Origin of the sequence: Roseateles sp. YR242 (genome assembly GCF_900109745.1) — a bacterium.
Lineage (GTDB): Bacteria > Pseudomonadota > Gammaproteobacteria > Burkholderiales > Burkholderiaceae_C > Roseateles.
This window is the reverse complement of record NZ_FOAV01000021.1, coordinates 1-56,948: the sequence shown is the minus strand read 5'-3', so window position 1 is coordinate 56,948 and position 56,948 is coordinate 1. Positions and strand designations below refer to the sequence as shown.

The window sequence follows — 56,948 nt, the reverse complement described above, 5'->3', positions numbered from 1 at the left end:
CTTGAGCAGGCGGTACTGCTTGTTGTCCACGCGGGCATAGCTGCCCAGCTCGCTGAGGTCGCGGCACAGCAGGGTCATGTGGTGTTTGTCGTCCACGCCGCGGATGCGGCGCAGGGCCTCGGCGGCGGCCTTGTCGTCCAGGCGGCAGACCAGCGCGTAGCTGGAGTCGGTGGGGATGGCACCGATGCCGCCCTGGTCCAGGATCTGCGCCGCTTGCCGCAGGAAGCGGGCCTGGGGATTGTCGGGGTGGACTTCGAAGATCTGGGCCATGGTGGGTGTCAGTGGGCTGATGGAGGCCAATGGATCCGGTCGCTGAGTGCGGTCCAGACCGGTTGGAGCTTGCCCGAGAGATGTTCGCCCAGCTTGCCGACATCCACCCGGCTTTCCTCGGGGCTGTGGAAATCGGATCCACGTGAGGCCAGCAGGTTGAATTCGAGCGCTGTGTCGGTGTATTGAAGGATGTCGGCGGCCGAGTGGCTACCGGTGACCACCTCGATGCCGCGCCCGCCGTGGCCGATGAATTCGGTGATCAGCGCGTATTCCTCGGTGGGTGTGAAGCCGTAGCGGCCCGGGTGGGCGATGACGGCCATGCCGCCCGCCTCGCGGATCCAGCGGACGGTGTCCCCCAGCGAGGCCCATCGGTGGGGGACGTAGCCGGGTTTGCCTTCGGTGAGGTAGCGGCGGAAGACCTCAGGCACGTCGTAGCACTGGCCGGTCTCGACCAGGAAGCGGGCGAAGTGGGTTCGGGAGATCAGCTCGGGGTTGCCGGCATATCTGAGGGCACCTTCGTAGGCGCCCAGGATGCCCACTTGCGCCAGCCCTTCGGACATTTCGCGGGCGCGGGCGCCCCGGCCGCCACGTGTGGCGCGCAGCCCGTTCACGAGTTGTTCGTTGTGGTGGTCGAAACCCAAGCCCACGATGTGCACCACCTTGGTGGCGAAGGTCACCGAGATTTCCACGCCGGTGAGGTAGGGCAGGCCTTGCGCTCGGGCGGCCGCCAGGGCGCGCTCTTGGCCCCCGACCTCGTCGTGATCGGTCAAGGCCCAGAGTTCCACGCCGTGCGCCTTGGCGCGGGCGGCGAGGAGTTCCGGGGTGAGTGTGCCGTCCGACACCACGGAGTGGCAGTGCAGGTCCGCATTGGAGAGCGCGTGCAGAGGCGCCCGGGCGGGGGGGGCTGCGGGCGGTGTGGGGTCGGCAGGCAGGGGGGTGTTCACACGACCGATTCTAGGAGGCTCGCGATAGGCGTGCCGTCAGCGCTGTTTAATGAGCGTCGGCGGGCGGCAAAAAACCGGCGCGGGCCGGCGCCGCAGTGGGCAACACGCGGCCCGCGACACTCAGGGTTTGCGCTGGCTGAAGTCCCGCTCGGGGAAGAGGCGGGAGGTCAGGGCGCCCAGGCTTTCATGGACGACGTCCACATTGGTCTCGTCCAGCACGAGCTTGGTGACCTGCGGGCTCAGCGCCTTGCGCAGCAGGCCCAGGAAGCGGGGCGCGGCAACGATGCGGAGTTGCGTAAAGTCACCGTTGTTGAATCCATCATCCAGGGTTCGGGCGACGCGGGTGGAGAAGCTGATCGCCTCCTGGTGAAGTTCATCAACACCGGCGGAAGATGTCGTACTGTTGCCCCGGCGGCCCTCCGCATCACGGCGCAGATCGGCCTTGTCGGCATGGGCTGCCGCATCCGTGAGCGTGGTCACATCCTCCAGGTCGCCACCTTCTTCCGGCAGCTTCAGCAGCCGCGCAACGCCTTCATCCGCAACCAGTACGAATAGTTTTCCGTCATCCTTGTAGTTCGGCATGGTGGGGCCTTTCGTTGTCTCGTTTGGTTTCGTTGATCAAGATGGACATGGGGGTGTCCGGCTTGATTCTGGGGTGGCAAGGGGCGTACCTGTTTGATTGGCGTCAAACGTGGGGGTCTTTGACTGCGCTCGGAAATCACCGGCCCGGAGGTATTTGCGCCATGTCCCCCGCCCCTCCGGGGCTCCTCCTGATACTTACGCAAATACCCCCGGGCCAGTGATTTCCTGAATTGAGTATGTTCACGACTTCAACGAGAGGGGTCATGATGACCGTGGGCTCGCATGCAACTGAACCAATTGGGAGATTCGCTCTGCAGCACTTGAGCGCATGATGTGGCATCTGAATTGCCGCCTGCGCGTTGAGCATTGAGCGTTACGAGGACTGAACATGGATACCGACACCAATACCGTGAGCCTGCATATCGTCTGCCCTTCCTGCGGTGCAAAGAATCGTGTTCCGCGCGAGCGTCTGGCGGAATCGCCAGACTGCGGAAACTGCAGCACGCCATTGATGGCCGCCAAACCCATGGACGTCTCGGCCGAGATATTCGATCGCTATGTGGCCGGCACAGAGCTGCCCGTGGTCGTGGACTGCTGGGCCGCCTGGTGCGGGCCCTGCCGCAGCATGGCGCCACATTTCGAAAAGGCCGCCAGCGCCCTGCCCGAAGTGCGCTTCATCAAGCTCGATACCGACCTGGCCCCGCAGCAAAGCGCTCAGTACGCCATTCGCAGCATTCCCACGCTGCTGCTGTTCCTCGATGGCCAGGAGGTGGCGCGTCAAGCCGGCGCCATGCCCGCCCAAGCCATCGTGGATTGGGTGCGCCGTTCGTTGGGCGCCTGAGAGGCGCGCCCGGAGCCACCTCGGCTGGCGGGCGCTGTGCAGCGCTTCCCTAGTCCGCCATCGCCTCCACCACCATCTGCACCCGCTGCTGCCCCTGGTACTCATCCAAGGTGAGCCGATAAGCCAAGGTGACCAGGTCCGGTAGCGACTCGGTGCGCCCAAACCAGATCGCATCCCTCAACAGCGCTCCCTGACGCAGCCGCAGCTTGAGATGCCGCTCCCCCACGATCCGTTGGTGAATGACCTGCACCTGGTCACAGAACAACGGCGCTTCAAAGGCCTGACCCCAGACCTGGGCTTCAAGCTCCTGGACCGTCTCCGCACAGAAGGCGTCCGGGGGCAGCGGGCCATCCGTGCGCAAGGTCCGGGTCAGTGAGGCTTCATCCAGCCACTCGCCAGCCACCCGCTCAAACGCAGCCGCAAAGGCCTCCACGCCCCCTGGCGCCAAGGTGCAGCCCGCAGCCATGGCGTGCCCCCCAAACTTCCTCAGCAGGTCGGGGTGGCGCTTGGACACCAGATCCAGCGCATCCCGCAGATGGAAGCCGGGAATCGACCGCCCCGAGCCCTTCAGTTGCCCGTCAGCACCGCGCGCAAAGACAAACACCGGCCGATGCAGCCGGTCCTTGATGCGCGACGCCACGATCCCCACCACCCCTTCGTGGAAATCTTCATCAAACAGCGCCAGCGCCGGCGGCGGTGCACCCTTCAGCCGCGGGTCATCCATCAGCCGATCCAGCAGCGCCAACGCCTGCTCCTGCATGCCCGCCTCGATCTCGCGCCGCTCCCGATTGATGCGGTCCAGCTCCTTGGCCAGCGTCAACGCCTGATCACTGTCCTCGGTCGTCAGGCAGGTGATCCCCATCGTCATGTCGGCCAGCCGTCCCGCCGCATTGATGCGCGGCCCCAAGGCAAACCCCAGATCGAAACTGTTGGCCCGCAACGCGTCCCGCGCCGCCGCCGTGAACAAGGCCGCTACACCCGGCTGCATCCGCCCCGCGCGCATGCGCCGCAAACCCTGCGCCACCAGCCGGCGGTTGTTGGCATCCAGCTTCACCACGTCCGCCACCGTGCCCAGCGCCACCAGGTCCAGCAACACATCCAGCCGGGGCTGCACGCCATCCGTGTACGCACCCCTGCGACGCAATTCGCCGCGCAAGGCCAGCAAGACATAGAAGGCCACACCCACCCCCGCCATGTTCTTGCTCGGGAACGTGCAACCCGGCTGGTTCGGGTTCACCAGCGCATCCGCCTCCGGCACGGTCGCCACCCCATCCGCATCAATGGCTGGCAGGTGATGGTCGGTCACCAACACCTTCAGGCCCAATGCACGCGCATGCGCCACACCCGCATGGCTGGCAATGCCGTTGTCCACCGTCACCAGCAGGCGCGGCTGATGCTGCATCGCCAGGTCCACAATGGTCGGCGTCAGCCCGTAACCATGCACCGCCCGGTCCGGCACCACATAAGAGACGCTGCCCGGCGCTGCCCCCAGCATCGCCAGCCCACGCAACATGACCGCGCAGGCAGTGGCACCATCGCAGTCGTAATCGGCCACCACGCAGATGCGTTCGCCGGCCGCCAGCGTGTCGGCCAGCAGCGTGGCGGCCGCCTGGATGCCCAACAGGCCGTCCGGCGGGACCAGATGCTTGAGATCGGCATCGAGCTCCTGCGCCGAGACCACTCCGCGCGAGGCCAGCAGCCGCGACAGCAGGGGCGACAAGCCCGCCTGCTGCAGTGCCAATGCCGGATCCGCCGGAACGTCACGCGTCAGAATGCGCGGGCTGTGCGGAGATGCGCTCACAAGGCCTCCAAGGCTTTTGCCACCTGCACCTGCGGTGCGGAAAATCGTTCCTTCAAGCGCTGCCAGCCACCCGCCGGACGCCGCTCCCAACGGCAGGCCGCCCGCTCACCGCACAAGGTGAGCTGCAGGGCACCGCCCCCACGCACATGATGCAGCGCCTCTGACAACAGCCCTGCATCCAGCGCCTTCCAGGACTCGCTCCAGGCGTACAGGTCACCCGCCAGCATGGGCTCACGCAAGCGCGTGTCCACCAGCAGGTCCGCCGGCAGGGCATGCCCACGGTCCCGGCCGCAGCCACTCACCCACGCCGCATTCACCGGACGCAGACCCCGTGTGTCACGCGCCTGGTTCAACGGCAGGTCGTGCAACACCATCTGCAATTCGTTCAACAAGGTCCGCAGCGGCCGAGACGTCGGCATCCAGGTCTCCACCGCACGGTTCAGGATGCGATCCAGGCTCGCGGCCATCTGGCCGTCCAGCGACGGGTGCGACACCGCCCAGGTGTCCACCGCCAGCCAGCGGGTGGCCCAGCCTTGCGCCGCCGGGAAGACCTCCGGTGTCAGCGCTTCCAGGAAGGCGCGCGATTCGTCCTCGGTCAGGCCCAGCGTGGCAGGCGCCAATGCCGTGACCTGATCGGCGCCCACCGCCAGATGAATGGGCGTCACCAGCGCCCAGGCGGCATCCCCCGGCGCTACGCCCGCGTCACGCAGCCGCCAGGCTGCCACGGGCAGGGCGTCGTCGTCCACGCCCCGCAAGCGGGCCAGCGCGAGTTCGTGCGGCGGCAGGGGCGCATGGTCGTCGTCCCCCAGCGTTTCAGTGGCCGTCAACAGGCCCAGCAACTGGCTGAGGGCCGGTAGTTCCAGTTCGCGCAAGGCCGCTTCAACGTGCGGCTCCTGCGCGCTGGCATGGGAGATCAACAAGTGCATGGCAGTGATTATCGGTGGGTGACGGTCATCAAGCTTTCACGAGACATCCGCAAGCTGTGGGGCCATGCTGACCGACACACTTCTGGCCGCCGCAGTATCGAACCCGCCCCCCGTCGCTGAGGCGGAGGAGAGCGGGTCCATCCGTGTTCGCACAGTGTGGATTTCAGACCTGCACCTGGGCACGCCGGGCTGCCAGGCCCGCGCCCTGCTGGAGTTCCTGCGGGAAGTGGAGTGCGAGCAATTGTTCCTGGTGGGCGATATCGTGGACGGTTGGCAACTGCGTCGCAGTTGGTACTGGCCCCAGGCCCACAACGATGTGGTGCAGAAGCTGCTGCGCAAGGCGCGCAAGGGATGTCGGGTGATCTATGTGCCGGGTAACCATGATGAGTTCGCTCGCAAGTACCTGAACCACAGCTTCGGTGGCATCGAGGTGGCCCATGAATGGATCCATGAAACCGCCGACGGCCGCAAGCTGTGGGTCACCCACGGTGACCTGTTCGACGGGGTGATCCAGTGCGCCAAATGGTTGGCCCACGTGGGGGACACGGCCTACGAGTTCACGCTGAGATTGAACCGCCACCTCAATTCGCTGCGTGCCCGCCTGGGGCTGCCGTACTGGAGCCTGAGCAAATATCTGAAGCTCAAGGTGAAGCGCGCGGTGTCCTACCTCAACGACTTCGAGGAAGCGTTGGCCAAGGAGGCTCGCAAGCGGGGCGTGCAGGGGGTTGTGTGTGGACACATCCACCATGCCGAACTGCGCGACATCGACGGCATCCTCTACGCCAATGACGGCGACTGGGTGGAAAGCCTCACGGCCCTGGTGGAGCATCCGGATGGCCACCTGGAGATCCTGGACTGGGGCGCGCGCCAGCGCGAGCGCGCCGAGTCCGATGCCAACACCGTGGCACAGGCGCTGCGCACACCCGCCTGAGGCAGCGAGCGGCACCGGCCGCCGCCGCCGGTTGACCGTCCGGCCATGGCTCTTTCGGGGGTCATTGGACTGTCACGATACCTTCATAGAATGGGTTTCATGACCGCGCCCGCTGTGCAACTGCTTAATCGCGAACAAGCCATCCTCGAGTTCAACCGTCGCGTCCTGGCCCAGGCCCAGCGCCAGGACGTGCCTCTGCTGGAACGGCTCCGATATATCTGCATCGTCTCGTCCAACCTGGACGAATTCTGCGAGGTCAGGTTCGCCGACATGCTGGATGCCCAGCATGACGGCAGCGGCCTGGTCACCTCGCGGGACATCGAGCGTGTGGCGCGCGCCGCGCATGAGCTGATCGACCTGCAATACGCCGTGTTCAACGACCAGGTGATGCCCGCCCTGCGCGAGCACAACATCCAGATCCTGAACCATGCGGATCGCAACGAGGAGCAACGCGCCTGGGTCGCCAAATTCTTCGAGCGCGAGGTGCGGCCGCTGCTGGTGCCGGTGGGCCTGGACCCGGCCCATCCCTTCCCGCAGGTGGCCAACAAGTCCCTGCATTTCGTGGCCCGGCTCTCCGGCAAGGACGCGTTGGGTCGAGACACCCGCATCGCCATCGTCAAGGTGCCGCGGGTGCTGCCCCGCGTCATCAAGCTGCCCGCCCACGTGAGCGCAGGCAAGCAGAGCTTTGTGCTGCTCACCAGCGTGATCCGGGCCCACCTGGACGAGCTGTTCCCCGGCCGTCAGGTGGAAGCCTTCTCCCAGTTCCGCGTCACCCGCGATTCCGACCTGGAAGTGGATGAGGAAGAGATTGCCAACCTGCGCCACGCGCTGCGCTCCGGGCTGACCACGCGGCACTTTGGCCGCGCCGTCCGGCTGGAGGTGGTCAACACCTGCCCGGAGGAGCTCTCCCGCTTCCTGCTGGAGCAGTTCGCATTGCCCGAAGCGGCGCTTTACCGGGTGAACGGACCGGTGAACCTGGTGCGGCTCAATGAGCTGATCGACCAGACCGATGCGGACGACCTGCGCTTTCAGCCCTACGAACCCAGTTGGCCGACCGGCCGGCTGCCGCGTGGCAAATCCATCCTGGACAAGCTGCGCGCCAAAGGCGATGTCCTGCTGCATCACCCCTTCGAGAGTTTCGACCCGGTGGTGCAGTTGCTGCGTGAGGCCGTTGAAGACCCGGACGTGCTGGCCATCAAACAGACCATCTACCGCACCGGCAGTCAGTCGGTACTGGCGGACCTGCTGATCGAGGCGGCCCGTCGTGGCAAGGAAGTGCTGGCCGTGGTGGAGCTCAAGGCCCGGTTTGACGAGGAAGCCAACATCAATTGGGCCGAGCGGCTGGAAGCGGTGGGTGCGCAGGTGGTCTACGGCATCGTGGGGCTCAAGACCCATGCGAAGCTGATGCTCATCACCCGGCGCGAAGGCGGCCGCCTGCGGCGCTACGGCCACCTCTCCACCGGCAACTACAACCCGCGGACGGCGCGTTTTTACACCGACATCGGTTACCTCACGGCGGATGCCGACCTGACCGGCGACATGGACCTGGTGTTCCGTCAACTCGCGTCACTCTCCACCTTCAAGGCGCCGCGCAAGCTGCTGCTGGCACCCTTCAACCTGCACCGCGTGATGTGCGAGACGCTGGGGCAGGTGCAGGCCGCAGCCCAACGGGGTGAGCCTGCACGCGTGGTGCTGAAGATCAATGCGCTGACCGATGCGGAGCTGATCAATGCGCTGATCAGTGCGGGCCGGGCAGGGGCCCGTATCGATCTGATCGTGCGCGGCGCCTGCATGCTGCCGCCCGGGTTGCCCGAGCTCACCGACAACATCGTGGTGCGCTCGGTGGTGGGCCGCTTTCTGGAGCACTCCCGCATCTTCTATTTCCGCTGGGGCCCGAGCGAGCGGGACGAGGCGCTGTATCTCTCCAGTGCGGACTGGATGAGCCGCAACATGCTGCGCCGCATCGAGGTGGCCTGGCCGGTGCTGGACCCCAAGCTGCGCCAGCGCGTGATTGACGAAGGTCTGGTGCCGTATCTGCACGACACCAAGGATGCCTGGCAACTGGGCCCGGATGGCACCTCACAGCGGATCAGGGATGAAGACGGTATCAGCGCCCAACAGGCCCTGATGCACCTGTACAGGGAGATGGTGCCCCCGGATGGCCGGGCCTCGGGCCCGACCATCCCGCCCCCCTAGGCAGAGGTTCCTAGGGGGCTGCGGGCCGCCTTGGGGCGGCCCGGCGGCGGCCCTCTGCGCGTATCAGAGCCCCGCTTGAACGGCGCTTCGCGCGTTCGGCGCGCCTTGTGGCCAGCAGGTGCGTTGAACACGGCTGGTACGCAGCGAGGTGCGGGAATGGCGTTAGACGCGTTGGACGCGTTGGAGGCGTTCGGCGCGCCTTGCGGCCAATGGGTGCGATGAGCTTGGCTGGGCCTCAGGCCTCGAGCGTGAGCTTGAGGCGGCCGAGTTTGGCCCAGGCTTCCTGTTCTTCGCGCAGAAGGTAGTGCGCGCGTGGGTGCGCGTCTGCCCATCCCTTGTTCATGCGGATGGTGACCTGCTGGCCTTGCCGGGCCAGTTGCATGGCAGACGCGTCCACCAGGCCCCGGGCGTGGCATTTGATGGCCGCCAGGCGCAGTGAGAGCAACTGCCACATCAGGCCTTCGTCCTGCAACTGGTCATCCAGCTTGCGCAACCCCCCCCGCTGGCCCATGGCCAGGTCGCCCAGGCGGCGCAGCTGGCTTTGCGAGAAGCCTGGTGCGTCTACATGGGAGAGCAGGTAGGCACTGTGGCGGTGGAAGTCGTGATGCGAAACCATCATGCCAATCTCGTGCAGGGCGGCCGCCCAGCCCAGCTCACGCCGCTGCTCTTCATCTGCCTTGGGCAACAACTGCGCGTGGAGCTGCTGCGAAACCTCGCGCACACGTTGTGCCTGTGCGCGGTCCACAGCAAAACGCCGTTGCAGCTCGGCCACCGACTGCTCCCGCATGTCCCGCCCCGTCCCCAGCAGGGACGGGTCCAGACGTTCCGCAAGATCAAACACCACCCCCTGGCGCAAGGCGCCCTTGGCGGGCGCCAGGCGGTCAATGTCGAAGTGGGTCAGCAGCGTGTACAGAATGCACAAGCCACCCGCCACCACCGCGCGGCGGTCCTCTTTCAGGCCGGCGATCTTGAGGGCCTCCACATGCCCAGCCTCCAGACATTGCTGGATGCACCAGCGCAGGCCGTCCAGCGTGATGCTGCCGTCCGAGACATTGTTGGCCGCCAGGATCTGGGCCACCGCACCCACGGTGCCCGAAGAGCCCAGCGCAGCCCGCCAGCGAGGCTGTGCGGTATGGCGGGCGAATTGCGTGAGCGCCTCTTCCAGCTCGGCACCCGCGGCCACCTGGGCCGCGCGGAAGGCCTCGGCGGTGAAACGGCCGTCCGGGAAGAAACGCATGGACAGGCTGACGCTGCCCACCTGGAAGGACTCCGCCTTCAACGGCTGGGTGCCGCGCCCCAGGATCATCTCGGTGGAACGCCCGCCAATGTCGATGACCAGACGCGGATCCTCGGATGCCTGCAGCCGGCACACGCCGGCATAGATGAGTCGGGCCTCTTCACGGCCGGAGATGACTTCGATCGGATAACCCAACACTTTCTGCGCACGTTCCAGGAAGGCGTTGCGGTTGCGGGCCTCGCGCAGGGTCTGGGTGGCCACCGCACGCACCTGGCGCAGCGGCACGCCTTCGAGCCGGGCGGCAAAGCGGCGCAGACAGGCCAGGCCGCGTTCGGTCGCCTCCTCGGTAAGCATGCTCTGCGCATCCAGGCCGGCGCCCAGGCGCACGGTTTCCTTCAGATAGTCCTGGCGCCGGTACTGGCCATGCAGCAGATGGGCAATCTCCAGCCGGAAGCTGTTGGAGCCCATGTCGATGGCGGCCAGGATGGGGGGCACTTGCGCTTGATTCATGGCGGGGATTGTCGCGGGGATTCGAGGTCTGCTTGGTGACGTCCCCCTTTTCCATAGAATGCGGCGAGCCGTACGCGTCCCTCGTTGTATTCCAACCTGTCCGCGCGCCGAAGCGGTGCGCGGCTGACCGACCCAAGGAGACTTGCATGACGACCGAAGACTTCGACAGCCTGGTGCCCAAGCGCTCGTTCAGCCGCCGCGATTTCGTGGGCACCGCCGTGGGCAGCGGCTTCGCCGCCGCCGTGCTGCCGGTGAGCGCCCAGACCATCACCACCGATACCGAAGGCCTGGAAGCCGGCCCCGTGAGCATCCCCGTGGGGGATTTCAAGCTGCCGGCGTACGCTGCCCGCCCCGCCGGCAAGAAACGCGCGCCCGTGATCCTCGTGATCAGCGAGATCTTCGGCGTGCATGAGCACATCGCTGATGTGGCACGCCGCTTCGCCAAGCTGGGTTACTTCGCCATCGCGCCTGAGCTGTTCGTGCGCCAGGGCGACGCCAAGGCCGTGCCGGACGTCAGCCGCCTGATGGCCGAGATCATCAGCAAGGTGCCGGACGAGCAGGTGCTGCGCGACCTGGACGCCACCGTGGCCTGGGCCAAGGCCGGTGGCGGCGACACCGGCCACCTGGGTATCACCGGCTTTTGCTGGGGCGGCCGCATCACCTGGCTGTACGCTGCCCACAACCCGGCCGTGAAGGCGGGCGTGGCCTGGTACGGCCGCCTGCAGGGCAACTCCACCCCGCTGACGCCCAAGCACCCCATCGATGTCGTGGGCCAGCTCAAAGCGCCAGTGCTGGGCCTGTATGGCGGTCAGGATGGCGGGATTCCGCTCTCCAGCGTTGCCGCCATGCAGGAAGCCCTGCAGCAGGGCAGCGCCGCCGCCAAGGCCAGCGAGTTCGTGGTCTACAAGGAAGTCGGCCACGCCTTCCATGCCGACTACCGCCCCAGCTACCGGGCCGAAGCCGCCAAGGATGGCTGGGCACATTGCCTGGCCTGGTTCAAGAAGCACGGCGTCTGAGATGGGCGGTGCTCGCCCCCCTGCCTGGACGCAACGAGGGGGCTTGACGAGTCTGAGACAATTTTGAGATCCCATACCGGCGCACCCTCCGTGGTGCGCCTTTTTTGTCCATGACCCTCTTCTATATCCTGCTGGTGACCTTGGCGGGCGGTGTGGCCTCGGTCACCGTGGCCGCCATGCTGACCGTGGGGCTGCTTGGCCGCATCGTCAAGCATCTGGTGAGCCTCTCGACCGGCGTGCTGCTGTCCACGGCGCTGTTGCACGTGCTGCCCGAGGCTTTCGAGACCGGCGCGGATCCCCACACGCTGTTCCTGGTGCTGCTGGGGGGGCTGATGTTCTTCTTCCTGCTGGAGAAGGCCGAGCTGTACCGGCACACCCACCACCATGAAGGGGACGGGCACCACCATCACCACCATTTCGACCGCGAACAGGCGGGCCGGGGCGGGCTGTCGGTGCTGGTGGGCGACAGCATCCACAATTTCTGCGACGGCATCATCATCGCTGCGGCCTTCCTGGCCGACCACCACCTCGGCTGGGTGACGGCCATGGCCATCATCGCGCATGAGATTCCGCAGGAGGTGGGCGACTACATCGTGCTGCTCAACGCCGGGTTCTCGCGGCGCAAGGCACTGTTCTTCAATGCCATCTCCGGGTTGGCGGCGGTGGCCGGCGGCCTGCTGGGTTATTTCATCGTGGGCCCGTGGGAGGCGATGTTCCCCTACCTGCTGGTGGCCGCCTCCAGTAGCTTTGTGTATGTGTCGGTGGCCGACCTGATCCCCCAGCTGCAGCGCCGCCTGCCGTGGAAGGACACGGCATTGCAGCTGCTGTGGCTGGGCGTGGGCATCGCCTTTGTGCTGGTGGTGGTGGGCGGCAAGCACAGCCACTGACGTCCGTCGTTGTCCATCGTTCGGGGGCCAGGGTCTATGCGATTGACATTCGTCACGGTGGGCGCAACATGGTGGCGCCAGACTGTTCAGGTCAAGCCGTGACCCCATGCGATGGCCCTGGAACGGCCATTGCCGTGCGGTCCGGTCCTGTTCTGGTTTGATCAACCCTTGATCAAGGAGGCCCGCCATGTTTCAACGCATCCTCATCCCCACCGATGGTTCCGACATCACCAGCAAGGCGGTGGACACTGCCGTCCAGCTGGCCAAGCATCACGGCGCCAAGCTCTTTGCCATCAGCGTGAAGGAGCCGTTTCCCTACAGCGCCGTGTCGGAAATGCAGCCCACGCCGCCGCAGGAGTTCTTTGATGCGCAGGAACGCATCGCCCAGGAACGCCTGAGCCATGTGCTGACGGCCGCCAAGCTGGCCGGTGTGGAAGCCCAGGCGCACAGCGTCGAGGCGCTACATGCCTGGGAAGCCATCATCGAGCACGCGCGTCAGGTCAATGCGGACCTGCTGGTGATGGCCTCGCACGGCCGCAAGGGCTTCCAGGCACTGCTGCTTGGCAGCGAAACCCAGAAGGTGCTGAGCCACTGCGAGTTCCCGTTGCTGGTGGTGCGCTGAGCCATCAGCCCCGAGCCAACGGCAGCCGCGGGTCGGCGCTCCACTCGCTCCAGGAGCCGGGGTAGAGCCGGCTGCCGGTCAGCCCCGCATGGTGCATGGCCAGCAAGTTGTGGCAGGCGGTGACGCCTGAGCCACACTGATGGACGGTGTCTTGCGCGGAGAAGCCACCCAGCACCTGCTGGAATTCCGCCTTGAGCAGTTCCGCAGGCTTGAAGCGACCGTTGCCGTCCAGGTTGGACTTGAAGAAGCGGTGGCTGGCGCCGGGAATGTGACCAGCCTGACGGTCCAGCGGCTCCACTTCGCCCCGGAAGCGTTCTCCCGCACGGGCGTCCACCAGCCGGACGCGACCCAGGCCGGCCAGGAGCTCCTGCTTGCTCCAGGGCTGCTCCAGCGACGGGCCGGGGGTGAAATCACCGGGCGCTGGAAGCGGTGCCGCAGGGTCGGTCTGGGGGATGTTCTCGGTGGCGGCCTTGGCACCGGCCTTGGTGCGGGCTTCGCTGCCGACCTCGGGGCAGACGTCGGTGGTGGTGCCGTTCGCAGCCAGCCACGCGGCCCAGCCCCCATCCAGCACCGCCACGCGGTCATGGCCCAGCCAGCGCAGCATCCACCACACACGGGCGGCATACATGCCGTCCCCGCCGTCATAAGCCACCACCTGTTGGCCGGTACGCAGGCCGAGCCGACGCAGCAGGGCCGCAAAGGCCTCACGGTCGGGCAGGGGGTGCCGGCCATGGAAGACGTCGCCCACCTGGCGCGGACCGCTCAGGTCGCGGTCCAGGTGCAGGTAGTGGGCGCCCGGAATGTGGGCCTTGGTGTACTGCTCTTCACCCAGCGCGGTGTTGGCCAGGTCGAAGCGCACATCGATGACCAGCGGCGGCTTCGGGGCCGCCAGTTGCGCGCGCAGCGCCTCGACATGGATCAGGCTGGTGAAAGCAGTGTCAGTCATGGTGCAGGCGTCGGGTCACGGCGGGCGAGAGGTGACGGGAGTGAAGCGGAAGCTGACAGAAGTTCAGGATTCGCTGACCGAGTGTTGCTCATCCTTGGGCGTATTGCGAGCCCGCAGTAGTGTCGCTCCCAGCCCCGCCGTGACGATCAGGCCAATCCCGGCCCAGGATTCCCAGGGCAGCAGATCGCCGAACAGCAGCACCCCATACAGCGCCGAGAACACAATGCCCAGGTATTGCAGCGACGCGTTGACGAGCGGCTTGCCAGTGCCATAGGCGCGTGTCATCAGCAATTGCGCCCCCGTGGCGAGCAGGCCTACGGCCAGCAGCAGCAGGCCACCCTTCCAGGTGTGCGCATGCCAGCCACCAGGCGTGGTCAGGCTGACCAGCGCCCCGGCGACAGCACCGCCCATCGAAAAATAGAAGACCACCCGGTACTCAGGTTCTCCGACACGACCCAGCGAGGTGACCTGCAGGTAGGCCATGGCCGACAACATGCCGGAGGCCAGGCCGGCCAGGCCGTACCAGACCTGCTGGTCGCCCATCGAGGGGCGCAACACGAGGGCCACCCCCCCGAATCCCAACAGCACCGTGGCAATGAGCCGTGGATCCACCCGAGCGCCCCCCATCATCACAGCACCGCCGATGAGGAACAGGGCCATCCAGATGGAAGACATGTAGTTCAGCGTCATCGCCGTGGCCAGTGGCAGCTTGCTGATGGCATAAAACCACAGGGACAGCGCGATGACGCCGGACAGACTCCGCCAGAAGTGCATGGCCGGCACCTTGGTCTTGAGCGGGAGCCCCTGTGACTTGGCCACGAGGAACAGGAACATCGTGCCGACAAGACCACGGTACATGACAATCTCGCCGGCGCTGTATTGCGCCGAAGCCAGTTTCACGCACACGCCCATGGTGGCGAACAACAGGGTCGCCAACACCATCAAGAGGGAAGCAGACATATGGGACTGATTCTCTGCCCAAAATGGAAGGGGGCGGGAGGGTAGGGCGTGGTGGGGAGGTCGAAGCGGTGTGAGGCGGGGCGGTGTGCGGACCGCGGGGTCAGCGCTTCATCAGCGACCGGTACCACTCATGGAAGTGCTTCATGCCGTCTTCCATGGGGGACTGGTAAGGGCCCACCTCGTTGTCGCCACGGTCCATCAGCGCCTTGCGGCCAGCATCCATGCGGATGGCAATCTCGTCGTCTTCCACGCAGGTTTCCATATAGGCGGCCTGCTGAGCCTCGACGAAATCGCGTTCGAAAGCGACGATTTCCTCGGGGTAATAGAACTCGACAATATTGGCTGTCTTTTGCGGGCCTCGCGGGAACAAGGTGGAAATCACCAGGACGTTGGGATACCACTCCACCATGATGTTGGGGTAGTACGTCAGCCAGATGGCACCCTGCTGCGGCGCTTCGCCCTGATTGAAGCCCAGCACCTGCTGGTGCCACTTTTCGTAGACAGCCGACCCCGGCTTGCTCAGCGCCTTGTTCACGCCCACCGTCTGGACGGAATAGTCACGGCCAAATTCCCACGCCAGGTCGTCGCAGGTGACGAACTGGCCCAGACCCGGATGGAACGGGCCCACGTGGTAATCCTCCAGATAGACCTCGATGAAGGTCTTCCAGTTGTAGTCACACTCGTGGACATGGATGCGGTCAAGCTGGTAGCCGCTGAAATCCAGCGCGCCTCGCGGACCCAGGGCCGCCAGATCGGCCGCAATGTCGCGCCCGTTGTCTTCAAACAGCAGGCCGTTCCACTCCCGCACGCCATAACGATTCAGGTGCAGGCAAGGGTCCTGCTTGAAGTGCGGCGCACCCACCAACCCACCCTTGAGGTCGTAGGTCCAGCGGTGCAACGGGCAGACGATGTTGCTGCTCGTGTTGCCGCGCCCACGCAACATCACCGCCTGCCGGTGCCGGCAGATGTTGGAAATGAGCTGGATGCCGTCTGCGCTACGCACGAGCGCGCGGCCTTCACCCTCCTGCGGGAGGGCGTAATAGTCACCGACCTCGGGCACGGCAAGCGCGTGCCCCAGATAACGGGGGCCATGCTGGAAGATCAGTTCCTGTTCGCGACGGAACAGGTCCTCATCGAAGTAGGAAGTGACAGGCAGCTGGGTGACTGAGGGGGCCGTGCTGCGTTCAAGGGCGCTGAGAGAAATGCTCAGGTCGGACATGATCCAAGAGGGTCTCCAAGAAACCAATGTCAACCGTGACCAGCCACCCCCCAGATCGGGCGAACCGGAATGTTGGACGTGTAAGAAAAATCGCGACGGCTGCCTTCAGCGCTCATGCAATGACCAGTCAGGAATGAGCGATCATGGCCTGGCTTCTAGAGCAACCCGCCGCGTAGGGGAACCGGGGATTGTACCCGGCCGCCCCGACCCCGCACGGCGACCCGCCAGGCCCTCGGATTGCCCTGCGCTGGCGGAAGGTCGCTGCGCCACAATGGTGCAACTTACCTCCTATGACGCTTGTGGCGTTCGATTCACATCCCCCGTTGGTCTAGTCATAGAGCATCAGGGTGGGATGCTTACAATCCCCTTTTTCGCGTTTTGAAATGAGCAAGCCTTCCGCAAGCGCCCAGACCAGTGCCACCTCGGCACTTCAGCCCACCAACGGCTCCGACCCCGTCAGTTATGAACTGGCGGTGGACGAGCTGGAGCGGCTGATTCAGTCGATGGAGGCTGGCCAATTGCCGCTGGACCAGTTGTTGGCCAGTTATCAGCGGGGCGCCGAACTGTTGAAGTTCTGCCGTACCCGTCTGCAGGCCGTTGAACAACAAGTACAAGCGTTGGAAGGCGGCGAAATGCGGCCTTGGGGAGAAGCATAAGTGGATGCAGGAGTGTTCGAGCACTGGGTCAAGCGGGCCCTGCTGGACGTGGAACAAGCCCTGGAGGCCTGGGTGCCGCCAGGCGCGCCAGCGGGTCTGGGCGAAGCCATGCGTTACGCGGTTCTGGGGGCGGGCAAGCGCCTGCGCCCATTGCTGGTGATGGCCGCCGCCGAAGCCGTGGGGGGGGAACGCGAAGCCGCCCTGCGGTCGGCCTGCGCGGTGGAGCTGATCCACGCCTATTCGTTGGCGCATGACGACATGCCCTGCATGGACAACGACGTCCTGCGCCGCGGCAAGCCGACCTTGCACGTGCAATATGGAGAAGCCCAAGCCATGCTGGCGGGCGACGCCATGCAGGCACTGGCCTTTGACGTGCTGACGCCGGACACTGGTGTCGCACCCGCATTGCAGGCACGGCTGTGCCGCCTGCTGGCCCGTGCCAGCGGGTATGACGGCATGGCCGGTGGCCAGGCCATCGACCTCGCCAGCGTCGGCAAGCCGCTGGACGAAACCCAGCTGCGCGACATGCACCGCCGCAAGACCGGCGTGCTGCTGCAGGCCAGCGTCCTGATGGGTGCCGCCTGTGGCGACATCCGTGAGGTGGCGTGGCAGGCATTGAGCGATTACGGTGCCGCCATCGGCCTGGCCTTCCAGGTGGTGGACGACATTCTTGACGTCACCCAGGATTCCGAAGTCCTGGGCAAGACGGCTGGCAAGGATCAGGACAGCAACAAGCCCACCTATGTCAGCGTCCTTGGCCTTGAGCCGGCGCGCGCCTACGCGCACCAACTGCGCGACCAGGCCCACAAGGCTCTGGCCGACAGTGGCCTGGCCGACACCGCCTGGCTCAGCCTGCTGGCTGACAAGGTGGTCGAACGAGACAACTAAAAGGTCCGGTCATGAGTGACAACCATGCGAACCAGCTGCCGCTGCTGAACACCATCGACAGCCCGGCGGACGTGCGTCGCCTCGCTCGCAACCAGCTCCCGCAGCTGGCCGACGAGGTGCGCAGCCATGTGCTGGACAGCGTGTCCAAGACGGGGGGCCACCTCTCGTCCAACCTGGGCACGGTGGAGCTCACCATTGCCCTGCACTATGTCTACGACACGCCGCGTGACCGGCTCGTCTGGGACGTGGGCCATCAGACCTATCCCCACAAGATCCTCACCGGCCGCCGGGACGCCATGAAGACCCTGCGCCAGCAGGGCGGCATTTCCGGCTTCCCGCGGCGGGACGAGAGCGAATACGACACCTTCGGCACCGCCCACTCCAGCACCTCCATCTCCGCCGCACACGGCATGGCGATGGCAGCCAAGCTCAAGGGCGAAAGCCGCCGTGCCGTGGCCATCATCGGCGACGGCGCCATGACGGCCGGCATGGCCTTCGAGGCGCTCAACAACGCCGGTGTGGCCCATGGCGGCCTGCTGGGCGATGTGCTGGTGATCCTGAACGACAACGACATGTCGATCAGCCCCCCCGTGGGTGCGCTCAACAAGTACTTCACCCGGCTGATGAGCGGCAAGTTCTACGCCGCTGCACGCGAGGGCGCCAAGTCGGTGCTCAAGCACACGCCGCTGTATGAATTTGCGCGCCGCTTCGAAGAACACACCAAGGGCATGTTCGTGCCCGGCACGATCTTCGAAGAATTCGGCTTCAACTACGTCGGCCCCATCGACGGCCACGACCTGGATTCGCTGGTTCCCACGCTGGAGAACCTGCGTGACAAGAAGGGCCCGCAGTTTCTGCACGTGGTGACCCGCAAGGGCCAGGGCTACAAGCTGGCGGAGGCCGACCCGGTCAAGTACCACGGCCCGACCCCCTTCAATCCTGCCGAAGGCATCAAGCCCTCCACCGCGCCCGCCAAGAAGACCTTTACCCAGGTGTTTGGCGACTGGCTGTGCGACATGGCGGAGGCAGACCCCAAGCTGGTCGCCATCACCCCGGCCATGCGTGAAGGCTCCGGCATGGTGGAGTTCCACAAGCGCTTCCCGACCCGTTATTACGACGTCGGCATTGCCGAACAGCATGCTGTGACCTTCGCGGGCGGCATGGCCTGCGAAGGCCTGAAGCCGGTGGTGGCCATCTACTCGACCTTCCTGCAGCGCGGCTACGACCAGTTGATCCACGACGTGGCCCTGCAGAACCTGCCGGTGCTGTTCGCGCTGGACCGGGCCGGCCTCGTGGGCGCGGACGGCGCCACACACGCCGGCAACTACGACATCGCCTTCACCCGCTGCATTCCCAACATGAGCGTGCTGACACCGGCGGACGAGAACGAATGCCGCCGGGCGTTCTACACCGGCCATCTGCACAACGGCCCGGTGACCGTGCGTTATCCGCGTGGGGCAGGTGTGGGGGAACCCATCGTCAAGGACATGGTGGCCTTGCCCTGGGGCAAGGGCGAGATGCGCCGCCATTCGGCGCAGCCACAGACACACGGGCACGGCGCCCCGCGCGTGGCCATCCTGGCCTTTGGCACTTTGCTGTACCCGGCGCTGAAGGCAGCCGAGGGGCTGGATGCCAGCGTGGCCAACATGCGCTTCGCCAAGCCGCTGGACGCGGAGCTCGTGGCCGAACTGGCCCGCACCCATGATGCGTTGGTCACGATCGAGGACGGCTGCGTGATGGGTGGCGCAGGCAGCGCCGTGCTGGAAAGCCTGCAGGCCCAAGGCTTCAGCCTGCCGGTGCTGCAGTTGGGCCTGCCGGACACCTATGTGGAGCATGGCGAGCCGGGCAAGCTGATGGCGCAGGCGGGCCTGGATGCCGCGGGCATCGAGCACTCGGTGCGCCAGCGCTTCCTGAACGTGGCATCGCTGCGTTCGGTCGCCAACAAGTAAGCGCCGGACGGCGCCAGGGCCTGCCGTTGTGCAGGCCCTCAGCACCCCAGGCTCCGCTTCAGCGGGCTTGTCTTTCCTGCATGTCTGCCAGCACGCCTCTGACCGCGTCGATGTACGCGGCGGCAAGCGCATGCCGGGGCCGGTGTTGCGGCAGCAGCGCCTGGATGCGGAAGGGCACGGAGACCGAGAACGGCCGCACCACCAGCCCGGTCCCTGCCTCCGAACCGGTCCCTGCGCAGGCCCAGGCGGTGAGCGGGTTGACCAGGGTGATGCCCAATCCCTGCTGGACCAGGGCACACACGGCGATCGCACTGTGGGTCTCGGCCTGCAGGCGCCGCTGCACGCCAGCCGCGTTGAAGATGGCGTCGAACTGGCGTCGGTACGGGTCGTCGGCCGCCAGGCTGACGAAGCGCTCGCCTTCGAAGTCGCGCGGTTCCAGCATCGGCCGCTGCGCCAGCGAATGCCCGGCGGGCAGCACACACACCTCATCCAGCTCCGCCAGGGTTTCGCTCTCCGTGCCAGGCACGGTGCCCGTGCTTTCGCTCAGCCCGATGTCGAACCGCTGGGCCGCCATCCACTCTTCCAGCAGCGGTGACTCCTGCGGGGTCAGCGAGAGGGCGGCCTGCGGATGCTGCGCCAGCCAGCGAGCGCTGGCCATGGGCAGCAAGGCATGGGCCAGAGCCGGTAAGGTCAAGACCTGAAGCTGCTCATCTTCCGCACGCCCCAGTGACTGGGCGCGGGCGATCACCTGGTCCAAGCCCTGGTAGACGCGCTGAACCTCATCGAACAGGGCAAGCGCCCGTGCCGTCGGCTTGACCCGGCCGGCGCCGCGCTCAAACAGCGCATAACCCAGCAGGCCCTCCATGCGAGCCAGTTCCCGGCTGATGGTGGGCTGTGAAGTGAACAGCAACTGGGCGGCGCCTGTCACGCTGCCGGCCGTCATCACGGCACGGAACACTTCAATATGGCGGTGGGACAGAGACATCGCGCGCGATCCATTCATCATTGGGCGGAGCAGGGTGGCTGCTCGCGGAAGCGCCCGTTCGAAGAAGCCATGAAGAGGTTTCCTGAAAACCTCCTGTCATATCAACAGTGAATGTAGTGCGAAAAACAAAGCATTTGAGTGAATGGCCGACCGGCGCGATGCTTCGGACATTCTCTGGCCACCGTCTGCAAGATATGCCGCAAGCTCTGACGCCCGCACGGGCACGCTTTTTCAAGGAACTCACCGCGCGCTTCGGCACACCGCTGTGGGTGTATGACGCGGAACTGATCCGTGAACGAGCAGGCGCGCTGCGGCAGTTCGACGTGGTCCGTTTTGCCCAGAAGGCCTGCTCCAACACCCACGTGCTGCATCTGCTGCGGGAGCAGGGGGTGAAGGTGGACGCGGTATCTCGCGGCGAAGTGCTGCGGGCGCTGGCCGCCGGCTTCACCGTCGGACAAGGCGAGGACGTCGTGCATTCGGACATCGTCTTCACCGCCGACCTGTTGGACCGCGAGACGTTGCGGACCGTGGCCGAGCACCGGGTGCCGGTGAATGCCGGCTCCATCGACATGCTGGGCCAGTTGGCCCAGGTGTCGCCCGGCCATCCGGTCTGGTTGCGCCTGAACCCTGGTTTTGGCCATGGCCACAGCAACAAGACCAACACGGGCGGTGAGCACAGCAAGCATGGCATCTGGCACGAGCAACTGCCGCAGGCGCTGGCCGCCATCCGCGAGCAGGGCCTGCAGCTGATCGGCTTGCACATGCACATCGGCTCGGGGGTGGATTACCGACATCTCGCCGAGGTCTGCGGCGCGATGGTGGAACTGGTCCGCCAGGTTCGTACGGCCGGGTTGGACCTGCACGCCATCTCGGCTGGTGGCGGACTTTCGATTCCTTACCAGCAGGGGGATGCGCGCATCGATCCGGCACATTACTTCAGCCTCTGGGATGCGGCGCGCCAGCAGGCGCAGGCCGTGATCGGCCACCCGTTGTCGCTGGAGATCGAGCCCGGCCGCTACCTGGTGGCCGAATCAGGGGTTCTGCTCGCCGAGGTGCGGGCGGTCAAGCAACAGGGCAGCCAGCACTTCCTGCTGGTGGATGCTGGCTTCAATGAGCTGATGCGCCCCGCCATGTATGGCAGCTTCCATGCGATGGACCTGATTGCAGCGGACGGCGTCGAACGCCCGCAACGCGCGACCGTGGTCGCGGGACCCCTGTGTGAAAGCGGAGATGTGTTTACGCAGGCCGACGGCGGCGTGGTCCTGACACGCGACCTGCCCGAGGCGCGCGTGGGGGACCTGCTGGTCATCCATGACACCGGCGCCTACGGGGCCTCCATGTCCAGCAACTACAACAGCCGGCCGCTGATCGCGGAAGTGCTGGTTGACGCGGGCCGCGCGCGGCTGATCCGCCGGCGTCAGACGGTGGAAGAACTGTTGTCGCTGGAGCAGGTCTGAAGGAAAAACGGTTGAAAAACCGGCCCGGGCAATCTATGAATGATGACTATCGGGTGACTTATCTTTGATAGTCATCATCAATAGCCTGAGCCAATAAGCCTCATTGGGGAATTCAACTCCGCCACTGGGGGGATCCCCCTATCATTCCGTCATCCCATCAACCCAACAGCGAGACGAGAGATGTCCCTGATCAATACCCAAGTGCAGCCCTTCAAGGCCCAGGCCTTCCATAACGGCAAGTTCATCGAGGTGACGGAAGAGTCGCTCAAGGGCAAGTGGTCCGTGCTGATTTTCATGCCGGCCGCCTTCACCTTCAACTGCCCGACCGAAGTCGAAGACGCTGCTGACAACTACGGCGAATTCCAGAAGCTGGGCGCCGAGGTGTACATCGTCACCACCGACACCCACTTCTCGCACAAGGTGTGGCATGAAACCTCGCCGGCTGTCGGCAAGGCCAAGTTCCCCCTGATCGGCGACCCGACCCACGCCCTGACCAACGCTTTCGGCGTGCACATCCCTGAAGAAGGTTTGGCACTGCGCGGCACCTTCGTGATCAACCCGGAAGGCGTGATCAAGACGGCTGAAGTGCACGACAACGCGATCGCTCGCGACGTCAAGGAAACCCTGCGCAAGGTCAAGGCTGCCAAGTACGTGGCCGAGCACCCGGGCCAGGTCTGCCCCGCCAAGTGGAACGACGGCGAGAAGACCCTGACCCCGTCGCTGGACCTGGTCGGCAAGATCTAAATCCCTGCCCCTACCTGGATTCGGTTGAGGATGTTCCTCACCCAATCTTTGCCAATGCAACACTCGCGGGCCGTTTGGGCTCGTGGGTGGGGTGCTGGCCGCCCTGTGATGGTTCACAAGGATCGGAATGATCCAGGGAGGCCGGTTCTCAAAGTCGCTTAGCGCTTGAACAAACGAACAAGCAAGAAAGGAAGTAAACGATGTTGGACGACAACCTCAAGGCGCAGCTCAAGGCCTACCTGGAGCGGGTGACGCTGCCGTTCGAAATCGAGGCTTCGCTGAACGACTCTGAGAGCTCCACGCAGCTCAAGCAGCTGCTGCTGGACATCGATTCGATGTCCGACAAGATCACGCTCAAGCTGGATGGCACCGATGCCCGTCGCCCCTCCTTCAGCCTGAAGCGCACGGGTACCGAGCAGAGCCTTCGCTTCGCCGGCATTCCGCTGGGCCACGAATTCACTTCGCTGGTGCTGGCCCTGCTGTGGACCGGCGGCCATCCGCCCAAGGTGGAGCAGTCCACCATCGACCAGGTCAAGGGCCTGGACGGCGACTACGCCTTCGAGGTGTACATGTCCCTGTCCTGCCACAACTGCCCGGACGTGGTGCAGGCGCTGTCGCTGATGGCCGTGCTCAACCCCCGTGTGAAGACCGTGATCATCGACGGCGGCCTGTTCCAGGACGAAGTCAATGCCCGCGAGATCATGGCCGTGCCGGCCGTTTACCTGAACGGCTCGCACTTCGGCTCCGGCCGCATGACGGTGGAAGAAGTGGTTGCCAAGCTGGACACCAATGCGGGTGCCAAGGACGCTGCCAAGCTGTCGGCCAAGGAAGCCTTCGACGTGCTGGTGGTCGGCGGCGGCCCCGCGGGTGCTGCGGCTGCCGTGTACGCCGCCCGCAAGGGTATCCGTACCGGTGTGGCGGCGGAGCGGTTTGGTGGCCAGGTGAATGACACGCTGGCGATCGAGAACTACATCTCGGTGCTGTCCACGGATGGCCCCAAGTTCGCGATGGCCCTGGAGTCCCACGTCAAGGATTACGGCGTGGACGTCATGAACCTGCAGCGTGCGGACAAGCTGGTGCCGGCCACCACCCCGGGAGGCCTGATCGAGATTCAGTTGGCCAACGGCGCATCGCTCAAGAGCAAGACGGTCATCCTCTCCACCGGTGCGCGTTGGCGCAATGTGAATGTGCCCGGCGAAGCCGAGTACAAGAACAAGGGCGTGGCCTACTGCCCGCACTGCGATGGCCCGTTGTTCAAGGGCAAGCGCGTGGCGGTGATCGGTGGCGGCAACTCGGGGGTGGAAGCCGCGATCGACCTGGCCGGTATCGTCCAGCATGTGACGCTGCTGGAGTTTGGTGACCAGCTGCGCGCCGATGCGGTGCTGGTGAAGAAGGCGGAAAGCCTGGCCAACGTCACCATCATCAAGCAAGCCCAGACCACCGAGCTGACAGGTGCCAACGGCAAGCTCAATGGCCTGAACTACACGGACCGTGCGACGGGTGAAGCCCGCCGGGTGGAACTGGAAGGTGTGTTTGTGCAGATCGGCCTGGTGCCCAACACCGAATGGCTGCGAGGCACGCTGGAACTGTCCAAGCACGGCGAGATCATCGTGGACGCCAAGGGCCAGACCTCGGTGCCGGGTGTGTTTGCGGCCGGTGATGCCACCACGGTGCCCTACAAGCAGATCATCATCGCCGCCGGTGATGGTGCGAAGGCGGCGCTCTCGGCCTTTGATCACCTGATCCGCAACTGATCAAGAAAAAAGATCGGCGCCGCTCCCCAACCGGGAGCGGCGCCTTTTTGTTGGCGTGACGGCGGATGTGGCGCGAGACTTGCCCGCAAACGGGCAGGACACAACAGCCAGGAGTTCGCCATGACGTCATATCCCGCCGAGGTGGTGACCGAGTCCATCAACGTCCCTGCGCGCCAGGTTTACGACTTTGCCCGCACGATGGAGAACCTGACCCTGTGGGCCTCCGGGCTGGCCTCCGGGATCCGGCAGGAAAACGGCGAGTGGTTTACCGATTCCCCCATGGGGCGGGTGAGGGTGGCGATGGCGCCGCCGAATGACTTCGGCGTGCTGGACCACGATGTGACGCTGCCACACGGCCCCACGGTGCACAACGCCTTTCGCGTTTCGCCCTCAGGCAGCGGCTGCGTGCTGACCTTCGTGGTGCTGCGGCTGCCGGGCGTGACCGACGAGGCCTTCAAGAACGATGTAGCGCATGTGACGCGCGACCTGAAGACGCTCAAGGCCTTGCTGGAGCGCGCCCCGGCCACGTGAGCGCACGCCGGTTCGGGACGCCTAGCTCCCCGCGCCTTCTTCGACACCGTCGCCAGCTCCCAGGGCACAGTCCCCGCCCCGTGCCCCGGCGGCATTCCCTCTCGACGTGTTGCTCCTCGCAGAGGTTCCCTAGGCATTCCACTGAATTTGCGGCGCGGAAATCCCGCGACCTGACATGACGGCCCCCGCCGCCGCCGATGCGCCGCCATCATGGCGCCGACGCCGTTACGGCGAGTGATGCAGGGAGTCTTCGATGTCGCGCATGAGTGTGGTGGTGCTGGTAGTCCTGGCGGGTTTGTGGTGGGCGCTGGCGGGCAGCGTCAAGCGGGTGATGCCGCCGGACCGGGTGGTGATCCAGGCCGGCCCGCCCGGTGGTTCGTTTGACACACACGCGCGCCGCTACGCGGACGTGCTGCGGGCGCAGGGGCTGCGTGTGGAAGTCCGCCATCAGGAGGACAGCCTGCGCATCATCGATCGGCTCGACGATGCCGCCAACGGCGTGCATGTCGGCTTCACGGCGCAGCGCGTGGAGGCCGGCAGCCATCCTGCCGTGGCCTCCGTGGGCGTGGTGGAGTTGCAGCCCCTCTTCCTCTTCCTGCGACGTGGGCAGCCAGAGCCCACGACCCTGGCGGGGCTGGCCGGCCGCCGGCTGGTGATGCCGCAGGCCAACAGTGCCACGGCGCAGGCCACGCGTGATGTGCTGGCGCGTTATGGTGTCACGCCCGCCAACACCACCTTCAGCTACACGCAGATGGCCGACGCGGCCACCGCGCTGCAGAGCGGCCAGTTCGACGCCGGCTTCTTCATGCTTTCGCCGGGCAACCCGGTGGTGCGGCGGCTCACCGAGGACCCCCACCTGGTCATGTACTCGTTGGCGGACAGCGTCGGCATCGCCCGCAATATCGACTACCTCAAGCCCGCCACGCTGGTGAGAGGCGCGTTTGACCTGCGCGCCCCGTTGCCGGCCCATGACGTGTCTCTGGTGGGGGCGACGGTGAACGTGGTGGTGCGCGAGGACATCCACCCCGCCGTGCTTTACGCGCTGCTGCAGGCCATGGACGAGGTCCACAAGGGCCAGACGCTGGTCTCCGACCCCGGTGAATATCCGCGTCAGACCGGCGCCGTGCTGCCGGTGCATCCGCTGGCGCTGGAATGGGGCAAGAGCGGCACGCCCTGGCTGTTCACGCATCTGCCGCCTGCCGTCGCCGGTGTGGTGGATGCCTACTGGGCGCCCGCCCTGGCCATCCTGGCGCTGGTGTCGGCCATCGGCACCCTGCAATCACTGACGGGGTTCATCGATGGCGCCATCCTCGGCGTCGCGCTGCAGTGGCTGGGTTGGCTGGAGAGCCGGGTGGCGCGCGGCCGGCGCCCGGGCTGGCTGGGGCGTCATCTGTTCCGGCTGGTAGAACCAGTGGTGTTGCGCAAGGGCCGGGAGCAGATCGCGCGGGACCGACTGGAGCATCTGCGGCCCCATATGTAGAGCGCGGAGGTGGATCTCCGCGGCGGAGATCTGCGGCGGATCTCTGGGGCAGATGTCCGAGGCAGAGGTTCAAGGCAGAGGTTCGAGGCAAAACGCCGAGCTTAGGCCGCCCGCCGCTGACCGAGCAGCCAGTCCAGCGGCCTTTGAGTCAGCCGGATCAAGCCGTTGACGCCATGGCGCATGGCGATGAAGACCAGCACCACGCAGCCCATGAGGCCCAGGCGGTCCACGGCGCCGGGCAACTGTTCCAGGGCCTTGAGCGTGACCGCCGTCGCCTCTGTCACCCCGACGGCAGCGCCAAAACCGCTGGACAGCACCATCACAAAAAAGCACCGCACCAGGCCGGTCAGGAACAGTTGCACGCCGGCCGAGGCCCCGGCACGCCAGTCCTGCGCGGCGGGCTGGAAGGTATCCGCCACATAGGCTGCTGCGTAGGCCGCCAGAGCCAGTGCTACCGCGCCCTCGGGTGAGATGCCCCAACGGGCGGGCGTGGCATGCAGCAGCACATACATCACGACAAACGCGGGCGCGGCGCGCAGCAGCGCGATCGTCAGCCCCGCTGCGCTGGCGCCCAGGCGGAGTGGCCATGAGGCAGATCCTGTGGCGGAACTTGCGGCGGAACTTGCGGCGGAACCTGTGGCGGTGTGCGCACTGGCGGACGGCAGGCACAGCAAGCCCAGCAGCAGCCCGATGGGCAGGCCCACGGCCAGTGCGTGGGCCGCCACGGACAGGTTGGTACCGAGCGCGCGGAAAAACACGGGCGCGAACGTGGGCAGCGTATGCAGCAGCGCGAAGTTCATGATGAGGCCTTGGTTGGGGAGTGGACGAGACCGCCTACGTGGCGTACGGCTGCAGCCGCGCCTGCACCCGCTTCAGCAGTGCCACCACCAGCGAGACCAGGGCCATGTAGAAGATCAGCAGCAGGCCGAAGGTGGTGGTGGATTCGGCGGAGAACGAGGCGATATCCGTCTGTGCCGCCAGCAGCTCCGGCACACCGATCAACGACGCGACCGGACTGCCGCGTGTGGCATTGGCCGCGAAGGACGCAATTTGTGCCCGCGCATGCAGGGCGGCCGCCAGCAGGCCGGCCGGCCGTCCCGCATCACGGAGGTGCCTGCGGGCTTCTGCCACCGCCTGCCCGGCATTGCTGCCGTTGAACAGCCCCAGCACCACCACCGCCACGGCCCAGGCCATGACCGGCGTGACCAGCCCCGCACTGCTGAGCAGCATGCCGGCCGCCGCCATGAACATCACCATGGGCGTGGACTGCACGACCTGCAGCACACACCACAACGGCCAGCGCAGCCAGCGCGAACGCGCGCACAGGCCTGCACCGAAGCCCAGCGCCAGCAGCACGGTGGCCAGCACCGCCCCGGCCACCAGGGCCAGCGAGTAACCGACGCCCTCCAGGAACAGGCGCCAGGCCACCTGCGTCTTGAGCATGGCCAAGGTGATGTCCAGCTTCCAGGTGGCCTGCAGCCAGCGCTCCAGCGCTTCGGCGGCCCCCGCGACGGCGGTGGGCGCCAGCCGGTTGTCCCGCGGCGGATCCACGCAGGCGGGGTCGTCCGGGGCCGACGCCGCATTGCACGGCGGTGCAGACCAGCGGACCTGCTGCGACATCAGCCACGGCATGCCCACGCCATGCTGGCGGGCCAGCCGCAGCAGCGTGCCATCGCGGTGCAGCCAGCGCAGTTCACGCGCCAGCAGCTGGGCCAGCGAGCTGCTCCTGCGGTTCACCACGATGCCCCAGGGCAGGGGGGCGAAGGACAGCTTCACTTCATAGTGGCGCGGCAGCAAGGGCAGCAGCAGGCTGTCGTCATGCGCGGCCAGGGGGCAGGTGCCGTTCTGGATCTGCTCCACCAGGCGGCGGGCGCTGCTGAACAGCATGAGGCGGGCGCCGTGCACGGCCAGGTCCGCATTGGTGGAGTTGCCGATGGTGACGCAGACGGTGTGGCCCGCCAGGGCGTCGAGGCTGTTCACCGCGTGCAGCGCTGCGTCTCGCTGGCCCACCACCACCGTGTGGGATTCGAAGTAGTGCGGGCGCACGAACAGGGCCTGTTCGTCCCGCTGCACCGTGTGGCCGGTGGTGGCGATCAGCATGTCCACGCGGTCCTCGCCCAGCACCACCATGCGGTCTGCGGCACTGACCTCGACGAAACGGATGTCCACGCCCATGCGTTCGGCGAGCAGGCGCGCCAATGCGGGCTCGAATCCCTGTGGGCCGTCGGGCGTGGACTGGCCGAAGGGCGGGTAGTCCGCACGGACGCCCACGCGGATCTCCTTGCGGCAGGTCACGCGCTCGAGCGTCTCCATGGCGGCGGGGCAGGGGCCCTCGGCATCGCCGGCCACCAGTTGGCTGAGCCGGGTCGGCCGGTCGACAGCGGCTGCCGCGTGTGCCGGCTCCCCGAGCAGCAGCCCGGCGACGGCGAGCACAGTCGGGCCGATTCGCGACATCAGGGCGGGGCGCAGGCATAACCAGGCGTGCCTCATCCACCGGACCTCGGTGGGCGGCGCGGGCGCTCTGATGGACCTCGTGTGCGCATCAGACGGGCGCGGCATGCCGGATCTCGACCACGTGGAAGTCGCAGAAGACATACGGCCCGATGCGATGCAGCGATTGCCCGTCATGCCGCTCCAGCCAGCCGGCGGGCAACACCTGCAGCTTGCTGGGCGGCACGATCGCGGTCACCGTCTCCACCACCTCGGCGCGAAGTCCGCAGGCGGCCAGCTGCTGCAGCGTGAGCGCCCAGCCCACGAAGCTGCTGTGCGTGATCAGCGCCAGGCCGTCGGGCGCGAGGTGTTGACCCAGGCCCGCCAGAAACCGATCCAATACCTCACGCCCCTGGGGGCCGCCGTTGCTCCAGCTGCGCAGGCGGTGGAGTTGCGGCGCATCGTCCAGCACCGGCAACTGAGGCGGGTTGAACACGACCAGGTCGAACGTCTGGGTGTCGACGGGTTCCCACAGGTCACCGCAATGGACCGATGCCGCGGGGAAGCCCTCTGCCAGCAGCAACTCACGGGTGCGCTGGACTGCATCCGATTCAATGTCCACACCCATGACCTCGCGGGCGCCGGCGCGCGCCAGCGTGGCCAGCACGACGCCGCTGCCGGTGCCGATCTCCAGCACACGGCCGGTGCAGGCAGGGCGCGACCACAGCTGTCTCAGCAGGGCGGCGGTGTATTCAGAGGGGCGAAAAACATCATCGTGGTACATGGACATCAGCTCCGGCATGAGGCGTCATGCTGAGCGGATGCCCGAGAACGGACCATCGGCAAATCGCTGAGATCGCGGGCGCGATTCTCGGGAGTTGGGGGGGAGTTGGGTGGGCGTTGGCGGGCCGCATCCCGAATCGAGGCCTGCTCAGCCCCGAGACGTGAAGCCGCGCGCCGTCAGAAGTCGTAGACGTGTTCCACCGTGTCCCGGGCATGGGCGGCCCGTCGCAATTCCTGCCCCAGCTGCGCAATGGGAACCGCGATGACCACACGCCGCTGGCCCGGGCGAGTCAGGATGGGCTGCTCGAACAGCAGCCGACCCTGCTGCAGCGCCCAGGCCGGTGAAACCAGTTCGCTGATGACGATCTCACCCTGGTTGCCCGCGACGCTCAGGAAATCGATGTCCTGCGCGGCCAGCCAGACGGCGTAGGTGGTGAAGCCCTCGTAGCGGGGAATGGTCGCCAGCTGCGGGCCCTTCGCCACGATGGGGCCCAGTGGACGGTAGTCGGGGTGGTCGGAGCCATCCACGTCTCCCAGGCTACAGGCGGGGCCTGGCGCCGGGTTGCGGCTCAACACCACCGCCGTCACCGGTTTGGGCGGGTCGTACAGCGTCTGCGTGCCCAGCTTGATCATGCGGGCATAACCCGCCTTGACCAACAGCTCGGTGGTGAGCAGGTAGCGCCGCTCCCATTTGCGCAGCAGGTCCGGGCCGGCCATCGGCACATCGCGCCAGAGCATCTTCAACTGCGAGGCGAAGTCAAACTGGTACCAGGGGTCCACGCGGATGAAATCCACGTAGGACTGGGCGTAGCGCGCCGCGAAGCGTTCCTCTTCCACCGGCGCACCGCTGCGCAGTCCTTCGGCCAGACGGCCGATGGTGCGTTCATACACGCCCTTGAGCGCATATTCCACGGTGGTGCTCACGCCGATCACCATCACCATCAGGTGATAGCCACCATTGAACGGCCAGGCCTGGATCTGCCCATTGATCGCCCCGTAGGACTGCCAGAACTGGCCGATATGGGAGAAGAGCGGGAAGCGGCTGGCTGGGGCGCCGGTGCCCAGATAGGCGGCGTATTCCGCCGGGCTGTGCACCAGGTACCACTCGGGGAAGGTCAGGAAGGTCTGGTCCGGGGTGCGCTGGTGCTCCGGCGGCGTGGCCGGTAGCGCGGGGGCGAGCGCAGCCCCCACGCCGGTCGCCACCAGGCACAGGCTGGTGGCCAGAGCCCGCAGCCAGGTCCTCATGTTGTGGCCTCGCGGGTCGCCGCGTGCTCATCGGTGCTGGGCCGAGCCTCGACAACCGGCAGAGTGCCGCTGCTGATGCTGCTGTCGGGCTTGATGAAGCAGAACAACGTGTTCAGTGTCGGGTCATTGGCCTGCAGCAGCCGGTGGCCAGTGTCGACAAAGCCGGCCGTCGCGAGATGCGCCACCCAGTCCTGGGCGCTGGCAAAGTAGCGCAGCTCGTTGCGGTTGCTGTCCCAGGTCTCGCCCAGCCCGGCATTGAACACGGTGTGGGCCAGCGAGACCAGGGCCCCGAGGTTTTCGTCCTGCACATCGTGGTCACGCACGATGAAGGCGCCACCGGGTTTCATCACGCGCAATACCGAGCGCAGGAAGGGCCGGAGCTTGTCCACCGTCATGTGGTGCAGACCGATGTAGCAGGTGACCAGGCCGATGCTGTCCGAGGCGATGGCATCCGGCAGCGGCGCGTAGTCGGCCAGGGGGAAATGGCGGCCGATGCGCGACAGGCGGCCGCGCTCCAAGATGTCCACGGGCGAGTTCGATTGCGGGCGTTCCTCCACAAAGACCCGGTCACCGGTCAAGGTCAGCGCCTTGGCCAGGCCGCCGTAATAGCGGCCCTTGGAACCGATTTCCAGATAACCATCGAAGGCCCGTCGGGGCAGGACCTCCAGCGTCTGCCGTGTCATCTCCGCCTTCTGCGTGAACAGCGCAGGCAGCGCGTAGCGCAGGTCGGCTGCGGCGGGCTTGATGCCGGGCAGGCATCGCTGGATCTCGCGGTAGATGCTTTCCTCATCGGTATGCCGGGCGGTGGCCTGCGCAATGAGGTGATGGAAGCGGTCCTCCGGTGCGGTGTGGAAGACGTTTTGCAGGAACAGATAGAAGGCGTCGGAGAGCCGCGTGTCGCCGAAGACGCGGTGGAAGTCGGTGGCGGGCTGGATCTCGTGGCCCGCAGGTGCCGAGAGTGGCGGGGCCGTGGCGGCGCGGGCGGGGGCACTGGGCTGCGCGCCGGGCCAGTATTGGTCCCAGAGCGCATTGGTGAAGCGGCCCTGCGGGTCCAGCCGACGCTTGAGCTCGAAGAGTTCACGGGCGCGGGGATAGGCGCGGTGGAACTGCTCGTGGGTGGCATGCGGTTGATAGGGCAGGTAGTAGGTGCCGCCGACGGACAGCGCTGCGTCGATCAGTTCGCGGGTCCAGACGGCCACGCGCCGGCGCGCGTTCTCGCGGGTGCGCTGCTTGTGATACAGCACGAACGCGAAGGTTTCGGTGGGGGCCCAGGCGAGCACCGTGTCCTTGTCCGGCATGGCATGGCGGATGGAGATGTTCAGCGCATTGACCCGATGGCGGTTGAGGATCTCCGCCATCCGGGGAACGAAATCCAGCAGCCGCTCCACCGGCACGAAGTACTCCTGCAGCACGTAAGTGCGATGCATGCGCGACGGCGGCTCCAGCTCGGCCACGTCGTAGCCTGCCTCGTAGTTGCGCCAGTGGACCTTGCTGCGCAGGTACAGCAATGGGTCGATGAGCTTTTCGCGCCGCTCCTTGCCCAGGGGCGTCTCGGAAACCGACCAGAGGAAGTACTGATGCAGCGGGTAGGCACGGCCGGGCGTCTGCAGCCGGTCCGGCACCGTGGCCGGCTTGCTGGTCTCGCACCAGGTCACCGCCCGCACGCTGCTGTAGTGCGGTGCGTACAGGTCGGCATTGTGAAAGACGGCGGCGGGGTTGTTGCGTACCTGGTCCTTGAAGAAGGACCAGTAGGCGGACAGGGGCATCACGGCGTCGGTACGTTCGACCCGCTGGTTGATGTCCAGCGCCAGTTCCACTTCCACGATCACGCCCAGCGCGCCGTAGCCGCCGATGGCGCCCCGGAACAGATCGGCGTTGTGCTCGCGCGTGGCTTCAACGGCGCTGCCGTCATGCAGCACCACGCGAATGGCCATTACTGACAGCACCAGGGGCCCCAGGCCCACGTAGCGGCCGTGGCAGTTCACGCTCAGCGCACCGCCAACGGTGAAGTTGGCGTAGGTCTGCATGATCTTCACGGACAAGCCGTGGGGATCGATGAAGCGCTGGATGTCGCACCAACGCACACCCGCCTGGACGCGGATGGTGCGCTGCGTGGGCGAGAAGGCGACGATGCCGTTGAGCGAGCGCATGTCGATGTGCAGGCTGCCCGGGCTGGCGGTCTGCCCGCCCATACTGAAGCGCCCGCCGCCGATGGAAACCGGCCCGGTGGTCCGGCGCATGGCCTCCTGGACGTCCTCGACCGACTCCGGGGCGACGATGGCCATCACACGCACCGGATTCAGCCCGGTGACATCATTGACGACGTGGTGGGCAGGGGTGCTCATGGCGTCCTTAGGTGGTACCGAGGCCGGCTCAGGATGGGCTTCGGCGGTTGATCAGGCCTTTATGCCGGCTTGATCATGGGGTGTGGGGCAGAACACTCAGGTAGTCGACGGCCATGGTGGCCTGGAAGCGCGCTGCGGCAGGGGACCTGCGGCGCAGGCCGCATTCCACGATGAGGATCAGCGGGCCCAGCACCGGCACCACGGCGGCGAGCAGCCACCATGCGGAATGGCCGCGGTCATGCAGGCGCCGTCCCCAGCTGGAAATCAGCAGCACGGTGGCCAGCAGAGCGGCCAGCCAGCCCAATGGGGTGTGGGCCATCGTGATGGCGAGCCAGAGCACCAGTGGCACGATGGTGCACTGGCGAAACCAGAAACCGGCACGCGTGAGCGTGCCTGTAGTCTTGACTTCTTTGCATGCCGCTGCGATCAGGCGCATGTCTTTTCCTCCCGGGCCGACATCATGCCGCAAGGTGGCCCGAGCGATGGCGGCGGCGATGCTGGTATGCAACGAGCTGTTGTGCCGGTGGGGATTGACGTGATCGATTTCGCGGGGCTGGCGGCTGTGTCCTGGACTGTCCGCTGCGCTGTGCCTCCTCCTGAGGCAGTGCGCAGGGCGCAGACAAGAAAAAAGCGCGGCCAGGCCGCGCTTTTCATGACCGGAAACCGGCAGACGTTCAGTGCTTGTTGGCGTCCTTGGCCACTTCCTTGGCGTCACCGTAGGACTTTTGCACCTTGCCTTCGGCCTGGCGAGCCAGACCCTTGGCTTGCTGTTCGGTGCTGCCGATGGCTTCACCGGTCTTTTGTTGCACCTTGCCGGCTGCGTCCTTGACAGCGCCCTTCACTTGATCCTTGTTCATGGCAATTCTCCAATGGTTGGTTGCAGGGTTCCGCGCACTCGAAGAATTCGCGGGAGGCAATTGCATCGTAGGCATGCGTGGTCCGGCGCGGTGCAGGTGCAGGGGTGGTTCTGTTGTCAGTGCGGACCTACGGCTGTAGCGAACTACGCAGGGCGAACAGGGGACAGGACACCCGGTGGCCAGCGGGGCCTCTTTTCTTCGGCGGCTGTTCGGCGCAGCATGCCGGCCCATGGCGCACCTCCAATTCACCGCCCAGCTCCACCGTTACGTGGACACGCCTGTGCTCGACTGCGATGTGACGCAGCTGGGCCAGGCCCTGGCGCAGGCATTTGCGCTGAACCCGCGACTGCGCGACTACATCCTGGATGAACAGGGCCACCTGCGCACCCATGTGGCCGTCTTCATCGATGGACAGCGAGCCCGGGACCGGCAGGGGCTCACCGACCCGCTGGGGCCGCAATCACGCGTGTATGTGCTGCAGGCACTGTCAGGGGGCTGACGGCGGCTGAACCGCCGAGCTTTTTAGATCTCATCACAACCACAACAGGAGACGTCCATGACGACCACCGCCTGGATAGGCACCCGAAAGGGGCTGTTCGAGATGCAGCAGCGCGATGGCGATGCCTGGACCGTGGCCCGCCACCACTTCGTGGGCGATCCGGTCACCATGGTGCTGCCACCCGCGGCCACGGGCGGGCGGCTGCTGGCCGCGCTGAACCTGGGCCACTTCGGCTGCAAGATCCAGGCGTCCGATGACGGGGGCGACCATTGGCAGGAACTGCCCGCCCCCGCTTTTCCGGCACAGCCCGAGGGGGCCGAAGGGCCGCCCTGGAAGCTGCAGCAGATCTGGGCCCTGGAACGCGGGCCGGACCAGCGCCTGTGGGCGGGCACCATCCCGGGCGGACTGTTTGTGAGCGAGGACGATGCTGTGTCCTGGCGGCTGGTGGAATCGCTCTGGCACAAGCCGGAACGCTTGGGCTGGTTTGGCGGGGGGTACGACGCGCCCGGCATCCATTCCATCTGCCTCGATCCGGCCGACCCGCAGCGTGTGCTGTTGGGAATCTCCTGTGGTGGCGCATGGCGCAGCGAGGACGGCGGGGCACAGTGGCGCATCAGCGCCAAGGGCATGCGGGCGGATTTCATGCCCCCCGAGCAGGCGGGTGAGGAGAACACCCAGGACCCGCATCGCATCGTCGCCAGCGAGTCCGACCCCGAAGTGCTCTGGTGCCAGCATCACAACGGGGTCTGGCGCAGTGAGGACGGCGGGGCCCATTGGGATGAGCTGAAGCCGCCTATATCCGGTTTTGGCTTCGCGGTGGCGGCCCATGCGTCTGACCCGCTGACGGCCTGGTTTGTGCCGGCCATCAAGGACGAGCGGCGCCTGCCGGTGGACGGCGCCCTGGTGGTGAATCGCACGCGGGACGGCGGGCAAAGCTTCGAGACCCTGCGGGTGGGGCTGCCGCAGCAGCACTGCTATGACCTGGTGTACCGCCACGGCTTGGCGGCTCACGCCGATGGCCGGCGGCTGATGATGGGGAGCACCACCGGCAATGTGTGGGCCAGCGGCGATGGCGGGGACCACTGGCGCAATGTTTCGCACACGCTGCCGCCCGTGTATTGCGTGCGGTTTGGATGACCTGGTGACCAGGCCGCAGGGGGTTAGGCGCGGGGGCCCTCGCCCTCGTGTGCGGACCGGGCGCCTGGTGCTGACAGCCCGGACGGCCCTGACAGCCACGGCTGCCACTCCGCACCGGCGGGCGCTTCCAGCCTGAGCCGCTCGCCCGTGGCGGGGTGCATCAGGTCCAGCTGATGCGCATGCAGCCATAGCCGCTGCAGGCCGAAGTGCGCCGCCAGTGCGCGGTTCAAGGGGCCCTTGCCGTAGTTGGCATCGCCGATGATGGGATGAGCAAGATGTTTCAGATGCCGCCGGATCTGGTGGCGTCGTCCCTGCACGGGTTCGCAGGCCATCAGGCTGATGCGGGTCTCCGGGAAGCGTGGGGCAGTCGTCACCGGCACGGTGAGGCGGTTCAGACAATGCCAGTGCGTGGTCGCTTCCAGGTGCGGTTGCCCTTCCGACGGCAGTTCCGGGTCCCGCGCCAGTGGGTGGCTCACGCTGCCATTGTCCGCCCCGGGCCAGCCGCGCACGAGTGCGAGATACCGCTTGTGCGTGAGGCGCTCGGCCAGGGCCACGCCCAGCCGGCTGGCCATGTCGGCGCTGAGCGCAAACACCAGCACACCGGAGGTGCCACGGTCGAGCCTATGCACAGGCCAGACGGGTTGGCCCAATTGATCGCGCAGACGCTGCAGCGCGGCGTCCTGCTCATGCGCATCCAGGGCGGTGCGGTGGACCAGCAGGCCGGCCGGCTTGTTCACGACGGCCAGATGCGCGTCAAGATGCAGCAGGGGCAGTGGCGCACGAGGCTGCGCGGCATCGGGCAACGATTCCGGGGCGGTGGCCGGATGCGGGGGCGGGAACGGGGCTGTAGTCATGGGCAGCATGGGCGCTAGCAAGCAGAAACGGAGGCGGGGCGGCGCGGCTCAGCCCAGATCACCGTCCCGATACAACCAGGCACCGTCCACCCGCTCGAACCGGCTGGTCTCCTGCAGCCGGTGGGCGCGGCCGCCCAGCTTGCTGCGAGCCACAAACGTCACCGTGGCGTGGGTGGCGTCCTGCACCTCGTGGCGTTTGACCTCCAGCCCCAGCCAGGTCAGGCCGGGTTCGTTGGGTTCCAACTGCGCAGGCCGGGTCAGCGGATGCCAGGTTGCCAGCAGATAACCGGGGAGTTCCAGCACAAAAGCGCTATAGCGCGAACGCATGAGCGCTTCCGCGTCCGGTGCCTCCAGGACCCCGCGCTGTTCAAAGGCCGCATGCAATGCGCCGCAGCAGCGCCCGTAGGCGGTGGGGCGGCCGCAGGGGCAGGGGGCATCGGGGCGGAAAATTTCGGGCTTCATCGGGCCGGCATCATGCCATCCTCTCTAGAATGGCTGGATGAATTCCCAGGATTTCGGCGCGCCCGGCGCCCACCATGCCCACGGCACGCCAGACCACGAGGACGGCCAGGACGCTCAGAGCGACCTGTTTCGTCCACGCGTGCCGCGTGGCTTGCTGGACAACCTCAACCCCGAGCAGCATGCGGCAGTGACGCTGGGCCAGGAGCCTGCGCTCATCCTGGCCGGTGCCGGCTCGGGCAAGACCCGGGTGTTGACCACGCGCATCGCCTGGCTGATGAGCCAGGGCGTGATCACGCCGGCCGGCGTGATGGCCGTGACCTTCACCAACAAGGCCGCCAAGGAAATGGTGACCCGGCTCTCCGCCATGCTGCCGGTCAACGTGCGCGGCATGTGGATCGGCACCTTCCACGGCCTGTGCAACCGCTTCCTGCGCGCGCACTGGAAGCTCGCCGGCCTGCCGCAGGGTTTTCAGATCCTGGACGCCGGGGACACGGTCTCCGCCGTCAAGCGGGTCATCAAGGCCATGAAGCTGGATGAGGAGCGTTTTGTTCCCAAGCAGGTCTCGTGGTTCATTGCCGGTGCCAAGGAAGACGGCCTGCGCCCGGGCGATATCGACCTGCGTGACGAGCAGACCCGCAAGCTGGTCGAGATCTACCAGAACTACGAAGACCAGTGCACCCGCGAAGGGGTGGTGGATTTTGCCGAGCTGATGCTGCGTTCGTTCGAGCTGATGCGCGACAACGCCGCCGTGCGGGAGCACTATCAACGCCGCTTCCAGTACGTGCTGGTGGACGAGTTCCAGGACACCAACAAGCTGCAATATGCCTGGCTGAAGATGTTCGCGCCGCCAGGGCGCGGCCAGGGTGTCTTTGCGGTCGGAGATGACGACCAAAGCATCTATGCGTTCCGTGGTGCCCGCGTCGGCAACATGAGCGACTTCGAACGCGAATATCGCGTGCAAAAGGTCGTCAAGCTGGAGCAGAACTACCGCAGCTTCGGCAACATCCTGGACGCGGCCAACGCGCTGATCAGCAACAACACCCGCCGCCTGGGCAAGAACCTGCGCACCGATGCAGGGGCCGGCGAGCCGCTGCGGGTGTATGAGGCCAGCAGCGACTTCGCCGAGGCGCAGTGGCTGCTGGAAGAGGCGCAGGCGCTGCATCGCCAGGGGCTGGCGCGCAAGGAGATTGCGGTGCTGTACCGCAGCAACGCGCAGTCCCGTGTCATCGAGTCGGCGCTGTTCAATGCCGGGGTGCCCTACCGCGTGTATGGCGGCTTGCGCTTCTTCGAACGGGCGGAAGTCAAGCATGCGCTGGCCTACCTGCGCCTGATCGAGAACGCCAACGACGACACCAGTTTCCTGCGCGTGGTCAATTTCCCGGCGCGTGGCATTGGTGCCCGCACGGTGGAGCTGCTGCAGGATGCCGCCCGCCAGAGCGGCCGCTCGCTCTACCAGAGCGTGGCGGCGGTGAGTGGCCGTGGTGGCATCAGCCTGGGCAACTTCGTGGGCATGGTGGACGCCATGCGTCAGGCCACCACAGGCCTGACCTTGCGCGAGATCATCGAGCACATCATTGAGGCCTCCGGGCTGGCCGACTTCTACCGTGCCGAGAAGGAAGGCGAAGAACGGCTGGAAAACCTGGGGGAACTGGTGAACGCTGCCGAGGCCTTTGTCACCCAGGAAGGATTTGGCAAGGACGCGGTGGCGCTGCCGGTGGATGAACACTCACCGGGCCAGATTGCCGACGGTTTCCCCTCCGCCATCGCCGCTGCCGCGCCGGCCACGCCGGATGCGGAGACGGGCGAGATCATGTCGCCGCTGGCGGCCTTCCTCACCCACGCCTCGCTCGAGGCCGGGGACAACCAGGCCCAGGCGGGCCAGGACGCCATCCAGCTGATGACGGTGCACTCGGCCAAAGGACTGGAATTCGATGCGGTGTTCATCACTGGCATGGAAGAGGGGCTGTTTCCGCATGAAAACTCGCTGTCCGATGCAGACGGACTGGAGGAGGAGCGCCGCCTGATGTATGTGGCCATCACCCGGGCCCGGCAGCGGCTGTACATCAGCTTCTGCCAGACCCGGATGCTGCACGGCCAGACCCGCTACAACATCAAGAGCCGCTTCATGGAGGAGCTGCCCGAGGAAACCTTGAAGTGGCTCACACCCCGCAACCAGGGCTTTGGCTCCGGCTTTGCGAAGGACTACCAACAGGCCTGGCAGCGGGGCTCGGGCCTGAAGTCCATGGTGGGCGCGGGCCGGGTGGAACCGCCCAGCTTTGCGTCTGCGCCTGTGCCTTCTTCAATGAAGCAGTCCGCCGCCCAGAAGACGGGCGACGAACACGGCGGCTTGCGGGTGGGCAAGGGCGTCTTTCACAACAAGTTTGGTGAAGGCGTGCTGCTGACGCTGGAAGGCAGCGGGCCGGACGCCCGGGCGCAGGTTAATTTTGGCCGGCACGGCGTGAAGTGGCTGGCGCTGAGCGTGGCGAAGCTGACGCCGACGGATTGACGTACACCCTCCGGTTGGCGGCCCAATCAAATGGGCGACTGAATTGGAGGGAGAACGGAAGCCGTTAGAGTCGGGGCGGTGCTTTCATAAGAGTCCAGGAATCTGGACCTATCGATGCCGGGAGGGAGGGTGAACTTCTCTGCAGTCTGGAAAGCCATGCGTACCGTCGTTCCTCTCGATCCTCCTCACGACCCTACCGTGCTGGACGCCGCCTCCCTGGGTGCGGCTATCCGCTCGGCACGCACCCGCTCGCGCATTCCCCTGGTGGAAGCGGCAGACGCCATTGGCGTGTCCCGCCAGACGATGATCAACATCGAGAAGGGCGGCGCAGGCGTGGGCCTGCCGACCGTGCTGCGGGCCGCCCGGGAGTTGGGCGTGACCCTGTTTGCGGTGGCTGCCACCGAACGTGAAGTGGTGCGTCGCGCCATCCTGGCCACTCGCGACGAGGATTAGGCCGGTGGAGGTGCAGGTGTGGCTGGATGACCAGCCCGCCGCCGTGCTGGACAGCCGGCCGCAGGTGGTGGCGCCGCTGCCGCCGGGGCGCGCTGCCGACTCTGCGCAGCAGCAACCGCCGCCGCTTGCTTTGCGCTACCTGCCGGAGTGGATGGCAAGCTTGCGCGCTTATCCCTTGAGCCCGCGGCTGCCGTTGAACGGCGGGCCCCATGGGCCCTATGGGCGCCAACTGTCCCTGGAAATCCATCGGCCCGATGCGTCCGATGCGCCCAAAGCGCCCAAAGCGCCCAAAGCGCCCAAAGCGCCCAAAGCGCCCGATGTGCGCGATACATCCGATGTGCGCGATACATCCGATGCGCGCGATGCACCTGACGCGCACGATGCACCCGATGGGCGCGATGCACCCGATGAGCCGCAAGGGGCTTGGCAGCTCGACACAGCGCTTTATCTTGAACACCTACTCCCCCATGGTGAAGCCCGGCGAGGATTGGCGGCCGCATTAAATGTGGGCGAGGACAACGCCCTGGCGCTGCTGCGCGCGGCGGGTGACGACCTGCCAGGCGCCGTGGCCTTACGGGCCATCGGACCGGGACGGCCGCCCCACAGGCTTCAGCAACGGGTGATCGCCCCGCGGGAATTGGCCGATCGCCTCCAGGCACCAGCTTCGGCGTGGTTGACGGACGCGGCCAGCGGTGAAGCGATGCCCTGGTGGCCGGTGGCGCCCGGGGCTGCAGACCGGCCGCTGCTGGGGGTCTATCTGGATCAGGGGCAATGGTGCTGGACACGAACCCCCGAGCTCGCCTCTACCCACCTGTTGGAGGCGCCGCCCCTGGGCCCGGCGGGGGCGGATCTGCTCTTCAACAAACTGTTCTGCCTGCGCCTGGCGGCGCGACTGGGCCTGGACGTGGTGGCCGCTGAGGTGCGGCGGGTGCCGGTGCCCGTGCTGGAATTGCGGCGGATCGACCGGCATCGGCTGGCCGACGGTCGGGTGCGCCGTCTGCATGTGGTTTCTGCGGCGCAAGTGTTAGGGCTGCCGCCGCCGGATGCGGAGGATCTCGATTCCTCGCACGCCGTTGGGGCCACCCAGCCCTGGGCGCGACTCGGTGCGTTGGTGGCGGAAAGCCCGCTGCCACTGGTGGATCGGCGGGCGCTGATCCGCTGGTGGATGTTCCTGCAGTTGATCGGGCAGCGGGATGCGTCGCCCAGCGATCTGTGGTTCCGCCTGGATCACGCCGGGCTTCGTCTGGCCCCGCTGATGAACCTCTGGTGCCCCCCGGCGCTTGGGATCCCGGCGCCTGACGAGCAAGGCAATACCGCGCAAGGCAATACCGCGCAAAGCAATACCGCGCAAAGCAATACCGCGCAAAGAAGTGCCGTGCAAAGCAGTGCCGTGCAAAGCAGTGCCGCGCGGATTGGCATGGTGCCACCTGCGGCTTCCACGCGGGACTGGGTGCTTGCGGCCCAGGCTTGCGGCGTCAAGCCCCGCAGCCTTGCTCACGAACTGCGCCGCCTGAGCACTGCAGCGCCCGTGGAGGCGAAAGCCCTGGCCAGCACCTTGGCGGATCAGGTGCCTGCCACGACCCTGTCGGCGATTGTGGAGGTTGTGCAGGTCACCAGCCGTGCCCAACGGGGCCTCGCGGACGACCTGCTTCATACTGACTCTGGCAGGCGCTAAGGGCGCCCCGTATCACGCACTGCATGCCGCACGGCACCATGCACGGCACGGCGCCCTGCCTCACGCCTCGCAGCGGATGTCACCCTTCCTTCGGGCGGTCTTCGTTGGGCGGGGAGGAGGGGGCCGGCGTTGGCGCAGGCTCCTGGGCGGGTTCAGGCGAAGGCGCAGGTGCAGGCGAAGGTGCAGGTGCAGGCAGGGAAATAGGTGCCGGCGGTTCCGCGGCAGCGCCCTCAGGCGCCCCAGCGACGCTCAAGTCCCCTTGAGCAGTCACCTTGCGCGCTGGTGGTACTGACAGATCCTTCGGTGCGCCAAACATGAAGCAGTCGATGAAGGTGAAGTACAGCGAGCACAAGAAGGCCGTGAACAGCACGAAGAACACAGGGACCTGCAGCAAGGTGGCCAACATCGGCGAGCCCAGCAGCGCGGCAATCAGGCTCACCACGATGGAACAGGCAAAGGTCAGGCCCATCCAGGCCAGGCCCGACACCAGGAAGGCGCCCTTGTTCTTCCAGACGCCCAGCGTGCTGGAGAACAGCGACTGGATCACGCCCTGGCCCCCCCAGTGGATCAGTGCCGGCGCATGCCACAACGGCACACTCACGATGGCCAGCAGGCCAAAGAAGGTGAGGGAGGCCTGCACCAGCCGCGGGTCGGTCATGGCGGCCACCACGGCGGCCGAGTCCGGCTGGGTGCCGGACTTCGCCAGTGCGGCCAACTGGTCAATGGCCCCTCCGGCCACCCAGATCGAGATCTGGCTGATGACCACACTGGACACCGCACACAGCAACGCCAGGAGCAACTGAGCCTTGCGCCGCTCCGGCGTGAGCTGCAGGGGCTGCGTGAAGACCTGCACCGTGGGAGTGTGCGACTGCAGCACCTGGTGCGAGGCCAGCATGAAACCCAGCGAGACCAACGGCACCGAGGCCACCGAGACCAGGGAGCCGACCACGGTGAGGCTCAGCAGGGTCCATACCAGCATGATCAGAGAGAACAGCCCCACCAGCGCGAACGGCTGGCGCTGCACCACCTTCAGGCCGTGCCGTACCCAGACAAGCCCATTGCGGGCGGGGACGGACTGCAGGTGCAACATCATGGCAAGGACTCCAGCGCATGCCACGGACGGGCAATACGCTCGCGCAGCACGCGCTCGAAATGGGTGGGATCGTGGGGTTTGAGGAGGCTGGCCTCACGTGGCAGGTGGTAATCCCACAGCCGGGAGATCCAGAACCGCAGGGCGGCTGCACGCAGCATGCCGGGCATCAGGCGGTGCTCGGCGCCAGTGAGGGGGCGCACCGCCTCGTAGGCGGCCACGAACGCGGTGGCACGCTGCTCATCCAGCCGGCCGCTGGCCAGGTCGATGCACCAGTCGTTCAGGCAGACACAGAGGTCGAAGAGGAAGGTGTCGACACCGGCGAAATAGAAGTCGAAGAAGCCGCTGAGCCGTTCCCGGCCGGGCAGGCCCTCGAACATGACGTTGTCCCGGAAGAGGTCGGCGTGGACAGGGCCGCGCGGCAACTGCGCTGCGCCGGGGGCCAGATGCTCCTGGAAGGCCAGTTCCTCACCCAGCAGGGTGGCCTGTGGCGGTGCCAGATGCGGCAAAACCACCGGCACGGTCTCGCGCCACCAGGGCAGGCCGCGCAGGTTCTCCTGGTGCAGGGCGAAGTCCGCCCCGGCCAGATGCATGCGCGCCAGGCCGGCGCCGACCTGCTCGCAATGGAATTGGTCCGGGGCGAGCTGATGGCCGCCGCGCAGCTTTTCCACCACGGCGGCGGGTTTGCCGCACAGCGTATGCAGGATGCGGCCTTCGGTGTCTGGCTGGGGGGCCGGCACGGGGATGCCGCGGCCCGCCAGGTGGCGCATCAACTCCAGATAGAAGGGCAGCTGTTCAAAGGTCAGGCGCTCGAACAGCGTGAGCACGAACTCGCCCTTCGCCGTGGTGACGAAGTAGTTGGTGTTCTCGATACCGGCAGAAATGCCCTTGAGCGACTGCAGTTCGCCCAGGTTCAGGGTATCGAGCAGCGTCTGCGCCTGCGCGGGCGTGACGTCGGTGAATACGGCCATGGAAAAAAAGGTAGGGTGGACCGGGCCGGCGGGTCAGGGATGCCTGTGTTGCCGGCCGCCGATCAGAAGCTCAGCAAACGCCAGACCCGCTGACCGGCATTGCCGCGATCGGCGCCCTGGCGGACGGGGATGTCTTTGCCGGTGTCGCTGAGCAGGATCTCGTACTCAGGCGCGCCGTCCTTGCGCTTGACCACAACCTTTTGAGTCAGGCCTCTCACCCGGGTCTCCTCGATGCGAACCTTGTCGTCCTCCTGGACGATCTGTTCGACCTTGGCTGGCGGTACCTCGCGCACGGTAGGGGCGGGGACCTCAGCGGCCGGTGGCACCGCTGCCGGCGCGTCCGCAGCCCAGGCGGGCGCGGTGCCGCCCAGGGCGATACAGGCGGCGGCAACCAGGGACGGGAAACTCGACAGCTGTGCGAGGCGGGTGGTGTTCATGCTGACATTCTATGCCCGAGGGCCCGATGGGCCCCGGGCACAATAGCATCATGAGTAAACCCCTGATGCTGCTGGTGGACGGTTCCAGCTATCTTTATCGCGCGTATCACGCCATGCCGGACCTGCGCGGACCCCAGGGCCAACCCACCGGCGCCATCCACGGCATGGTGGCCATGCTGAAGCGGCTGCGCGATGACGCCGGCGCGGAACATGCCGCCTGCGTGTTCGATGCCTCCGGCCCCACCTTCCGCGACGAGTGGTACCCCGAATACAAGGCCCAGCGTTCCCCCATGCCGGATGCGCTGCGGGAACAGATCGAGCCCATCCATGAGATGGTGAAGCTGCTGGGCTGGCCGGTGCTGACCGTGCCGGGCGTGGAGGCGGACGATTGCATCGGCACGCTCTCCCGTGTGGCCGCCCAGGCCGGGCACCAGGTGCTGATCTCCACCGGGGACAAGGATCTGGCCCAGCTGGTGACGCCGGATGTGGCGCTGATCAACACCATGACCAACGAGCGCCTGGACGAGGCCGGCGTGCTGGCCAAGTTCGGCGTACCGCCGGACCGCATCATCGACTACCTCACCCTGATGGGCGACGCAGTGGACAACGTGCCGGGCGTGGAGAAGGTGGGCCCCAAGACGGCCGCCAAGTGGATTGCCGAACACGGCTCGCTGGACGGCGTGATCGCTGCGGCCGACAAGATCAAGGGCGTGGCGGGCGAGAACCTGCGCAAGGCCCTGGACTGGCTGCCCATGGGCCGCAAGCTGGTGACGGTGAAGCTGGATTGCGACCTGTGTGAACATGTGGCGGGCTGGCCGGCGCTGGAAGCCCTGACCTTCAAGCCGATGGATGAGGCCGGGTTGCTGGAGTTCTACACGCGCCATGGCTTCAAGACCCTGAAGCGTGAGCTGGAGACCCGCCTGGGCGGGGCTGCGCCGGCGCATGTGGCGGCGCAGCCGCCGACCCAGACCGGGCCGGGCGCGGTGGGGGGCGAGGCGCATACCCCCGACATGTTTGCCGACGCCCCGGTGCCGCCAGCCCCGGTGGACAAGCATTACGAGACCATCACCGACTGGGCCCGCCTGGACGCCTGGCTGGAACGCCTGCAGCAGGCGCCGCTGGCGGCGCTGGACACCGAGACCGATGCGCTGGATGCGATGAAGGCCCGTATCGTGGGCATCAGCTTCAGCGTGGCGCCGGGCGAGGCGGCCTATGTGCCCTTGCGCCACGAGGGGCCGGACGCCCCGGTGCAACTGCCGCTGGAGGAGGTGCTGGCCCGTCTGAAACCCTGGCTGGAAGACATCACCCGGCCCAAGGTGGGGCAGAACATCAAGTACGACACGCATGTGCTGGCCAATCACGGCATCGCGGTGCAGGGCTATGCCTTTGACACCATGCTGGAAAGCTATGTGCTGGAAGCGCACCGCAGCCACAGCCTGGAGGCACTGGCCGACCGGGTGCTGGGCCGAAAGGGCCTGAGCTACGAAGACCTGTGCGGCAAGGGTGCGCACCAGATTCCGTTCGCGCAGGTGGAAGTGGCCAAGGCGGCCGAGTACGCCTGCGAGGATTCGGAGATGTGCCTGCAGGTGCACCAGACGCTGATGCCGCGCCTGGAAGCCGAGCCCCAGCTGCGTTTTGTGTATGAGCAGCTGGAGATCCCCGTGTCGCAGTTGCTGGCGCGGATCGAACGCACCGGGGTGCTGATCGATGCGGCCAAGCTCCAGGCGCAGAGTGCCGAACTGGGCCTGCGCATGGTGGCCGCCGAGCAGGCGGCCTATGAGATGGCCGGCCAGCCGTTCAATATGGGCTCGCCCAAGCAGATCGGCGAGATCCTGTTCAACCGGCTCGGGCTGCCCGTGGTGAAGCGCACCGCCACCGGGGCGCCGTCAACCGACGAAGAAGTGCTGGAAAAACTCTCCGCCGACTTCCCGCTGCCGGCCAAGATCCTGGAATACCGGGCGCTGGCCAAGCTCAAGAGCACCTACACGGACAAGCTGCCGCTGATGGTGAATGCCCAGACTGGCCGGGTGCACACCAACTACGCGCAGGCGGTGGCTGTGACCGGACGCCTCTCCAGCAACGAACCCAACCTGCAGAACATCCCCATCCGCACGGCCGAGGGACGCCGGGTACGGGAGGCGTTTGTGGCGCCGCCGGGGCACCGGATCGTGAGTGCCGACTATTCCCAGATCGAGCTGCGCATCATGGCGCACATCAGCGAAGACCCGGGCCTGCTGCGCGCGTTCCAGGACGGGCAGGACGTGCACCGGGCCACGGCGTCCGAAGTGTTCGGGGGCGAGCTGGCGGCGGTGACGCCGGAGCAGCGCCGTTATGCCAAGACGATCAACTTCGGGCTGATCTACGGCATGGGCGCCTTCGGGTTGTCCCAGTCGCTGGGGATCGAGCTGAAGTCGGCCAAGGACTACATCGACCGCTATTTCACACGTTTTTCCGGTGTGCGGACCTACATGGACGACACCAAGCAGTTCGCCAAGGCCAAGGGATATGTGGAAACCGCCTTTGGCCGGCGCCTGTGGCTGCCCGAGATCAATTCCGGCAACGGCCCGCGCCGCAGCGGTGCAGAACGCCAGGCCATCAACGCGCCGATGCAGGGCACGGCGGCCGACCTGATCAAGCTGGCCATGATCGCGGTGCAGAAGGCGCTGGACGAGCAGAACAAGCGCACCCGCATCGTCATGCAGGTGCACGATGAACTGGTGTTCGAGGTGCCCGAAGACGAGCTGGACTGGGTGAAGGCCGAGGTGCCGACGCTCATGGCTGGTGTGGCAGCGCTTAAAGTCCCGCTTCTTGCCGAAGTCGGAATCGGCAGCAACTGGGACGAAGCCCACTGATATGAATTTTCCTTATGAGTTGCAGGTCGGCTGGCGGTATACGCGGGCGGGTCGTGGGGGGCGCCGCAATCGCTTCATCTCCTTCATTTCCGGGGTGTCGATGTTTGGCATCGCCTTGGGGGTGGCGGCACTGATCATCGTGCTGTCGGTGATGAACGGCTTCCAGAAAGAGGTGAGGGACCGGATGTTGTCGGTGGTCTCGCATGTGGAGCTGTTGAACTACACCGGGGAAGCGCTGCCGGACTGGCAGGCCGTGGCCACCAAGGCCAAGGAGAACCCGGAGGTCGTGGGCGCCGCGCCGTTCGTGAGCTCCCAGGCCTTGATTGCCCGGGGCGAGGACATGCGCGGCGCGATTGTGCGTGGCATCGACCCGGCGCTGGAGCCGGCGGTGACACCGGTGGCGGCCGCGCTGGCCAAGGAGGGGCTGCTGCAGCGCCTGCAGGCCGGCGAGTGGAACATGATCCTGGGCGTGGAACTGGCCCGTCAGTTGGGCGTGCAGGCCGGGGACAAGATCACCCTGGTGGCGCCCAGCGGCCAGGTGACACCGGCTGGCGTGGTGCCGCGCTACAAGCAGTTCAATGTGGTGGGCGTGTTCTCCGCCGGCCACTATGAATATGACAGCGGCCTGGCCCTGGTGCATGTGGACGATGCCGCCAAGCTGTTCCGCACGGGTGGCCCCAGTGGCGTGCAACTGCGCCTGAAAGACGTGCAGCAGGCCCGGGCTGTCGGCCAGGAACTGCAGCAACGCCTGACCCGCGACATCCTGGTGCGCGACTGGACCCGCACCAATGCCAACTGGTTTGATGCGGTGCAGGTCGAGAAACGCCTGATGGGCATCATCCTGACCTTGATCGTGGCCGTGGCCGCCTTCAACCTGGTGTCCACGCTGGTGATGACCGTCACCGACAAACAGGCGGACATCGCCATCCTTCGCACCCTGGGCGCCAGCCCCCGCTCGGTGATGGGGGTGTTCATGATCCAGGGCGCCCTGGCGGGCGTGATCGGCACCTTGTCCGGGCTCGGGCTGGGGCTGCTGGTGGCGCACAACCTGGATGTGATCGTGCCCTTCATTGAGAAGGTGCTGCACACCACCTTCCTGCCGGCCAGCATTTACCTGATCAGCCATATGCCGAGTGACCCGCAATGGGGAGACATCGTTCCCGTGACTGTGACCTCCCTGATCCTGTCCTTCGTGGCCACGCTCTACCCCAGCTGGCGTGCCAGCCGCGTGCAACCGGCGGAGGCGCTGCGTTATGAGTGATACCGCCATCAAACAAGGCCCGGTGCTGCAGGGCCTGGGCCTGGGCAAGCGCTTTGTGGAGGGGCCGTTGGACGTACAGGTCTTCCATGGGCTGGACCTGACCGTGCAGCCGGGCGAGACCGTGGCCGTGCTGGGCGCTTCGGGCTCCGGCAAGAGCACGCTGCTGCACCTGCTGGGAGGGCTGGACAAGCCCAGCGCCGGCCGTGTGACCCTGATGGGACGCGACCTGGCCACGCTGGGCGAAACCGCCCGCGGCCAGTGGCGCAACCAGCACCTGGGTTTCATCTATCAGTTCCACCATCTGCTGCCGGAATTCAGCGCGTTGGACAACGTGGCCATGCCGCTGCGTATCCGGCGGGTGCCCACCGAGCAGGCGCGCGAACAGGCCGCCGCCGTGCTGGCGCGGGTGGGCCTGGGCGCGCGCGGCGCGCACCGCCCCGGCGAGCTGTCCGGCGGGGAACGCCAACGCGTGGCCATCGCCCGTGCGCTGGTCACCCGGCCTGCGTGCGTGCTGGCGGACGAACCCACCGGCAACCTGGACCGCACCACCGCCGGCACGGTCTTTGACCTGATGCTGGAGATGGCCCGGGAGCAGGGCACGGCTTTTGTCATGGTGACGCACGACCAGGACCTGGCCGGCCGATGCCAGCACCAGCGTCGGCTGGTGGGCGGCGCGCTGCAGTCGCTGGGCTGACGGCCAGCGTTCACCGACGGGCCAGCCTCGCTTCACCGATGGCGAGGTGGATCGATGGGGCGCCAGCCGCACCGGGCCGGCCCGTGAATTACGATGGGTCCCATCATGACGTCCCGCACCGCTTCCTCTTCTCCCGCCACTGCGGCGGCTTCCCGCCGGTTCATTCTCAAGCTGAGTTGCCCGGATCAGGCCGGCATCGTGCACGCCGTGACCGGCGAGCTGCTGGCCCAGGGGGGCAACATCCTGACCTCGGCCCAGCACGGGGACGCGGACCATCACCGCTTCTTCATGCGCATCGAGTTCGAATGCGCGGAGCCCCGCGCGGTCGAGACCCTGCGCGCCGCCTTCACCCCGCTGGCCGAACGCCTCAGCATGGACTGGGAGCTGGTGGACACCCAGCGCAAGACCCGCGTGCTGCTGCTGGTCTCCAAGCTGGGGCATTGCCTGAACGACCTGCTTTTCCGGGTGCAGACCGGGCATCTGGCCATCGAGATCCCTGCCATCGTCTCCAACCACCGGGATTTTTATCAGCTGGCAGCCTCGCACAACATCCCGTTCCACCACTTCCCGCTGCTGCAAGCCACCGAGGAGCAGAAGCTGGCGCAGGAGCGCCGTATCCAGGAGGTGATCGAGGAGCAGCAGATCGACCTGGTGGTGCTGGCGCGTTACATGCAGATCCTGTCGCCGCAGATGTGCCGCTACCTGGAAGGGCGTGCCATCAACATCCATCACAGCTTCCTGCCCAGCTTCAAGGGCGCACGGCCTTATCACCAGGCGCATGAGCGGGGCGTGAAGCTGATCGGGGCCACGGCGCACTATGTGACGTCCGATCTGGACGAAGGCCCGATCATCGAACAGGACGTGGCCCGCATCGATCACAGCATGACACCGGACCAGTTGGTCGCTATCGGCCGCGATGTGGAGTGCGTCACCCTGGCGCGTGCCATCCAGTGGCATGCGGAGCACCGGGTGCTGCTCAACGGCCATCGGACGGTGGTATTCCGCTGAGCTGCGGGTTCAGGCGGCCGATCTATGTGGATAGACACCCATTGCCACCTGGACGCGGGGGAGTTTGACGACGACCGCGCCGCCGTGGTGACACGCGCCCGTGCGGCCGGGGTGAACCAGGTGGTGATTCCCGCCGTGTCGGTGCAGAACTTCGACACCGTGCGGGCCCTGGCGCATGAACATGGCTTTGCCTATGCGCTGGGCATCCATCCCCTGTATGTGATGCAGGCCTCGCAGGAGGACCTGGTGGCGCTGGACCAGGCGCTCACGGCGCACCGGGACGACCCCAGGCTGGTGGCGATCGGGGAGATCGGGCTGGATTTCTTCGTGAAGTCCCTGGACCCGGCGCGCCAGCAGCACTTCTATCTGGAACAGATCAAGCTGGCGCGGCGCCATGAGCTGCCGGTGATCCTGCATGTGCGGCGCAGTGCGGACCAGTTGCTGGGGGGGCTGCGGCGCGTGGGGCTGACCACGGGCGGCATCGGGCACGCATTCAATGGCAGCCGGCAGCAAGCCGATGCCTTCCTGGCGCTGGGTTTCAAGCTGGGATTTGGCGGAACCGTCACCTTCGAGCGCTCGTTGCAGATCCGCCGCCTGGCCGCCGAGTTGCCTGCCGAGGCGCTGGTGACCGAGACGGATGCGCCGGATATTCCTCCGCAGTGGCTCTACAAGACGGCGCAGGAGCGGGCGGCTGGTGCGTCCATGCGCAACGAGCCGGCGGAGCTGCCGCGCATCGGGGCCACCCTGGCGACACTGCGCGGCTGGACGGTTGAGGAGGCGGCCCGCATCACCCGCGCCAATGCGCAGGCGGCCTTGCCGCGTCTGAAGGCGCTGGGGCACGATCACACGGCCGCGAGCCAGGACGACGCGGCTGTGGGGCACGGCGGCGCCGCTGGCGCGCTGTGAGCAAGGTCGATCCGGCCACGCCCGGCCTCCCGGTGCCGCCGCTCCGGTGGCAAGGGCTGGCGCCGGTTTACGCCCCGGACGCGCGCTGGCTGCTGCTGGGCAGCTTCCCCGGGCTGGCCTCCCTGAAGATCCAGCAGTATTACGGCCATCCCCGCAACCAGTTCTGGCGGCTGCTGGGGGACGTGAAAGGGATCGCGCTGGCCGGCCTGCCCTATGAGGAGCGCCTCGCGGCACTGCGGCACCATCGCATCGCGCTGTGGGACGTGATCACCGAGACCGAACGACAGGGCAGCCTGGACAGCGCCATTCGCCGCCCCGCCGCCAGTGACCTGGGCCGGCTGCTGCAGGCGCTGCCGGCGCTGGAGGTGATCGCCTTCAATGGCGGCACGGCCGGCCGGCTGGGCTTGCGACAGCTCCAGCAGCTTCAGCAGCAAGGTTCACTGCAGGCGCACCAACAAGGCCCACAGCAGGCCCACCAAGACCAACAACAGCCAGTGGGCCTGCTTGCAAAGCTTTACCGCGTTCTCGTGCTTCCGTCTTCCAGCCCCGCCCACACGATGCCCTACGATCAGAAGTTGCAGGCGTGGCGGGCCCTGGCGGGGCCAGGCGAGCCGCCTGCAAGTCAAGGTTGACGCAATCAGCGGTCATCCGGCGATCATCGGCAGTAAACCTCATCGGGACGGCGCAGTGGGCAACAAGCGGGACAAGAACAAGACAAGTTGGGTCGAGGCCACGCTGAGCGAATTCGACGGGGTCCGCTACCTGCACCTGGATTCGATCTGGGTGCAGGGCGCCATGCGGGTGAAAAAGCCCGACCGGCTGGAACTTGAATATATCCAGCGGATGATGGTGTGGATGCTCTGGCGTGAGTTTGCCGAGGTGACTGCGGGCAGGGCGGTGCAACTGGGGCTGGGCGCCGGTGCGCTGAGCCGTTTCAGCCGGCGCCAGCTCAAGATGAAGACCACGGCCGTGGAGATCAACCCGACCGTGATCAGCGCCTGCCGCCACTGGTTCCACCTGCCGGACGATGACGACCGCTTCCAGGTGCTGAACGAGGATGCCGGGCAGTGGGTGGCCGACGCCGCTCACTGGGGTACGGCACAGGTGCTGAATGTGGACCTCTACGACCATGAGGCCGCCGCCCCGGTGCTGGACGACCAGCAGTTCTACAACGACTGCCGGAACGTGCTGGCCGATGGCGGGCTGATGACGGTCAACCTGTTTGGCCGCAGCGCCAGCTTCGCCCGCAGTGCGGCGCGTATCGCCATGGCCTTCGGGTCGGACCAGGTGTGGCATCTGTCGCCCACGCGTGAAGGCAACACGGTGGTGGTCGCGGCGCGCGGCGTGCAGGTGCCGGACCGGGAGGAATTGGAGCGCCGGGCGGCCCTGATCGAGGACCGATTCGAGCTGCCCGCAAGAAAATGGCTGAAGTTGGTGCGCCCCTTGCCGATGAACATCATCAACCAGATCCGCGATTGAGCTTATGAAGACATCGAGCTCCAATGGCCTGACGGGCCAAAACAGCCAGGTTGGCGGCGCCGCTCAAAGCGGCCAAACCGTCCAGAGCGGCCAGGCCCCCACCGCCCGCAAGGGATCCGAGGCGGCCAGTGCGGCCAAGTCCGGCGATGCGGCCAACGGGGGCAAGCTGGAGTGGCGCACGCTGCTGAACTGGATGATGGAGGACGGCGTGATCGACGCCGCGTTGGGCCAGCAGACCCTGACCCGCTTCGCCGCTGGCCACAGCGGTCTGCATCCGCTGGTGCGCCTGGGCAATGCCGGCCTCACCCGCAAGGACTCCGGCCGCCCGCTGGACGTGGAGGCCATCACCGAGTGGCTGGCCGGCCATCTGAAGATGCCCTACATGCGGATCGATCCGCTCAAGGTGGATGTGGGCCGCGTGGCGGACGTGATGTCGGCCAACTACGCGGAGGCGCGACGCTGCCTGCCGATTCAGGTGGCGCTGACCGAGGTGACGGTGGCCACCGCCGAGCCGCTGGACATCGCCTGGGTGCCGCAGATCGAATCGCACACCCGCAAGCGGGTGAAACTGGTGCTGGCCAATCCGCAGGAAATCAGTCGCTTCACCACCGAATTCTTCACCCTGGCCCGCTCGGTGCGGGCAGCGTCCAAGACCGGCGAGGTGGGCCAGACCGCCAGCTTCGAGCAACTGGTGGAGCTGGGGCGCAGCAACAAGCAGCTGGATGCCAACGACCAGGGCGTGGTGCAGGTGGTGGATTGGCTGTGGCAGTACGCCTTTGACCAGCGGGCTTCGGATATCCACCTGGAGCCGCGCCGCGACATGGGGGCCATCCGCTTCCGCATCGACGGGGTGCTTCACACCGTCTATCAGTTGCCGCCCTCCGTGATGGGGGCGATGACCGCCCGGATCAAGTTGCTGGGCCGCATGGACGTGGTGGAGAAGCGCCGTCCGCTGGACGGACGGATCAAGACGCGCAATCCCGCCGGCGAAGAGGTGGAAATGCGCCTGTCCACCTTGCCGACCGCCTTCGGCGAGAAGATGGTGATGCGGATCTTCGACCCCGACACGGCGGTGAAGGATCTGGCGCAACTGGGCTTCTCCGGCCATGACGCGGAACGCTGGACGCGCCTGACGGCCCGGCCGCACGGCATCATCCTGGTCACGGGGCCCACCGGCTCCGGCAAGACCTCCACGCTCTATTCCACGCTCAAGCGGCTGGCGACGGACGAGGTGAACGTCTGCACGGTGGAGGACCCGATCGAAATGATCGAGCCGTCGTTCAACCAGTCCCAGGTGCTGGCCTCGATTGACTTCGGTTTCGCGGAAGGGCTGCGGGCGCTGATGCGCCAGGATCCAGACATCATCATGGTGGGGGAAATCCGCGACCTGGAGACGGCCGAGATGGCCATCCAGGCATCGCTGACCGGCCACCTGGTGTTCTCCACTCTGCACACGAATGACTCGGTGTCCGCCATCACGCGGCTGACCGACCTGGGTGTGCCCAACTATCTGATCGACGCCACCGTGATCGGCGTGCTGGCCCAGCGGCTGGTTCGCACCCTGTGCCCGTTGTGCAAGGCACCAGATCCGGACGTCACCCGCGACACGCTCAACGAGATGCTCAAGCCCTGGCGCCTGAACGGCGCAGTCAAGCCCTACAAGCCGGTGGGCTGCCTGGACTGCCGCAACACCGGGTTCCGGGGGCGTGCGGGCTTGTATGAGCTGTTGATGCTGTCCGACACCGTGCGCAAGCATTTGCACCCGCATACCGACACGACAGCCCTGCGCCGGCAGGCGGTGCAGGAAGGCCTGCGGCCCCTGCGATTGGGGGGGGCCATGAAGGTGGCTGAAGGGCTGACGACGATGGACGAGGTGCTGCGCAGCACACCCACATGGGAAAACCAGGGGTGAGAACGCCCACCTGACGACCGAGGGAATGCCCGGGCAGGGGTTTACGTCGTTTACGTGGAAACCACAGAGAGCGGCGCCTTCGCGCTCCCTAGAATCGCCGCAATTCAAGCCGCTAGAGGTTCCCTCGATGAAGATCAAGAGTCAACGCGACTTCTGGTCAGGGCTGTTGTTTGTGGTCGTTGGCGTCGCGTTCGCGTGGGGTTCACTGGTCCACTACAGCTTTGGCAGTTCGGCCCGCCCCGGGCCTGGTTATTTCCCGTTCGGGCTGGGCGTGCTGCTGGCGCTGTTGGGCGCTGCGGTACTGTTCAAGGCCCTCACGATTGAATCGGAGGGCGGACAGCCCATCGGTTCCATCGCGTGGCGGCCGCTGCTGATCGTGGTGGGCGCCATCGTGATCTTCGGCCTGGCCCTGCCGCGGCTGGGCATGGCGATCACCTTGCCGCTGCTGATCATCATCTCGTCCATGGCCAGTGACGAATTCAGCTGGCGTGATGCCATCTTGAGCAGCGTGGTGCTCACGCTGGGCAGCTGGGCCATTTTTGTGTGGGGATTGAGTCTCGTGATCCCTGTGTGGCCAACCTTCCTTGGCGCATGAGGAGCCCCACATGGATCTGCTGAACAACCTGATGCTGGGCTTCCAGACGGCCCTCACGCTTCAAAACCTGCTGTATGCCTTCGGTGGCGCAGTGCTGGGCACGCTGATCGGCGTGCTGCCGGGCCTGGGCCCGGTCGCGACCATCGCGATGCTGCTGCCCTCCATCTATGCCCTGGATGCCACGCCTGCCCTGATCATGCTGGCCGGTATCTACTACGGCGCGCAATACGGCGGTTCCACGACCGCCATCCTGATCAACGTGCCAGGCGAATCGTCGTCGGTGGTGACCGCCATCGATGGCTACCAGATGGCCCGACAAGGGCGTGCGGGCTCCGCGCTGGCGGCTGCCGGCCTGGGCTCGTTCTTCGCTGGCTGCGTGGGCACCATCATCATCGCGGCCTTTGCGCCGCCGTTGACGGAACTGGCCTTCAAGTTTGGGCCCGCCGAGTATTTCTCGCTGATGGTGCTGGGGCTGATCGGCGCCGTGGTGCTGGCGTCGGGCTCGCTGCTCAAGGCGATCGGCATGATTGTGCTGGGGCTGCTGCTGGGGCAGGTCAATACGGACGTGATCTCCGGCACCCCGCGGTTTTCGTTCGACATTCCGGAACTGACCGACGGCATCAACTTTGTCGTGATCGCCATGGGGATCTTCGGCTTTGGCGAGATCATCGCGAATCTGGGCCAGCCGGCCGAGCATCGCGAGGTCTTCACCAAGGACGTGAAGGGCCTGTGGCCGACCAAGCAGGACTTCCATGACGCGTGGCCGGCGGTGCTGCGCGGGACCGCGCTCGGCTCGGTGCTGGGGGTGCTGCCCGGCGGCGGCGCGCTGCTGGCCTCTTTTGCGGCCTATACGCTGGAGAAGAAAGTCGCCAAGGACCCGAGCCGCTTCGGCAAGGGCGCCATCCAGGGGGTGGCCGGACCGGAGTCTGCCAACAACGCAGGCGCGCAGACCTCCTTCATCCCGATGCTGACGCTGGGCATCCCGCCCAATGCGGTGATGGCGCTGATGGTGGGCGCGATGACCATCAAGGGCATCCAGCCCGGCCCGCAAGTGATGACCAGCAACCCGGAACTGTTCTGGGGTCTGATCGCCTCCATGTGGATCGGCAACCTGATGCTGGTGATCCTGAACCTGCCGCTGATCGGTATCTGGATCAAGCTGCTGACCGTGCCCTACCGCTTCCTGTTCCCAGCCATCGTGGTGTTCTGCTGCATCGGCACCTACACGCTGAACAACAACAACTTCGACGTGTACATGACGGCCGCGTTTGCGGTGGTGGGTTACATCTTCTACAAGCTGAGCTGCGAACCTGCGCCGCTGTTGCTGGGCTTCATCCTGGGCCCGATGATGGAAGAGAACCTGCGCCGAGCGTTGCTGCTGTCGCGTGGTGACTGGGCGACCTTCATGACCCGCCCACTTTCCGCCGGCCTGCTGATCGCGGCGGCACTGATGGTGGTCATCGTCATGCTGCCGTCCATCAAGAACAAGCGCGAGGAAGCGTTCCAGGAAGAATGATCCCTGGCGCATTTCAGGACATGCGCCTGGACCCCACATGAACCAAGGCCCGCTGATGCGGGCCTTTTTTCTGAGAGGAAGGCGGGCGAGGGCGCGGGTGCCCTCCGATCGCACTGCGGCAACTTTCATGAAAAGGGCGAATATCGCCAGCTTCTCACTGGGGTTGTTGTCTCGGCCAAAAATGCTGTGCTACAGTCGTGGGCTTCGCTGCTGATAAAGAACTTCTTCAAGAACTCCTTGAGAATCTGTTCAGTAGCGGCGCCGGAAGGCGGAGTAGTTTAAGACTCCAAGTGCCGGTGGCGAGTGAGGCGTCTTGATGATGAATCTCTCGCAGTCAGCGTAAAAAATAATTTGCACTGACTGCTTGACGAAATCAAAAAGAATGATTCATAATCTCGCTTCTGCGCTGCTGACGACGTTAACAAAACGACGACAGCCAGTGCGACGAAGATGGCGAAAGCTGCTTCGATGATCTTTAAAAATTTACAGCCAATAAGCGTGGGCGTTTGGACGGATGCAACCTGAGAAGGTTAAATCTAACAACGCTCACGGAAGAAAGAATGAAGCTATGAAAATAGTCTTTGTTCAATTCCGTTGAGTAATCAAGATCGAACTGTAGAGTTTGATCCTGGCTCAGATTGAACGCTGG

51 protein-coding genes (1 of these 51 running past the window's edge) are annotated in these 56,948 nt (G+C 66.2%); 29 read left to right on the top strand and 22 right to left on the bottom strand.

Annotation, left to right across the window (positions count from 1 at the left end):
- The 3 genes from BMY53_RS24225 to BMY53_RS24215 all read right to left on the bottom strand — a co-directional run.
- Positions 1-270: the start of an L-threonylcarbamoyladenylate synthase gene (locus BMY53_RS24225; protein WP_092949606.1), read on the bottom strand. It extends 384 nt beyond the left edge of the window; the window shows 270 of its 654 coding nt (coding positions 1-270); its start codon is at positions 268-270; the stop codon falls past the left edge of the window.
- An 8-nt stretch (positions 271-278) separates the two neighbouring features.
- Positions 279-1,154 (bottom strand): 3',5'-nucleoside bisphosphate phosphatase, encoded by an 876-nt coding sequence (locus BMY53_RS24220; protein WP_092949604.1) that lies wholly within the window; start codon positions 1,152-1,154, stop codon positions 279-281.
- Between the two features lie 180 nt (positions 1,155-1,334).
- Entirely contained in the window at positions 1,335-1,796 is a 462-nt protein-coding gene (locus BMY53_RS24215) for a host attachment protein (protein ID WP_092949569.1), read from the bottom strand.
- A 388-nt stretch (positions 1,797-2,184) separates the two neighbouring features.
- Between BMY53_RS24215 and trxC the strand changes: the two genes are divergently transcribed.
- Complete coding sequence (gene trxC, locus BMY53_RS24210) at positions 2,185-2,637, top strand: thioredoxin TrxC (RefSeq protein WP_177201038.1); 453 nt, start codon at positions 2,185-2,187, stop codon at positions 2,635-2,637.
- Positions 2,638-2,686: 49 nt separating this feature from the next.
- Here trxC and recJ read toward each other — a convergent pair whose 3' ends face one another.
- Together recJ and BMY53_RS24200 are read right to left on the bottom strand one after the other, a co-directional pair.
- On the bottom strand, positions 2,687-4,438 hold the full coding sequence (recJ, locus tag BMY53_RS24205; RefSeq protein WP_092949567.1) for a single-stranded-DNA-specific exonuclease RecJ: 1,752 nt from the start codon (positions 4,436-4,438) through the stop codon (positions 2,687-2,689).
- Positions 4,435-5,364, bottom strand: coding sequence for a hypothetical protein (locus tag BMY53_RS24200; RefSeq protein ID WP_092949565.1), 930 nt, complete (start codon positions 5,362-5,364; stop codon positions 4,435-4,437). Before BMY53_RS24200 ends, recJ begins: the two co-directional genes overlap by 4 nt.
- Before the next feature lie 64 nt (positions 5,365-5,428).
- On the opposite strand from BMY53_RS24200, the gene BMY53_RS24195 reads away from it, so the two are divergent.
- Both BMY53_RS24195 and ppk1 read left to right on the top strand, forming a co-directional pair.
- Positions 5,429-6,295: a UDP-2,3-diacylglucosamine diphosphatase gene (locus BMY53_RS24195; protein ID WP_092949563.1), complete on the top strand. Its 867-nt coding sequence runs from the start codon at positions 5,429-5,431 to the stop codon at positions 6,293-6,295.
- Positions 6,296-6,394: 99 nt separating this feature from the next.
- Positions 6,395-8,491 carry a polyphosphate kinase 1 gene (gene ppk1, locus BMY53_RS24190; protein ID WP_255370361.1) on the top strand — a complete coding sequence of 699 codons (2,097 nt, stop codon included), beginning with the start codon at positions 6,395-6,397 and terminating at the stop codon, positions 8,489-8,491.
- 235 nt (positions 8,492-8,726) lie between these two features.
- Here ppk1 and ppx read toward each other — a convergent pair whose 3' ends face one another.
- The gene (gene ppx, locus BMY53_RS24185; protein WP_092949559.1) at positions 8,727-10,238 is read right to left on the bottom strand and encodes an exopolyphosphatase; all 1,512 of its coding nucleotides are present in this window, start codon (positions 10,236-10,238) and stop codon (positions 8,727-8,729) included.
- 146 nt (positions 10,239-10,384) lie between these two features.
- Between ppx and BMY53_RS24180 the strand changes: the two genes are divergently transcribed.
- The 3 genes from BMY53_RS24180 (at position 10,385) to BMY53_RS24170 (ending at position 12,763) form a co-directional block, all read left to right on the top strand.
- Positions 10,385-11,254, top strand: coding sequence for a dienelactone hydrolase family protein (locus tag BMY53_RS24180; protein WP_092949557.1), 870 nt, complete (start codon positions 10,385-10,387; stop codon positions 11,252-11,254).
- A 110-nt stretch (positions 11,255-11,364) separates the two neighbouring features.
- Positions 11,365-12,141, top strand: a complete 777-nt coding sequence (locus tag BMY53_RS24175; protein WP_092949555.1) for a ZIP family metal transporter — start codon at positions 11,365-11,367, stop codon at positions 12,139-12,141.
- Positions 12,142-12,328: 187 nt separating this feature from the next.
- Positions 12,329-12,763 (top strand): universal stress protein, encoded by a 435-nt coding sequence (locus BMY53_RS24170; protein ID WP_092949553.1) that lies wholly within the window; start codon positions 12,329-12,331, stop codon positions 12,761-12,763.
- Positions 12,764-12,767: 4 nt separating this feature from the next.
- Here BMY53_RS24170 and BMY53_RS24165 read toward each other — a convergent pair whose 3' ends face one another.
- The 3 genes from BMY53_RS24165 to BMY53_RS24155 all read right to left on the bottom strand — a co-directional run bounded on the left by BMY53_RS24165 (position 12,768) and on the right by BMY53_RS24155 (position 15,888).
- Positions 12,768-13,709: a sulfurtransferase gene (locus BMY53_RS24165; protein ID WP_092949551.1), complete on the bottom strand. Its 942-nt coding sequence runs from the start codon at positions 13,707-13,709 to the stop codon at positions 12,768-12,770.
- Positions 13,710-13,772: 63 nt separating this feature from the next.
- Positions 13,773-14,669: a DMT family transporter gene (locus BMY53_RS24160; RefSeq protein ID WP_177201036.1), complete on the bottom strand. Its 897-nt coding sequence runs from the start codon at positions 14,667-14,669 to the stop codon at positions 13,773-13,775.
- A 100-nt stretch (positions 14,670-14,769) separates the two neighbouring features.
- Positions 14,770-15,888: an aromatic ring-hydroxylating oxygenase subunit alpha gene (locus BMY53_RS24155; RefSeq protein ID WP_092949549.1), complete on the bottom strand. Its 1,119-nt coding sequence runs from the start codon at positions 15,886-15,888 to the stop codon at positions 14,770-14,772.
- Positions 15,889-16,271: 383 nt separating this feature from the next.
- Between BMY53_RS24155 and xseB the strand changes: the two genes are divergently transcribed.
- From xseB to dxs, 3 genes are read left to right on the top strand one after another with little or no spacing between them, the layout of a single operon-like run.
- Positions 16,272-16,544 (top strand): exodeoxyribonuclease VII small subunit, encoded by a 273-nt coding sequence (gene xseB / locus BMY53_RS24150; protein ID WP_092949547.1) that lies wholly within the window; start codon positions 16,272-16,274, stop codon positions 16,542-16,544.
- Positions 16,545-17,432 carry a polyprenyl synthetase family protein gene (locus BMY53_RS24145; protein WP_177201035.1) on the top strand — a complete coding sequence of 296 codons (888 nt, stop codon included), beginning with the start codon at positions 16,545-16,547 and terminating at the stop codon, positions 17,430-17,432.
- Positions 17,433-17,443: 11 nt separating this feature from the next.
- Positions 17,444-19,381, top strand: a complete 1,938-nt coding sequence (gene dxs, locus BMY53_RS24140) for a 1-deoxy-D-xylulose-5-phosphate synthase (protein WP_092949545.1) — start codon at positions 17,444-17,446, stop codon at positions 19,379-19,381.
- Positions 19,382-19,439: 58 nt separating this feature from the next.
- Here dxs and BMY53_RS24135 read toward each other — a convergent pair whose 3' ends face one another.
- Complete coding sequence (locus BMY53_RS24135) at positions 19,440-20,387, bottom strand: LysR family transcriptional regulator (RefSeq protein ID WP_218151301.1); 948 nt, start codon at positions 20,385-20,387, stop codon at positions 19,440-19,442.
- Positions 20,388-20,560: 173 nt separating this feature from the next.
- Here BMY53_RS24135 and lysA point away from each other — a divergent pair, with 173 nt between their 5' ends.
- The 5 genes from lysA (at position 20,561) to BMY53_RS24110 (ending at position 26,332) form a co-directional block, all read left to right on the top strand.
- Positions 20,561-21,823, top strand: a complete 1,263-nt coding sequence (gene lysA / locus BMY53_RS24130) for a diaminopimelate decarboxylase (protein WP_092949541.1) — start codon at positions 20,561-20,563, stop codon at positions 21,821-21,823.
- A 180-nt stretch (positions 21,824-22,003) separates the two neighbouring features.
- Positions 22,004-22,567 (top strand): alkyl hydroperoxide reductase subunit C, encoded by a 564-nt coding sequence (gene ahpC / locus BMY53_RS24125; protein ID WP_092949539.1) that lies wholly within the window; start codon positions 22,004-22,006, stop codon positions 22,565-22,567.
- Between the two features lie 200 nt (positions 22,568-22,767).
- Positions 22,768-24,321 (top strand): alkyl hydroperoxide reductase subunit F, encoded by a 1,554-nt coding sequence (ahpF, locus tag BMY53_RS24120; RefSeq protein WP_092949537.1) that lies wholly within the window; start codon positions 22,768-22,770, stop codon positions 24,319-24,321.
- A 120-nt stretch (positions 24,322-24,441) separates the two neighbouring features.
- On the top strand, positions 24,442-24,852 hold the full coding sequence (locus tag BMY53_RS24115) for an SRPBCC family protein (RefSeq protein WP_092949535.1): 411 nt from the start codon (positions 24,442-24,444) through the stop codon (positions 24,850-24,852).
- A gap of 253 nt (positions 24,853-25,105) precedes the next feature.
- Positions 25,106-26,332, top strand: coding sequence for a TAXI family TRAP transporter solute-binding subunit (locus tag BMY53_RS24110; protein WP_092949533.1), 1,227 nt, complete (start codon positions 25,106-25,108; stop codon positions 26,330-26,332).
- A 101-nt stretch (positions 26,333-26,433) separates the two neighbouring features.
- Here BMY53_RS24110 and BMY53_RS24105 read toward each other — a convergent pair whose 3' ends face one another.
- From BMY53_RS24105 to BMY53_RS24075, 7 genes are all read right to left on the bottom strand, one after another.
- Entirely contained in the window at positions 26,434-27,132 is a 699-nt protein-coding gene (locus tag BMY53_RS24105; RefSeq protein WP_092949531.1) for a hypothetical protein, read from the bottom strand.
- A 34-nt stretch (positions 27,133-27,166) separates the two neighbouring features.
- Complete coding sequence (locus BMY53_RS24100; protein WP_177201034.1) at positions 27,167-28,822, bottom strand: transporter substrate-binding domain-containing protein; 1,656 nt, start codon at positions 28,820-28,822, stop codon at positions 27,167-27,169.
- A gap of 52 nt (positions 28,823-28,874) precedes the next feature.
- Complete coding sequence (locus BMY53_RS24095) at positions 28,875-29,546, bottom strand: HemK2/MTQ2 family protein methyltransferase (protein ID WP_177201033.1); 672 nt, start codon at positions 29,544-29,546, stop codon at positions 28,875-28,877.
- 176 nt (positions 29,547-29,722) lie between these two features.
- Positions 29,723-30,790 (bottom strand): hypothetical protein, encoded by a 1,068-nt coding sequence (locus BMY53_RS24090; protein WP_092949525.1) that lies wholly within the window; start codon positions 30,788-30,790, stop codon positions 29,723-29,725.
- The gene (locus tag BMY53_RS24085; protein WP_092949523.1) at positions 30,787-33,135 is read right to left on the bottom strand and encodes an FAD-binding protein; all 2,349 of its coding nucleotides are present in this window, start codon (positions 33,133-33,135) and stop codon (positions 30,787-30,789) included. The genes BMY53_RS24090 and BMY53_RS24085 overlap by 4 nt, the downstream gene beginning before the upstream one ends.
- Before the next feature lie 73 nt (positions 33,136-33,208).
- Positions 33,209-33,571 carry a DUF805 domain-containing protein gene (locus BMY53_RS24080; protein WP_092949521.1) on the bottom strand — a complete coding sequence of 121 codons (363 nt, stop codon included), beginning with the start codon at positions 33,569-33,571 and terminating at the stop codon, positions 33,209-33,211.
- Between the two features lie 238 nt (positions 33,572-33,809).
- Complete coding sequence (locus tag BMY53_RS24075) at positions 33,810-33,992, bottom strand: CsbD family protein (RefSeq protein WP_092949519.1); 183 nt, start codon at positions 33,990-33,992, stop codon at positions 33,810-33,812.
- Between the two features lie 229 nt (positions 33,993-34,221).
- Between BMY53_RS24075 and BMY53_RS24070 the strand changes: the two genes are divergently transcribed.
- Positions 34,222-34,491: a MoaD/ThiS family protein gene (locus BMY53_RS24070; protein ID WP_092949517.1), complete on the top strand. Its 270-nt coding sequence runs from the start codon at positions 34,222-34,224 to the stop codon at positions 34,489-34,491.
- Between the two features lie 57 nt (positions 34,492-34,548).
- Entirely contained in the window at positions 34,549-35,628 is a 1,080-nt protein-coding gene (locus BMY53_RS24065; protein ID WP_092949515.1) for a WD40/YVTN/BNR-like repeat-containing protein, read from the top strand.
- Between the two features lie 23 nt (positions 35,629-35,651).
- Here the strand turns inward: BMY53_RS24065 and BMY53_RS24060 are convergent, their stop codons facing one another.
- Together BMY53_RS24060 and BMY53_RS24055 are read right to left on the bottom strand one after the other, a co-directional pair.
- Entirely contained in the window at positions 35,652-36,482 is an 831-nt protein-coding gene (locus BMY53_RS24060; protein ID WP_255370360.1) for a pseudouridine synthase, read from the bottom strand.
- Positions 36,483-36,530: 48 nt separating this feature from the next.
- Complete coding sequence (locus BMY53_RS24055; RefSeq protein WP_092949511.1) at positions 36,531-36,944, bottom strand: YchJ family protein; 414 nt, start codon at positions 36,942-36,944, stop codon at positions 36,531-36,533.
- A 37-nt stretch (positions 36,945-36,981) separates the two neighbouring features.
- Between BMY53_RS24055 and BMY53_RS24050 the strand changes: the two genes are divergently transcribed.
- The 3 genes from BMY53_RS24050 to BMY53_RS24040 all read left to right on the top strand — a co-directional run bounded on the left by BMY53_RS24050 (position 36,982) and on the right by BMY53_RS24040 (position 41,578).
- Entirely contained in the window at positions 36,982-39,450 is a 2,469-nt protein-coding gene (locus BMY53_RS24050; RefSeq protein WP_092949509.1) for a UvrD-helicase domain-containing protein, read from the top strand.
- A gap of 156 nt (positions 39,451-39,606) precedes the next feature.
- Positions 39,607-39,903 (top strand): helix-turn-helix transcriptional regulator, encoded by a 297-nt coding sequence (locus tag BMY53_RS24045; protein WP_177201032.1) that lies wholly within the window; start codon positions 39,607-39,609, stop codon positions 39,901-39,903.
- Between the two features lie 4 nt (positions 39,904-39,907).
- The gene (locus BMY53_RS24040) at positions 39,908-41,578 is read left to right on the top strand and encodes a HipA domain-containing protein (RefSeq protein ID WP_092949505.1); all 1,671 of its coding nucleotides are present in this window, start codon (positions 39,908-39,910) and stop codon (positions 41,576-41,578) included.
- Positions 41,579-41,657: 79 nt separating this feature from the next.
- Here the strand turns inward: BMY53_RS24040 and BMY53_RS26125 are convergent, their stop codons facing one another.
- The 3 genes from BMY53_RS26125 to BMY53_RS24020 form a co-directional block, all read right to left on the bottom strand.
- The gene (locus tag BMY53_RS26125; protein WP_177201031.1) at positions 41,658-42,671 is read right to left on the bottom strand and encodes a BPSS1780 family membrane protein; all 1,014 of its coding nucleotides are present in this window, start codon (positions 42,669-42,671) and stop codon (positions 41,658-41,660) included.
- Entirely contained in the window at positions 42,668-43,639 is a 972-nt protein-coding gene (locus tag BMY53_RS24025; RefSeq protein WP_092949499.1) for a homoserine kinase, read from the bottom strand. Before BMY53_RS24025 ends, BMY53_RS26125 begins: the two co-directional genes overlap by 4 nt.
- A gap of 62 nt (positions 43,640-43,701) precedes the next feature.
- Entirely contained in the window at positions 43,702-44,076 is a 375-nt protein-coding gene (locus BMY53_RS24020) for a hypothetical protein (RefSeq protein WP_092949497.1), read from the bottom strand.
- A gap of 50 nt (positions 44,077-44,126) precedes the next feature.
- Between BMY53_RS24020 and polA the strand changes: the two genes are divergently transcribed.
- The 10 genes from polA to BMY53_RS23970 all read left to right on the top strand — a co-directional run bounded on the left by polA (position 44,127) and on the right by BMY53_RS23970 (position 56,299).
- Positions 44,127-46,928, top strand: coding sequence for a DNA polymerase I (gene polA / locus BMY53_RS24015; protein WP_092949596.1), 2,802 nt, complete (start codon positions 44,127-44,129; stop codon positions 46,926-46,928).
- Between the two features lies 1 nt (position 46,929).
- A complete protein-coding gene (locus tag BMY53_RS24010; RefSeq protein WP_092949495.1) occupies positions 46,930-48,189 on the top strand; it encodes a lipoprotein-releasing ABC transporter permease subunit in 1,260 nt (419 codons plus the stop codon).
- Positions 48,182-48,883 carry an ABC transporter ATP-binding protein gene (locus BMY53_RS24005; protein WP_092949493.1) on the top strand — a complete coding sequence of 234 codons (702 nt, stop codon included), beginning with the start codon at positions 48,182-48,184 and terminating at the stop codon, positions 48,881-48,883. Before BMY53_RS24010 ends, BMY53_RS24005 begins: the two co-directional genes overlap by 8 nt.
- A 105-nt stretch (positions 48,884-48,988) precedes the next feature.
- Positions 48,989-49,891, top strand: a complete 903-nt coding sequence (gene purU, locus BMY53_RS24000) for a formyltetrahydrofolate deformylase (RefSeq protein ID WP_092949594.1) — start codon at positions 48,989-48,991, stop codon at positions 49,889-49,891.
- A gap of 24 nt (positions 49,892-49,915) precedes the next feature.
- Positions 49,916-50,797, top strand: coding sequence for a TatD family hydrolase (locus BMY53_RS23995; protein ID WP_092949491.1), 882 nt, complete (start codon positions 49,916-49,918; stop codon positions 50,795-50,797).
- On the top strand, positions 50,794-51,429 hold the full coding sequence (locus BMY53_RS23990; RefSeq protein ID WP_255370359.1) for a DNA-deoxyinosine glycosylase: 636 nt from the start codon (positions 50,794-50,796) through the stop codon (positions 51,427-51,429). The genes BMY53_RS23995 and BMY53_RS23990 overlap by 4 nt, the downstream gene beginning before the upstream one ends.
- A gap of 55 nt (positions 51,430-51,484) precedes the next feature.
- On the top strand, positions 51,485-52,276 hold the full coding sequence (locus tag BMY53_RS23985; protein ID WP_092949489.1) for a spermine/spermidine synthase domain-containing protein: 792 nt from the start codon (positions 51,485-51,487) through the stop codon (positions 52,274-52,276).
- Positions 52,277-52,469: 193 nt separating this feature from the next.
- Positions 52,470-54,188, top strand: a complete 1,719-nt coding sequence (locus BMY53_RS23980; protein ID WP_255370363.1) for a GspE/PulE family protein — start codon at positions 52,470-52,472, stop codon at positions 54,186-54,188.
- A gap of 127 nt (positions 54,189-54,315) precedes the next feature.
- Positions 54,316-54,783: a tripartite tricarboxylate transporter TctB family protein gene (locus BMY53_RS23975; protein WP_092949485.1), complete on the top strand. Its 468-nt coding sequence runs from the start codon at positions 54,316-54,318 to the stop codon at positions 54,781-54,783.
- 10 nt (positions 54,784-54,793) lie between these two features.
- Positions 54,794-56,299, top strand: coding sequence for a tripartite tricarboxylate transporter permease (locus tag BMY53_RS23970; protein ID WP_092949591.1), 1,506 nt, complete (start codon positions 54,794-54,796; stop codon positions 56,297-56,299).
- The last annotated feature ends 649 nt before the right edge of the window (positions 56,300-56,948 follow it).

Excerpts from the sequence above, each read along its gene's own strand:
- BMY53_RS24020 (WP_092949497.1), bottom strand. The coding sequence starts at position 44,076 with ATGAACACCACCCGCCTCGCACAGCTGTCGAGTTTCCCGTCCCTGGTT.
- BMY53_RS26125 (WP_177201031.1), bottom strand. The coding sequence starts at position 42,671 with ATGATGTTGCACCTGCAGTCCGTCCCCGCCCGCAATGGGCTTGTCTGG.
- BMY53_RS24060 (WP_255370360.1), bottom strand. The coding sequence starts at position 36,482 with ATGACTACAGCCCCGTTCCCGCCCCCGCATCCGGCCACCGCCCCGGAA.
- BMY53_RS23980 (WP_255370363.1), top strand. The coding sequence starts at position 52,470 with ATGATGGAGGACGGCGTGATCGACGCCGCGTTGGGCCAGCAGACCCTG.
- BMY53_RS24010 (WP_092949495.1), top strand. The coding sequence starts at position 46,930 with ATGAATTTTCCTTATGAGTTGCAGGTCGGCTGGCGGTATACGCGGGCG.
- BMY53_RS24195 (WP_092949563.1), top strand. The coding sequence starts at position 5,429 with ATGCTGACCGACACACTTCTGGCCGCCGCAGTATCGAACCCGCCCCCC.
- BMY53_RS24165 (WP_092949551.1), bottom strand. The coding sequence starts at position 13,709 with ATGACTGACACTGCTTTCACCAGCCTGATCCATGTCGAGGCGCTGCGC.
- BMY53_RS24025 (WP_092949499.1), bottom strand. The coding sequence starts at position 43,639 with ATGGCCGTATTCACCGACGTCACGCCCGCGCAGGCGCAGACGCTGCTC.
- BMY53_RS24135 (WP_218151301.1), bottom strand. The coding sequence starts at position 20,387 with ATGATGAATGGATCGCGCGCGATGTCTCTGTCCCACCGCCATATTGAA.
- BMY53_RS24160 (WP_177201036.1), bottom strand. The coding sequence starts at position 14,669 with ATGTCTGCTTCCCTCTTGATGGTGTTGGCGACCCTGTTGTTCGCCACC.
- polA (WP_092949596.1), top strand. The coding sequence starts at position 44,127 with ATGAGTAAACCCCTGATGCTGCTGGTGGACGGTTCCAGCTATCTTTAT.
- lysA (WP_092949541.1), top strand. The coding sequence starts at position 20,561 with ATGCCGCAAGCTCTGACGCCCGCACGGGCACGCTTTTTCAAGGAACTC.
- BMY53_RS24170 (WP_092949553.1), top strand. The coding sequence starts at position 12,329 with ATGTTTCAACGCATCCTCATCCCCACCGATGGTTCCGACATCACCAGC.
- xseB (WP_092949547.1), top strand. The coding sequence starts at position 16,272 with ATGAGCAAGCCTTCCGCAAGCGCCCAGACCAGTGCCACCTCGGCACTT.
- BMY53_RS24055 (WP_092949511.1), bottom strand. The coding sequence starts at position 36,944 with ATGAAGCCCGAAATTTTCCGCCCCGATGCCCCCTGCCCCTGCGGCCGC.
- BMY53_RS24090 (WP_092949525.1), bottom strand. The coding sequence starts at position 30,790 with ATGAGGACCTGGCTGCGGGCTCTGGCCACCAGCCTGTGCCTGGTGGCG.
- BMY53_RS23970 (WP_092949591.1), top strand. The coding sequence starts at position 54,794 with ATGGATCTGCTGAACAACCTGATGCTGGGCTTCCAGACGGCCCTCACG.
- ppx (WP_092949559.1), bottom strand. The coding sequence starts at position 10,238 with ATGAATCAAGCGCAAGTGCCCCCCATCCTGGCCGCCATCGACATGGGC.
- BMY53_RS24075 (WP_092949519.1), bottom strand. The coding sequence starts at position 33,992 with ATGAACAAGGATCAAGTGAAGGGCGCTGTCAAGGACGCAGCCGGCAAG.
- ahpC (WP_092949539.1), top strand. The coding sequence starts at position 22,004 with ATGTCCCTGATCAATACCCAAGTGCAGCCCTTCAAGGCCCAGGCCTTC.
- purU (WP_092949594.1), top strand. The coding sequence starts at position 48,989 with ATGACGTCCCGCACCGCTTCCTCTTCTCCCGCCACTGCGGCGGCTTCC.
- ppk1 (WP_255370361.1), top strand. The coding sequence starts at position 6,395 with ATGACCGCGCCCGCTGTGCAACTGCTTAATCGCGAACAAGCCATCCTC.
- BMY53_RS24200 (WP_092949565.1), bottom strand. The coding sequence starts at position 5,364 with ATGCACTTGTTGATCTCCCATGCCAGCGCGCAGGAGCCGCACGTTGAA.
- BMY53_RS24080 (WP_092949521.1), bottom strand. The coding sequence starts at position 33,571 with ATGCGCCTGATCGCAGCGGCATGCAAAGAAGTCAAGACTACAGGCACG.
- BMY53_RS24215 (WP_092949569.1), bottom strand. The coding sequence starts at position 1,796 with ATGCCGAACTACAAGGATGACGGAAAACTATTCGTACTGGTTGCGGAT.
- BMY53_RS24085 (WP_092949523.1), bottom strand. The coding sequence starts at position 33,135 with ATGAGCACCCCTGCCCACCACGTCGTCAATGATGTCACCGGGCTGAAT.
- BMY53_RS24050 (WP_092949509.1), top strand. The coding sequence starts at position 36,982 with ATGAATTCCCAGGATTTCGGCGCGCCCGGCGCCCACCATGCCCACGGC.
- BMY53_RS24105 (WP_092949531.1), bottom strand. The coding sequence starts at position 27,132 with ATGAACTTCGCGCTGCTGCATACGCTGCCCACGTTCGCGCCCGTGTTT.
- BMY53_RS24005 (WP_092949493.1), top strand. The coding sequence starts at position 48,182 with ATGAGTGATACCGCCATCAAACAAGGCCCGGTGCTGCAGGGCCTGGGC.
- BMY53_RS24100 (WP_177201034.1), bottom strand. The coding sequence starts at position 28,822 with ATGAGGCACGCCTGGTTATGCCTGCGCCCCGCCCTGATGTCGCGAATC.
- BMY53_RS23975 (WP_092949485.1), top strand. The coding sequence starts at position 54,316 with ATGAAGATCAAGAGTCAACGCGACTTCTGGTCAGGGCTGTTGTTTGTG.
- BMY53_RS24065 (WP_092949515.1), top strand. The coding sequence starts at position 34,549 with ATGACGACCACCGCCTGGATAGGCACCCGAAAGGGGCTGTTCGAGATG.
- trxC (WP_177201038.1), top strand. The coding sequence starts at position 2,185 with ATGGATACCGACACCAATACCGTGAGCCTGCATATCGTCTGCCCTTCC.
- BMY53_RS24045 (WP_177201032.1), top strand. The coding sequence starts at position 39,607 with ATGCGTACCGTCGTTCCTCTCGATCCTCCTCACGACCCTACCGTGCTG.
- BMY53_RS24095 (WP_177201033.1), bottom strand. The coding sequence starts at position 29,546 with ATGTACCACGATGATGTTTTTCGCCCCTCTGAATACACCGCCGCCCTG.
- BMY53_RS23995 (WP_092949491.1), top strand. The coding sequence starts at position 49,916 with ATGTGGATAGACACCCATTGCCACCTGGACGCGGGGGAGTTTGACGAC.
- BMY53_RS24155 (WP_092949549.1), bottom strand. The coding sequence starts at position 15,888 with ATGTCCGACCTGAGCATTTCTCTCAGCGCCCTTGAACGCAGCACGGCC.
- ahpF (WP_092949537.1), top strand. The coding sequence starts at position 22,768 with ATGTTGGACGACAACCTCAAGGCGCAGCTCAAGGCCTACCTGGAGCGG.
- BMY53_RS24110 (WP_092949533.1), top strand. The coding sequence starts at position 25,106 with ATGTCGCGCATGAGTGTGGTGGTGCTGGTAGTCCTGGCGGGTTTGTGG.
- dxs (WP_092949545.1), top strand. The coding sequence starts at position 17,444 with ATGAGTGACAACCATGCGAACCAGCTGCCGCTGCTGAACACCATCGAC.
- BMY53_RS24070 (WP_092949517.1), top strand. The coding sequence starts at position 34,222 with ATGGCGCACCTCCAATTCACCGCCCAGCTCCACCGTTACGTGGACACG.
- BMY53_RS24115 (WP_092949535.1), top strand. The coding sequence starts at position 24,442 with ATGACGTCATATCCCGCCGAGGTGGTGACCGAGTCCATCAACGTCCCT.
- BMY53_RS24175 (WP_092949555.1), top strand. The coding sequence starts at position 11,365 with ATGACCCTCTTCTATATCCTGCTGGTGACCTTGGCGGGCGGTGTGGCC.
- BMY53_RS24180 (WP_092949557.1), top strand. The coding sequence starts at position 10,385 with ATGACGACCGAAGACTTCGACAGCCTGGTGCCCAAGCGCTCGTTCAGC.